Here is a 56,113-nt window from a genome sequence, read left to right on the forward strand (position 1 = left end):
ATAGGCGATCAGCGGCACGATCTGATGGATCATGTCGGCGGTGGTGCCCTGCTGGCGCACCTCGCCGTTAATCTTCAGGCTTAACGGCGTATTCTGCGGGTCGCCGTGGAACTCGGCGGCCGGAATAAAGCCGGAGATCGGACAGGCGTTATCGAAGCCTTTGGCCTTTTCCCACGGCTGTCCGGCCTTTTTCATCTTCGCCTGCAGGTCGCGCAGGGTGAGATCCAATGCGACGCCATAGCCGGCAATCCCTTTCTGCACATGCTCTTCCGTCGCCTGACGCAGCGTACCGCCGATCAGCACCGCCAGCTCGACTTCGTGATGCACCGAGCCCAGCCCCTCAGGAAGCACCAACGGCTGACGGAGATCGCACAGCGCGCTCTCAGGTTTAATAAACAGCACCGGCTCTTCCGGCGTCGCACTGCCCATTTCCTTGATGTGCTTTGCATAATTACTGCCGACGCAAACCACTTTGCTCACCGGATAATCCAGGAGCGCTCCCTGCCAGTTATGATGTTGGTACATTATTTTCCCTCGTGGGTTAATCGGATTGTTTCCCCTGTTCCGCCAGGTGTTTCTTTAGTAGATTTTCAGACGGCGGAGGTAGTTGCAGGTAATAGCCCTGTTCGCTTAACGCCTGTTTCACTTTTTCCAGGTCGGCGTTAACCAGTTTTTTGCGCCCATCCAGCGGCAGCAGCATCGCCATTTGCGGCGTGCCGAAGCCGCGCATCAGCTCGTCAGGAACGCGTGAGAAATCGTCCTTTTTTTCGACGTATAAATAGGTTTGTTCACGTTTAGTACTTCGATAGATCACACAAAACATAGTTTTACTCGGAATTAGACCCGTGGTCACTTGCCTCAATATATGAGTGACTATAACATGCCTTTTAGTCTTCGGAATATCACCGCACTTCGGCGGTCGATAAACAGCAAATTGAGTAAGGCCAGGATGTCAAATACGCCAATCGAACTTAAAGGCAGTAGCTTCACGTTATCTGTCGTTCATTTGCACGATGCAAATCCCGAGGTTATTCGTCAGGCGTTAGAAGACAAAATCGCCCAGGCTCCCGCCTTTTTACGCCATGCTCCGGTGGTGGTGAATATCGCCAGCGTCGAGGAGAGCGTCGAATGGCGCGCCGTCAACGAGGCTATCGCCGCGACCGGTTTACGTATTATGGGCGTCAGCGGATGCAAAATCCCGCGCCTGAAAACCGAAATCGACCGCGCCGGTATCCCGTTATTAACCGAAGGGAAAGAAAAAGCCCCTCGTCCGGCACCGTCCGAACCCGCCCCGCCGCCGCCAGTTGCTAACCAGATCACAAAAACGCGTTTGATTGACCAGCCGGTACGTTCCGGTCAGCGCATTTATGCGCCACACTGTGATCTTATTGTTACAAATCATGTGAGTGCCGGCGCGGAACTTATCGCTGACGGCAATATCCATGTATATGGCATGATGCGAGGACGCGCATTGGCAGGCGCCGGTGGCGACAGAGACGCCCAGATATTTTGTACCCACCTTGCGGCGGAGCTGGTCTCCATCGCCGGGGAATATTGGCTGAGCGATAACATCCCGGCCGAATTTTATGGCAAAGCGGCACGCCTGCGTTTAGGCGAAAGCGCTTTGACAATTCAACCGTTAAATTAATCCCTTTTTAACAAGGAATTTCTATGGCACGCATTATTGTTGTGACTTCGGGTAAAGGGGGCGTTGGCAAGACCACCTCCAGCGCGGCCATCGCTACAGGTTTGGCCCAGAAGGGAAAGAAAACCGTCGTTATCGACTTCGACATCGGCCTGCGTAACCTCGACCTGATTATGGGCTGCGAACGTCGCGTCGTTTATGATTTCGTCAACGTCATCCAGGGCGATGCCACATTGAACCAGGCGCTGATCAAAGATAAGCGCACGGAAAACCTCTACATTCTCCCGGCTTCCCAGACCCGGGATAAAGACGCCCTGACCCGCGAAGGCGTCGACAAAGTTCTCGAAGAACTGAAGAAGATGGAGTTCGATTTCATCGTCTGTGATTCCCCGGCAGGCATTGAAACCGGTGCGCTGATGGCGCTCTATTTCGCTGATGAAGCCATTATCACCACCAACCCGGAAGTCTCCTCCGTTCGCGACTCCGACCGTATCCTTGGCATTCTCGCCTCCAAATCCCGCCGCGCGGAAAATGGCGAAGAGCCGATCAAAGAACACCTGCTGCTGACCCGCTACAATCCAGGCCGCGTCAATAAAGGCGATATGCTGAGCATGGAAGACGTACTGGAGATTCTGCGCATCAACCTGGTGGGCGTGATCCCGGAAGACCAGTCAGTCCTGCGCGCATCCAACCAGGGTGAGCCCGTGATCCTCGATGCCGCGTCGGACGCAGGCAAAGCCTATGCCGATACCGTTGAACGTCTGCTCGGAGAAGAACGCCCTTTCCGCTTCATTGAAGAAGAGAAGAAAGGATTCCTCAAACGCCTGTTCGGAGGATAAATTATGGCTTTACTCGACTTTTTTCTCTCGCGAAAAAAGAACACGGCTAATATTGCGAAAGAACGCCTGCAAATCATCGTCGCCGAGCGCCGCCGCGGGGACGCGGAGCCGCATTACCTGCCGCAGTTGCGCAAAGATATCCTGGAAGTGATCTGTAAATACGTGCAGATCGACCCGGAGATGGTCAGCGTGCAGCTGGAGCAACGGGACGGTGATATTTCTATTCTTGAGCTGAACGTGACCCTACCCGAAACGGAAGAGTCGAAACCCTGACCTGCTGTTCCATCCCGAAAAAAAACCGGCTACGCCACGCGCCGCCGGTTTTTTTATACCCTGAACCAGACCGCCCGCTAGCGCGGATAGTCGTTTAACAGCCTCTTCAGCCGTTCGCCCATCAGCTCACCACGCCAACCGGAAATCAGCTCAGGCTCAGCGGCCTGCGTTTTCAGCTGCCAGTGCCAGTTCAGCAGCTGGTTGATCTGTCGACGCGACGCCAGTAGCTCCGCGCTTACGCCCTTCTCCGCGCTCACTTCCTGCACCAGCGCTTTAATCTCTTTAAAGGCTTTGCGGTAGCCCGGCATGTCGATCAGATTCTGCAGCGGCGCCGGCAGCGACGACTCCGGCAGCGCCTGGGCTTTCTCGACCAGGCCGATCAGCGTTTTGCCATGGAAGCGAATTTCGCTACCGGACAACCCGAGGCTGTCGAGCTCGCCGAGGCTGGTGGGCATATAGCGCGCCACGCTCCACAGATGCTCTTCCCGCACCACAAAGTTCACCGCCAGGTCGCGTTCACGCGCTTTGCGCAGACGCCACTCCGCCAGCAGCTGCAGGCAGCCCAGCTGGCGGGTACGCAGCTGCCAGGCGTTGCCGATATCGCGCCAGGCCTCGGCCGGGTCGACCACCTCCTGACGGCGCTGCTGCATCAGGCGGCATTCGTCCAGTGCCGCCGATAGCCAGCCCGCGCGATCGGTCTCCGCCATTAATTGGCTGGCGATCGGCAGCAGGTACCAGACGTCGGCCGCAGCGTATTCACACTGACGCTCGGTCAGCGGTCGCGCCAGCCAGTCGGTGCGGGATTCGCTTTTGTCCAGCGCGACCCCGGAATACTCTTCCACCATCGAGGCAAAGCCCCAGGACATCGGCCGACCGCAGAAGGCCGCCAGGATCTGGGTGTCGATCAGCGGCTGCGGCATCAGGTTGAACGCGTTGAGGAAGACTTCTAAATCTTCGCTGCCGGCATGCAGATATTTGGTCACATCCGGATTGAGCAGCAGGTCGCGCATCGGCGCCCAGTCGTTAATCGTCAAGGGATCGATCAGAGAGACCTGGTGGCCGTCGAACAGCTGCAGCAGGCCCAGCTGCGGGTAATAGGTGCGGGTACGGACAAATTCCGTATCCAGAGCGACGGCGGAGGCCGCGCTTGCCGCTTCGCAGACAGCGCGCAGGCCATCGTCGGTGGTGATCATCTGATAGTTCAAAGCATACTCTCTTAACTTGCGCCCATAAAAAACGCCGGCGTAGCCGGCGTCTGGCGACTCATTCGTTACTCAGCCTTTATTGTCCACTTTAGCGCGCGCTTCGTCACGCAGTTCTCGCCGCAAAATTTTCCCGACGTTGGATTTCGGCAGTTCGTCACGGAATTCCACCAGTTTCGGCACTTTATAGCCGGTCAAATGGCGTCGGCAGAACGTAATCAGCGCTTCTTCGGTTAACGCGGCATCTTTCTTCACCACGAAGATCTTCACCGCTTCGCCGCTGCTGCCGGACGGCACGCCGATGGCCGCCACCTCCAGCACGCCGCTGTGCTGCATGACCACATCTTCGATTTCATTCGGATAGACGTTAAAACCCGACACCAGGATCATATCTTTTTTCCGATCGACGATGCGCAGGAACCCCTCTTCATCCATCACCGCGATATCCCCGGTGTGCAGCCAGCCGTTCTTGATGATCTCATCCGTCGCGTCAGGTCGCTGCCAGTAGCCCAGCATCACCTGCGGCCCCTTGATACAGAGTTCGCCAGGCTGGCCCGGCGCCACTTCGTTATCGTCATCATCCACCAGTTTGGCTTCGGTGGAAGGCACCGGCAGACCAATGCTGCCGCTGTGGTAGTCGATATCGTGGGGGTTGACGCTGACCAGCGGCGAACACTCGGTCAGTCCGTAGCCCTCAAGCAGATATTGCCCGGTCAGTTTCACCCAGCGCTCAGCCACCGCCTGCTGCACCGGCATGCCGCCGCCGGCGGAGAGGTGCAGCGAGGAGAAATCAAGCTGCTGGAACTCTTTGTTGTTCAGCAAGGCGTTGAACAGGGTATTGACCCCGGTCATGGCGGTAAAGGGATATTTCGCCAGCTCCTTCACCAGTCCGGGTATGTCGCGCGGGTTGGTGATCAGCAGATTCTGCCCGCCCAGCTCGATAAACAGCAGGCAGTTCATGGTGAGGGCGAAAATGTGATACAGCGGCAGCGCGGTCACCACGAACTCTTTGCCGCGATGCAGCAGCGGGCCGTAGGTGGCATTGACCTGCTCGAGGTTGGCCAGCATGTTGCGATGGGTCAGCATCGCCCCTTTAGCCACCCCGGTAGTGCCCCCGGTGTACTGCAGAAACGCCAGATCTTCCGCAACGATCTCCGGCTTCACGTACTGCATGCGATAGCCGTGCTGCAGCGCGCTGCGAAACGAGATGGCATCCGGCAGATGGTACTTCGGCACCAGGCGCTTGATGTACTTGACCACAAAGTTCACCAGCGTGCCTTTGGCGGTGGAGAGCTGATCGCCCATGCGCGTCAGGATCACGTGTTTCACCTGGGTCTTCGCCACCACTTTTTCCAGGGTATGGGCAAAGTTGGAGACGATGACGATCGCCGCCGCGCCGCTGTCGTTGAGCTGATGCTCCAGTTCACGCGGGGTATATAAGGGGTTGACGTTGACCACGATCATCCCGGCGCGCAGGATGCCAAACAGGGCCACCGGATACTGCAGCAGGTTAGGCATCATCAGGGCCACCCGATCGCCCTTCTGTAACCCTAAGCCCTCCTGAAGGTAAGCGGCGAAGGCGCGACTGCGCTCTTCCAGCTTACGGTAGGTCATCACTTCACCCATATTGATAAACGCCGGTTGGTCGGCGTAGCGGGTGGTGGCATGTTCAAACAGTTCAACCAGGGATTGATAGCGGTCAGGATTTATCTCCGCCGGAACATCTGCGGGATAACGGTTTAGCCAAACCTTTTTCACTGCATCACCTCTGAAATAGTTATTCGTCGTCATCACAGCCCCTGGGAAATACATTTTGTTAACATTATATTAACTCAGCGTACCAGTTTATTAATTAGGCAATGAGCAGGTTGCGAAGCGCGTCACTATTTTTTTTCTTATTCGACTGAAAACAAAGAAACAGCGGACTGGCCGCTGTTTCTTTGAACTAACAAAAACAACAAAATCATTCAGTTACAACGTTTCTTACCTCAGCAGGGCCGGGGTTGTACCATCCCCATCCGCCATAGCCGTACCCCCAGGGGCGGGGACCCAGCATCCACGGGTCGATGGGCTGCGGGGGCATCACCACCTGCTGCACCACGTTCCAGCGTTTGTAGCCGGTGGCGTTCATCAGCATAAATTTGTAGGGCGTGCTACCCACTTTGCCATCGACCACCCCGGCAATCGGCCCGACCACGGTCACCAGCTGACCCCGGAAGTCCACCGGATCGAGGAAGCCGTTAACATCGGCAAAGATTCGCCCGCGCGAGGGTTCGCCCAGTTCCGGCCGCGCACCGCTGTCCAGCGGCACGGTAGCGATTTCTAAGCGGGTTTTACCCTGCTGGTTCTGCACGTTGACCACCTTGCCGCCAAAGCGCGCTTCCTGACCAACGTACAGCTGCGGGGCGTTCATCACCCGCACCAAATCCTGCTGCGGCGTGGGGCTGGTGCCTTTGATGGCATCCGGCACCGATACGCAGCCGCTCAGCGCAACGGCAACCGCTGCGGCCAGCAGCCAGCGAACGCCCTGTTTTTGACCCGCCATGATGCGACTCCTTTTCTCAGTCTTCTTGTTACTGAGATTCACTCGCGGCCCGGAAGTTTCTTCCACGCCACCTCGTTACGCAAATAAACCGGCTCCGCTTTCTCCACGGCCACGGTTTTCCCTGCCGCCAGCAGATAACAGGCTAACGGCAGCATATCCTCTGCCGCCGGCAGTTCAATTTCGCCACTGCTTAAGGTCAGTCCGCTCTCTTTCGCCAGATCCGGCCACGCCTGCCAGCCGGTGCCGACGGTGGCCCATTCGCCGGAAAGCTGCGCCAGCCGTTCGGCCACCGCGTCCGGTTTGAGCACCGCTTCCGTCTCTTCGCCGTGCCAGACGTCCTGCTCGTCGCGCTGGTACTCAGCCCAGTAGACTTCACCCATCCTGGCGTCAATCGCCGCCAGCACGCGGGTGGCGCCGGTTTTGCGCCAGGCGCCCTGCGCCATGGTGGCCAGCGTGGAAACGCCGATCATCGGCAGCTCCGCGCCGAGCGCCAGCCCCTGGGCGATACCGATGCCGATACGCACGCCGGTAAAGCTGCCCGGGCCGCGGCCAAAGGCCAGCGCGTCCAGCTCGGTCAGGGTGGTGCCGCTGTCGGTGAGCACCTCCTGCACCAGCGGCAGGATACGTTGGGTGTGTTCGCGGGGACAAATTTCGAAATGAGCACTAAGGGTGCCATCATTCCACAGCGCCGCGGAGCAGGCCTCTGTGGCGGTATCGATAGCCAAAATTCGCATGGGTGGTCACGCTCTCGTTACATAGTTCAGGCCTTCAGGCAGCCTGTTTACCGGCAGACGGTCAATCCGTCGCCACACCGCCCGAAGTCTAGTGGGAACCGCTAATTAACAAAATGGCGCGCAGCTTAACACATTTTAGGGCGGATTACCTTGCCGGCGGCACGGCGAGGAAGCGCACCGCCCGGCGGATATCGCGGGTCCGCGGCGCGGGCGGCAGGCTGGCCAGGAACACCGCGCCGTAAGGGCGCATCACCAGCCGATTGTCACAGATAACCAGCACCCCACGGTCGTCGATATCGCGGATCAGCCGGCCCACCCCCTGCTTGAGGGTGATCACCGCGTCCGGGAGCTGCACTTCATCGAACGGATCGCCGCCGCGTAGCCGGCAATCTTCCATCCGCGCTTTCAGCAGCGGGTCGTCCGGCGAGGTAAACGGCAGCTTATCGATGATCACCAGCGACAGCGCGTCTCCGCGCACATCGACCCCTTCCCAGAAGCTGCTGGTGGCCACCAGCAGGGCGTTGCCGGCGTTGACGAACTGCTGCAGCAGCTGGCCTTTACTGGTCTCCCCCTGCAGCAGCACCGGCAGGGTCATGGTGGCGCGGAACTGCTCCGCCAGATCGCGCATCATGGCGTGCGAAGTACACAGCATAAAGCAGCGACCGTCGTTAGCCTCGATCAGCGGTTTAAGCATGGCCGCCAGATGGCGCGCCGCGCCGGGCTGGTTCGGCAGCGGTAGATTACGCGGTACGCAGAGCAGCGCCTGATGCTGATAGTCAAAGGGGCTAGGCAGCAGCAGAGTCTGCGCCTCGTCGATCCCCAGCCGGGCGGTGAAGTGGTGTAGATCGTCATTTACCGACAGCGTCGCCGAGGTAAAGATCCAGCTTCCCGACTTCTGCGCCATCACCTCTTTAAACTTCTCGGCCACGGTCAACGGCGTCAGCGCAAGGGTAAAGTGGCGCGAGGTGCACTCATACCAGTAGCTGTAGCCCGGCTGATTGATCTCTTTCAGCCGCTTCAGACGCCCGCGATAAAGCGTGGCGCGCTCAAAGGCGGCGTCGAGCAGCGCCGAGCGCCCCAGCGAAAGTTTGGCGACGTCGTAACACAGTTCAAGAGCATCATCGAGCAGCAGCAGCGCCCGCTGAATGTGGCTGTCCGCCAGCAGCTCGCGCAGGTTGCCGCGGTAGCCCGAGTCCCCCAGCTGCAGGCGAAAATCCTGGGCGCTTTGCGCCAGGCGGTCGGCGCATTTTTGCAGCTGCTGGGTGTCTTTCAGTTCGGTGCGGTAGGCAATGGTGATGTCTTTCGCCAGATCCAGCAGCTGGCGGCTGGAGAGCGACTGGCCAAAGTACTGGCTGGCGATATCCGGCAGCTGATGGGCTTCGTCGAAGATCATCACCTCCGCCTCGGGGATCAGTTCGGCAAAGCCGCTCTCTTTGACCACCATATCGGCAAGAAACAGATGATGGTTGACCACCACCACGTCGGCGTCCATCGCTTTTTTACGCGCCTTCACCACGAAGCAATCTTTATACAGCGGGCAGTCGCTGCCGAGGCAGTTATCGTTGGTGCTGGTGACCAGCGGCCAGGCCTGGGAATCTTCCGCCACGCTGGCGCAGGTGCTGATATCGCCATCCTGGGTTTGGTTCGACCAGGAGCGCAGGAGGATCACGTCGCTGAGGGTTTGCACCGGCAGATCGCCGCCCGCCAGCGCCTGCTGTTCCAGGCGTTCGAGGCACAGGTAGTTGGAGCGCCCTTTTAGCAGCGCCAGTTTGCCGGTGAATTTGAGCGCTTTGGCGACGGTGGGCAGATCGCGGCTGTAGAGCTGATCCTGCAGCGCTTTCGACCCGGTGGAGATAATCACCTTTTTTTTCGCCCGCAGCGCCGGCGCCAGGTAAGCGTAGGTTTTACCGGTTCCGGTCCCCGCTTCCACCACCAGCGGCCGGGAGGCCTCAATCGCTTCGCTGACCGCCACCGCCATCTGGCGCTGCGGCTCGCGCGGTTTAAATCCCGGTATGGCTTTGGCTAGCTGGCCGTCTGCTGCAAAATCGTCGATCACATTGCCCCCTGGTTATTTGGACAGTGATTATGTCAGGGAGGACGGCGTTTCGCCAGTCCGGGTAGTGACGCGAGCGGAACATTATGGCAGTCTTGCCGCTGCCGAATGGAATGCTCAAAGAGGAATGAGAAATGACAATTACGCGTATTGATGCCGAAGCCCGCTGGTCAGATGTGGTGATCCACAATCAGACCCTTTACTACACCGGCGTACCAGCGAATCTTGATGCCGATGCCTTCGAGCAGACTGCCAACACCCTGGCGCAGATTGACGCGGTGCTGGAAAAACAGGGCAGCGACAAGTCGCGTATTCTTGACGCCACTATTTTCCTTGCCGACAAAAGCGACTTTGCGGCGATGAATAAAGCCTGGGACGCCTGGGTGGTAGCCGGTCACGCCCCGGTGCGCTGCACGGTGGAAGCGACGCTGATGAACCCGCAATATAAAGTTGAGATCAAAATCATCGCCGCGGTGTAATTACTCGTCTTCGTCTTCATCTTCAAAGCGCGCGACGATCCGTTCGCCGGTATGCGTCGCGCGTAGCTCTTCCGCCACCAGGGCAATCGCCTGGCCGCTGCTCATCCCCTGGGCCATCAGTTCCTGGATACGTTCGACCGCTTTTTGCTGTTGCTCGTGGCTCAGCGAAGGTAAACCTGCAAACATCTTGTACTCCTGCTACATTGTGGGGCGTAATTATTTCACGCCGTCCCCGCCTACGCCAGAGGGACGGTAACGTTCAGGATCGAGAAAGATGTTGTCCCCCGCGATTATTACCCTGCCCTGGCGCCCGGATGCCGCCGAATACTATTTTACGCCGTTAAGCGCCACGCCCTGGGCGATGCTGCTGCATTCCGGCTTTGCCGACCATCCGCATAACCGTTTTGATATCCTGGTGGCGGCCCCGCGCGCCACGTTGCTGACGCGCGGTGAACAGACCTGGATCGATGACGGCGAGACCGTTTGTGTCTCGGCTGACGATCCGCTGCAACTGCTTCAGCAGCAGCTGGATCGTCAGCCGTTCACGCCGCAGCCCCATGAGGATCTGCCGTTTCTTGGCGGCGCTCTGGGGCTTTTCGGTTACGATCTGGGCCGCCGTTTTGAGCGACTTCCCGCTGCCGCGCAGGCCGATATCGCGCTGCCGGATATGGCGGTGGGGATTTATGACTGGGCGCTGATCGTCGACCATCAGCGCCAGCAGGTGTCGCTGCTCAGCTATGACGACCCGCAGCAGCGTCTGCAGTGGCTGGAGGCGCAAACGCCGGCGCCGGGTGAAACCTTCGCCCTGACCTCGGCCTGGCAGTCAAATATGAGCCGCCAGCAGTACGGCGAGAAATTTCGTCAGGTGCAGGCCTATCTGCGCAGCGGTGACTGCTATCAGGTCAACCTCGCCCAGCGTTTTCAGGCCCGCTACGTCGGGGATGAATGGCTGGCCTTCCGCCGGCTGAACGCCGCCAACCGCGCCCCCTTTAGCGCCTTCATCCGCCTTGCGGAAGGGGCAATTTTAAGCCTGTCGCCGGAGCGATTTATTCAGCTCCGCCAGGGTGAGATCCAGACGCGCCCGATTAAGGGCACCCTGCCGCGGCTCGATTCGCCGCTGGCGGATGCGCAGCAGGCGGAGAAGCTGGCTAACTCGCCGAAAGACCGCGCTGAGAATTTAATGATTGTCGACCTGATGCGCAACGATATCGGCCGCGTCGCCGTCCCGGGCAGCGTGCGGGTCCCCGAGCTGTTCGTGGTGGAGCCGTTCCCGGCGGTCCATCATCTGGTCAGCACCATCACCGCCCGCCTGCCGGCGACGCTTCATGCCAGCGATCTGCTGCGCGCCGCCTTCCCCGGAGGGTCGATCACCGGCGCGCCGAAGGTACGGGCGATGGAGATTATTGATGAACTGGAACCCCAGCGACGCAACGCCTGGTGCGGGAGCGTCGGCTATCTGAGCTATTGCGGCAATATGGATACCAGCATCACCATTCGCACCCTGACGGCCTGGCAGGGGCAACTGTATTGCTCCGCCGGGGGCGGTATCGTCGCGGACAGCGAGGAAGATGCGGAATATCAGGAAACTTTTGATAAAGTTAATCGTATTCTGCACCAACTGGAGAACTAGACCATGGCGGACCACGCCCTCAATCTGGATGATTTTCTGTCCCGCTTCCAGCTGCTGCGCCCTCAGCCTTCGCGCCATGCGCTCAATCAGCGGCAGGCGGCGGTACTGGTGCCGATCGTGCGCCGGCCGCAGCCTGGCCTGCTGCTGACCCAGCGCTCGCCGCTGCTGCGCAAGCACGCCGGCCAGGTCGCCTTTCCCGGCGGGGCGGTAGATAATACCGATGCGACCCTTATCGCCGCCGCTCTGCGCGAAGCCCAGGAAGAGGTGGCGATCCCGCCGGAGACGGTTGAGGTGATTGGCGTTCTGCCGCCGGTGGACAGCGTCACCGGCTTCCAGGTGACGCCGGTGGTGGGTATTATTCCGCCGGATCTGCACTATCACGCCAGCCAGGACGAAGTCTCCGCGGTATTTGAAATGCCGCTCGCCGAGGCCCTGCGTCTCGGGCGCTATCATCCGCTCGATATCCACCGCCGGGGCAACGACCACCGCGTCTGGCTCTCCTGGTACCAGCATTATTTTGTCTGGGGGATGACCGCCGGGATCATTCGCGAGCTGGCGCTGCAAATAGGCGCGCGCCCTTAGCTATACTGATTATGAGAGGGCGCTCTCACTATTAGTAAAATCGCGGTTATCCATTAGTTTAATTCATGTGAATAGTTGAACTGACAGGGCGCTTCCCTCTTACACTATGCGCAGTTATTACATCGTTACCGCACCCGCGGTAACCCTGTCAGGAGTATTATCGTGATTAGTCTATTCGACATGTTCAAGGTGGGGATTGGTCCCTCATCTTCCCACACTGTTGGCCCGATGAAGGCCGGTAAACAGTTCGTCGATGACCTGGTCGAAAAAGGATTGCTTAATGCAGTGACCCGCGTGGCGGTTGACGTCTACGGTTCGCTGTCATTAACCGGCAAAGGCCACCATACGGACATCGCCATTATCATGGGACTGGCGGGCAATCAGCCCGATACGGTCGATATAGACGCGATACCGGCATTTATCCGTGACGTCGAGACACGCGGCCGTCTGCTGCTGGCCAACGGTCAGCACGAAGTCGACTTCCCGGCGGATGACGGCATGCGTTTTCGCAGCGACAATCTGCCGCTGCACGAAAACGGCATGACCATTCATGCCTGGGCCGGCGAGAAAGAGATCTACTGCAAGACCTATTACTCGATTGGCGGCGGCTTTATCGTCGACGAAGAGCACTTCGGCAAAGAAAACGCCAACGAACTACAGGTGCCCTACCCGTTTAAATCGGCGCAGGAAATGCTGGCCTACTGCAAAGAGACCGGCCTGTCGCTCTCCGGGATGGTGATGCAGAACGAGCTGGCGCTGCACAGCAAAAAAGAGATCGAGGACTATTTCGCTAATGTCTGGCAGACCATGCGCGCCTGTATCGACCGCGGCATGAACACCGAAGGCGTGCTGCCTGGCCCGCTGCGCGTGCCGCGTCGCGCCTCGGCGCTGCGTCGTCTGCTGGTGGCCAGCGATAAGCTCTCCAGCGATCCGATGAACGTCGTTGACTGGGTCAACATGTTCGCGCTGGCGGTCAATGAAGAGAACGCCGCCGGCGGTCGCGTGGTGACCGCGCCGACCAACGGCGCCTGCGGCATCGTTCCGGCGGTACTCGCCTATTACGATCACTTTATCGAATCCGTCAGCCCGGAGATCTATATCCGCTACTTTATGGCCTGCGGTGCGATCGGCGCGCTGTACAAGATGAATGCCTCCATTTCCGGCGCCGAAGTCGGCTGTCAGGGCGAAGTGGGCGTCGCCTGCTCGATGGCGGCGGCGGGTCTGGCTGAACTGCTCGGCGCCAGCCCGGAGCAGGTCTGCGTGGCGGCGGAGATCGGTATGGAACACAACCTCGGCCTGACCTGCGACCCGGTCGCCGGCCAGGTACAGGTGCCGTGCATAGAACGTAACGCCATCGCCTCCGTGAAAGCGATCAACGCCGCGCGGATGGCGATGCGCCGCACCAGCGAACCGCGCGTCTCGCTCGATAAAGTGATCGAGACCATGTACGAAACCGGCAAAGACATGAACGCCAAGTACCGCGAAACCTCGCGAGGCGGCCTGGCGATTAAAGTTCAGTGTGACTAACATGTTGGCTTTCGCCTGCCGCCTCCCGGGGCGCAGGCGCGGAGCGAGGGTAACTAAAAGCCCCTGCCTTCCTGATGCGCCCTCCGTGGCGCATTTTCTTTTTTCTATACCTGGCGATATTCTGCCACTACAATTGCTCTATTAAATAAGCCACGCTTAACCTCTCGTCCTGTCGACAGGGTGTCGCACATGCAGACTGCACAAAAAGTCATTACGGCCTATCGCCGCAAACGCATTATAGTCTGCCTGCTGGTCGCCCTGGTGACCCTGGGCGCCACCTTAGCCATTCGATTTATTTCGCAGCGTAGCGAAAATGAAGACTATATCCGCACGGCCGCCAGCCAGCGGGTGGCGGCGCTGAATAACATCCTGCGCCCGCTGAGCGCGGAGCGCACCACCCTGCTTCCTCTGGTGGGCAAACGCTGCCCGGATATCCATCTGACCCTGCGCAAAATGGCAGCCTCGTTGCAGACCGTTCGTTCCGTCGTCCTCGTGACGGACGGTATCGTTTACTGTTCGAGTATTTTCGGGCCACGGCAGGCGGATTTACACCAGCTGCAGCCCTCGCTGCCAGCCCCCCATCCCTTATTACTCTTTTCAACCGAAAAATCGCTGCTTAAAGGGACGCCGGTATTGATCCAGTGGTACCCCACCCCGGAAAGCGGCCAGGACGGCGTGATGTTGATTGTCAATATCGAGCTGCTGGGGACCTTAATTCTCAACGAAAAATCATCCCTGATAAGCGACGTCAGCCTGCAGGTTGGCGATCGTTATTTTAGCAGCCGCGATGGGCTTCTCGATAAAACGCATACCCCGCAGGGAACGGTGATTTATCGCCTACGCTCTGGCGAGTTTCCGTTTACCATCAACATCAACGGCCCTGGCGCCTCGACAATCGCCCTCGAAGAACTGCCCGGCGAGCTGCCGCTGGCGCTGATCTTCAGCCTGCTAATGACCGGCATCGCCTGGCTGGCCACCGCCGGAAGAATGAGCTTCTCGCGGGAGATAAGCCTCGGTATTTCCGCCCGGGAGTTTGCCCTCTGGTGCCAGCCGCTGCAGGATGCGCGCAGCGGCCGCTGCTGCGGGGTGGAGATCCTGCTGCGCTGGAACAACCCTCGCCGCGGAGCGATTTCGCCGGAGGTGTTTATTCCCATCGCCGAAGGGGACAATCTGATCATCCCCCTCACCCGCTACGTCATTGCCGAAACCGCCCGCCGTCTGGATGTTTTTCCCAGCGACCGCCAATTTCATATCGCCATTAACGTCGCTGCCCGCCACTTCGCCAACGGCTTACTGCTGCATGACCTGCATAATTACTGGTTCAGCATGAACCCGGTACAGCAGTTGGTGGTCGAGCTGACCGAACGCGATGTCCTGCAGGATGGCGACCAGCATATGGCCGAAGATCTGCACCTGAAAGGCGTACAGCTGGCGATCGATGACTTTGGCACCGGCAACAGTTCGCTCTCATGGCTGGAAAAACTGCGCCCGGACGTGCTGAAGATTGACCGCTCGTTTACCAGCTCGGTGGGGATAGACAGCGTCAATGCCACGGTGACCGATATCATTATCTCCCTAGCCAACCGGCTGAATATTATTACCGTTGCCGAAGGGGTGGAGACGCTGGAGCAGGAAAGCTACCTCAGAAACCACGGCGTCGATGTGCTGCAGGGGTTTTATTATGCGCGGCCGATGCCGGTGGAGGCGTTCCCGGCGTGGCTGGCCAGTCAAGAGGCAACAGAATAACTCGCCGGCCCCCACGGGGACCGGCGCGCAGGACGATTACTCTTCTTCGTCGCTCGGCGGACGGGTGACCACCGCGCGTACCAGATCGACCCGGTAGTCATTCGCTTCCACCACGGTGAAATGCAGCGGCGGCAGCGACACCACGTCGCCAATGCGCGGGATATGGCCATTGGCGGAGATCACCAGACCGGCAACGGTGGCAATATCCTCATCGTCATTGATCAGCGGATCCAGCCCCAGCGCCTGCTGCAGCGCATGCAGGTCGGTCGACCCCTTAATAAGCCAGCCGTCGCCATCGATAACGATCTCCGGCGTCTCATCGGCGTCCGGGAATTCACCGGCGATCGCTTCCAGGACATCCAGCGGCGTCACCAGCCCCTGTACCACGCCAAATTCATTGGTCACGATGACGAAACTGCCGCGCGCGCGACGCAGGACGCCGAGCAGATTGATCGGGTCCAGCGTTTCAGGCACCACAATCGCCGGAGAGGCGGAGGCCAGCGCCGCGACGTTTTCGCCCGACTCCAGGGCCACCAGCATCTCTTTCGCCCGCACGATGCCAATGATTTCGTCCAGTTCTCCGCGGCAGACCGGGAACAGACTGTGCGGCGACGAAAGCAGCTGACGGCGAATTTCATCTTCACTCTGCTCAGCGTCCACCCAGCTGATTTCCCCGCGCGGGGTCATGATGCTGCGCAGAGAGCGCTGAGCCAGCGTCAGCACGCCGTTAATCATGTAGCGCTCTTCTTCCGCAAAGGCGCCCTCCGGTACCGGCACCGACGCCGGGCTGTCGGCGTCATGGTTGACGGAGGCCTGTTTACGGCCGCCCATCAGGCGCAGGATCGCATCCGCGGTACGGGCGCGCAGCGGCAGCGTCGACTGGTGACGAACAAAGTTGCGGCGCGCCACCTGGTTAAAGAACTCAATGATGATCGAGAAACCGATCGCCGCGTACAGGTACCCTTTCGGAATATGGAAGCCAAACCCTTCCGCCACCAGGCTCAGGCCGATCATCAACAGGAAGCTCAGACAGAGCACCACCACCGTCGGGTGCTGGTTGACAAAGCGCGTCAACGGCTTCGACGCCAGCAGCATCATAATCATCGCGATCACGACCGCCGCCATCATCACCGGCAGATGGTTCACCATCCCGACCGCGGTGATCACCGCATCCAGAGAGAAGACAGCATCCAGCACCACGATCTGCAGTACCACCACCCAGAAACTGGCATAGCCTTTCCCGTGACCGGCGTCATGCTGGCGGTTTTCCAGCCGTTCATGCAGCTCGGTTGTCGCCTTGAACAGCAAGAAGATCCCGCCGAGCAGCATGATGAGGTCACGCCCGGAAAAGGAGAAATCGGCGATAGTAATCAGCGGCTTAGTCAGCGTCACCATCCAGGAGATCACCGACAGCAGCCCCAGGCGCATCACCAGCGCCAGCGACAGGCCGATCAGTCGCGCTTTATCACGCTGCTTCGGCGGCAGCTTGTCCGCCAGGATGGCAATAAACACCAGGTTATCGATACCGAGCACAATTTCCAGAACGATAAGCGTCAACAGGCCGGCCCAGATTGAGGGATCCATTAACAATTCCATGTGCGACTCCGGTTAGCGGCAACGTCAGTCATCGCCATGTCATGCACGGACGCGACAATAGATGCTGAGAGATAAGCGTGATGCGTGGAGGTGGCAACCAGGTGCCAGAAAGTGAAAAGACGTCGATGACGGTCCATACTGCGGGCTATGCCCTATACTCCTGAGTAATTAAACGGAAGTTAAACATAGCAAAATATAGATCGAAATTGGAAAAGATTTACCTGAATTTGCAATAACTAAGGCTATTTTTTGCGCTGCAAAATTATTACCAGGCGATGCCTGATTAACGGATCTTCATCACATTAATTATTTTTTCACTGTCTAAAATAATTCGCGGTAGTAACTATTTTCTATCTTACACCCTAACTGAATCGATTTTGTCCTCAAGAGTGATTCAGGATGTATCAAAGCAGATGATGCATTCACGATAATAAAGGAGGTAGCAAGTGACGATTGCTATTGTAATAGGCACACATGGTTGGGCTGCAGAACAGCTGCTGAAAACAGCAGAGATGCTGTTGGGCGAGCAGGAAAACGTTGGCTGGATCGATTTCGTTCCGGGTGAAAACGCCGAAACGCTGATCGAGAAATACAATGCCCAGTTGGCAAAACTGGATACCAGTAAAGGCGTGCTGTTTCTCGTCGATACATGGGGAGGCAGCCCGTTCAACGCTGCGAGCCGCATTGTCGTCGATAAAGAGCACTACGAAGTTATCGCCGGCGTCAACATCCCGATGCTGGTGGAAACCTTCATGGCCCGCGATGACGATCCTTCCTTTGATGAGCTGGTCGCCTTAGCGGTAGAGACCGGCAGCGAAGGCGTGAAAGCGCTGAAGGCCAAACCGGTGGAAAAAGCGGCCCCTGCGCCCGCTCCTGCCGCGGCGCCAAAAGCCGCCGCCCCGGCCAAACCGATGGGCCCGAATGACTACATGGTCATTGGCCTTGCGCGTATCGACGACCGCCTGATCCATGGTCAGGTCGCCACCCGCTGGACCAAAGAGACCAACGTCACCCGCATCATCGTCGTCAGCGACGAAGTCGCCGCGGATACCGTGCGCAAAACCCTGTTGACCCAGGTTGCGCCGCCGGGCGTCACCGCTCACGTGGTGGACGTCGCCAAAATGATCCGCGTCTACAACAACCCGATGTACGCCGGACAGCGCGTGATGCTGCTGTTTACTAACCCGACCGACGTTGAGCGCGTCGTCGAGGGCGGCGTGAAAATCACCAGCGTCAACATCGGCGGTATGGCGTTCCGCCAGGGCAAAACCCAGGTTAACAACGCGATTTCGGTCGATGCCAAAGATATTGAGGCGTTTAACAAGCTGAACGCACGCGGTATCGAGCTGGAGGCACGTAAAGTGTCCACCGACCCGAAACTGAAAATGATGGATCTGATCGCCAAGGTTGATAAATAACCCGGACGATCGCGCCCCAGTTTTCACTTTAAGACTTAATCAACAGGAGAAGTACAATGGAGATTACCCTTCTTCAGATTGTGCTGGTGTTCATCGTCGCGTGTATTGCGGGTATGGAGTCGGTGCTTGATGAATTTCAGTTCCACCGTCCTCTGGTCGCCTGTACGCTGATCGGCGCCGTTCTCGGCGATATGAAAACCGGTATTATCATCGGCGGTACGCTGGAAATGATCGCCCTGGGCTGGATGAACATCGGTGCGGCGGTTGCCCCTGATGCCGCGCTGGCGTCCATTATTTCCACCGTTCTGGTTATTGCCGGCCATCAGAGCATCGGCGCCGGCATCGCGCTGGCTATCCCGCTGGCGGCTGCAGGCCAGGTGCTGACCATCATCGTGCGTACCATCACCGTAGCCTTCCAGCACGCAGCGGATAAAGCGGCGGAGAATGGCAACCTGACCGCCCTGTCGTGGCTGCACGTCTCATCCCTGTTCCTGCAGGCGATGCGTATCGCTATCCCGGCCGTCATCGTGGCCATTTCCGTCGGTACCAGCGAAGTCCAGGGCCTGCTGAATGCGATTCCTGAAGTGGTTACCAGCGGCCTGAACATCGCCGGCGGCATGATCGTGGTTGTGGGTTACGCGATGGTCATCAATATGATGCGCGCTGGCTACCTGATGCCGTTCTTCTACCTCGGCTTCGTCACCGCCGCCTTCACCAACTTCAACCTGGTGGCCCTGGGCGTGATTGGCGCGGTCATGGCAATCCTCTACATCCAGCTGAGCCCGAAATATAACCGCGTCGCCGGTGCCCCGGCTCAGGCGGCTGGTAACAACGATCTCGATAACGAACTGGACTAACAGGTGAGCGAAATGGTTGATATGACTAAAAATACCACCGAGAAAAAACTCACTCAGAGTGATATTCGTGGCGTGTTCATTCGTTCTAACCTGTTCCAGGGTTCATGGAACTTCGAACGTATGCAGGCGCTGGGCTTCTGCTTCTCTATGGTTCCGGCGATTCGTCGTCTCTACCCGGAGAACAACGATGCGCGTAAGCAGGCGATTAAGCGTCACCTTGAGTTCTTCAATACCCATCCTTACGTTGCCGCGCCGGTACTGGGCGTAACGCTGGCGATGGAAGAGCAGCGCGCCAATGGCGCAGAGATTGACGATGGCGCCATCAACGGCATCAAAGTCGGTCTGATGGGGCCGCTGGCCGGCGTCGGCGACCCGATCTTCTGGGGTACGGTGCGTCCGGTGTTCGCGGCCTTAGGCGCCGGGATCGCGATGAGCGGAAGCCTGCTCGGACCACTGCTGTTCTTTATCCTGTTCAACGCGGTGCGACTACTGACCCGCTACTATGGCGTCGCCTACGGTTACCGCAAAGGCGTAGACATCGTGAAAGATATGGGCGGCGGCTTCCTGCAGAAACTGACTGAGGGGGCGTCAATCCTCGGCCTGTTTGTCATGGGGGCGCTGGTTAACAAGTGGACGCACGTGAACATTCCGATGGTGGTGTCAAAAATCACCGGCTCTGACGGACAGGTTCACGTCACCACGGTGCAGACGATCCTCGACCAGCTGATGCCGGGCCTGGTACCGCTGCTGTTGACCTTCGCCTGTATGTGGCTGCTGCGTAAGAAAGTTAACCCGCTGTGGATCATCGTTGGCTTCTTTGTCATCGGTATCGCGGGCTACGCTGTCGGTCTGCTGGGTCTGTAATTTCCAGGTTGTACGCCGGGGGCTTGCCCCCGGCTTTTTTTTATCAGGAGGAACGCAAAGCAATGACATTCACGGACCTGGTGATCATCCTGTTTATCCTTGCGCTACTGGCCTACGCGGTGTATGACCAGTTTATTATGCCGAGGCGCAACGGCCCGGTGCTGCTGGCCATCCCCCTGCTTCGCCGCAGCCGCGTTGACGGCATGATCTTTGTCGGCCTCATCGCCATTCTGATCTATAACAACATCACCCAGCACGGCACCGCGATCACCACCTGGCTATTATCTGCGCTGGCGCTGATGGGACTCTATTTATTCTGGATCCGTACGCCGAAAATCATTTTTAAACCACGCGGCTTTTTCTTCGCCAACGTGTGGATAGAATATCAGCGAATTAAAGAGATAAATTTATCCGAAGACGGCGTACTGGTGATGCAATTAGAGCAACGGCGGCTGCTGATTCGCGTACGAAATATCGACGATCTGGAGAAAATATACAAACTTCTCGTTTCAACTCAATGAGTTAAAAATATAGCCAACGCTATGTTTTTTCAGATTTCGTCTGGGGAATTATATAGCCATGGCTATATTTCCCCCTCTGCCCTTCTGTTTTTCATTAACTATTTATTTACTTATAAATTCAAATGAAAATCGTTATCATTTGGTTATTAAAATAGCCCTCTTCAGTTATTGTTTTATATTCTAAAAATATGTTAAGGTTGCGCCCGTCGTTGGGGAGTAGCCGATTTCCTGCCCGTCAGGAAATGTACGTGTCAACATACTCGTTGCAAAACGTGGCACGTACGGGTTGAAGTGATTCAATCAGGCGAGACCATAGATACATCACTGCTGTACGTATTGCTCAGCCATTGAGCGGCTCCGCGTATATTTACTGGGGGCAGCGATGTGTCATATGGATTATCCCCGGTCAGGACAGGCACATGAATTTATCCGCAACCCTTCTTCTCGCTTTCGGCATGTCTATGGACGCCTTCGCGGCCTCTATCGGCAAAGGCGCCACCCTGCATAAACCCAAATTCTCAGAAGCTGTACGCACCGGGCTGATTTTTGGCGCCATTGAAACCCTGACGCCGCTGGTCGGCTGGGGACTGGGCATGCTGGCCAGCCAGTTTGTGCTCGAGTGGAATCACTGGATTGCTTTTATTCTGCTGGTGTTTCTCGGCGGGCGGATGATTGTCGAAGGGCTTCGCGGCGATAGCGACGAGGCGTGCGAGGCGCCTCGCCGGCATGGCTTCTGGCTGCTGGTCACCACCGCCTTCGCCACCAGCCTTGACGCGATGGCCGTCGGCGTCGGTCTGGCCTTCCTGCAGGTCAGCATTGTGACCACCGCGCTGGCGATCGGCTGCGCCACCTTTATCATGTCGACGCTGGGGATCATGGTGGGTCGCTTTATCGGCCCGCTGCTGGGCAAGCGGGCCGAAATTCTCGGCGGTATCGTACTGATTGGCATCGGCAGCGAAATTCTCTGGAGCCATTTCGCCGGTTAAGCTTTACTCCTCACGCTGCCAGCAATGGATCATAAAATCGGTCTGGCAGCCAAAGGTCGCCTGCTGACGCAGCGCGTCATGCACTTCGGCTTTGGCCCGCCACGCGAACGGCGTCATCTGCAGCAGGGCCTGCGCTTCACTTCCCGTCAGGGTCATCGGATAAGCCAGCTGCTGCTGAGCATCCAGGCGGAACCCCGGCATCGCTTCCGTCTTCAGCTCATGCAGGCGGATCTCATCGTAAATCAGCCCTTTCAGCTCCAGCAGATGGCGAGGGCCCGGCGTGGCAGTGATCACCCATCCGCCGGGCCGCACCACCCGCGCCAGCTCACCGGCGTTGCAGGGGGCGTAAATGCGCACCACCGCATCGAAGCTGTTATCGGAGAATGGCAGCCGCTGGCTGGAGGCGACGCAAAAATTCACCTGCGGATAGCGTTTCGCCGCCGCGCGGATTGCCGACTTCGACACGTCCAGCCCCCAGCTGCGGCTGGCGATGGCGGCAAATGCGTGGGTGTAATAGCCTTCGCCGCAGCCGATATCCAGTAATGCCTGAGGGGCAGCGTGCCGCAGTCGCTCAGCGATAGCGTCCCGCAGCGGCTGATAATGCCCGGCGTCGAGGAACGCCCGGCGGGCCTGCATCATCTCAGCGCTGTCGCCGGGATCGCGCGACCGTTTGAACTGCACCGGTAGCAGATTGACGTACCCCTCTTTCGCCAGATCGAACTGGTGCCGCTGCGGGCAGGAATAGTGATTGTCGCTACGGCTGAGCGGCGCGTGGCAAAGGGGGCAACTGTATGACATGACGGCTCCGGTGTCGCTGAAAGGGCGAAAGTGTAGCGCTATTCGCCCCTGCAGACCACTGTTACAGCGCCGGCGCCAGCGGGTGGCTGTCGTGCATAACGATCAGATTCTCTGCGCCTTGTGGCATGCCGTCCGGCATGACGTTCTCCAGCCGCAGGACATCGCCCATAATCTGGCTGAATACAGGGGCGGAAACGGCCCCGCCGTAATAGGAGCCATTGCTCGGGTCGTTCATCACTACAACCAGCGCGAACTGCGGACGGCTGGCGGGCGCCACGCCGGCGGTATAGGCCACATATTTGTCGATATATTTGCCGTCCGGACCGATTTTCTTAGCCGTCCCCGTTTTTACCGCCACCCGGTAGTCGCGCACCGCTGCTTTGGTACCGCCCCCGCCCGGGAGCGCCACGCTCTCCATCATATGCTCCACGCTGTGAACAATATTCTCCGGCATTACGCGCGTGCCAATCACCGGCGGATCAATGCGGGTGATCGACAACGGTCGTTGTATGCCGAAGCCGCCGATGGTGGCGTAAACGTGCGCCAGCTGGAGCGGGGTAACCATCAAACCATAGCCGAAAGCGAAGGTGGCGCGATCCAGTTGCCCCCAGTAACGACGATGCGGCATCAGCCCGGCGCTTTCGCCGGTCAACCCCAACCCCGTCGGCTCGCCGAAGCCGAAAGCCGTATAGGTGTCAATCAGATGCTGCACCGGCATGGCGAGCGAGAGATGCGATACGCCGGTATCGCTGGATTTCTGCAGGATGCCGGTCAGGCTCAGCTCCGGATAATAGCCGACATCGCGGATACGGTGGCCGTCGAGGACAAACGGATGAGTGTCCACGACGCTGTCCGGCTGGACAATCCCCTGCTGCAGCGCGGTCATGATCACCAGCGGTTTGACGGTCGACCCCGGCTCGAAGGTATCGCTGATGGCCCGGTTGCGAAAATCATCCAGCGTTGCGGCATCGCGATTGTTGGGATTGAAGTCCGGATAGCTGGCCATCGCCAGGATCTCGCCGGTATCGATTTTAATCAGCACCGCCGCCCCGGACTCGGCTTTATTCCAGCGAACAGCGTTGTCGAGGGCATCTTCCGTCACCGTCTGCAGGCGCTCATCGATACTCAGCTGCAGATTATGCGCCGGCACAGGCGGTACTTCGGTAATGTTCTCAATCACATTGCCATGTTTATCTTTCCGCACCAGACGTCGCCCGGGTTTACCGGTCAGCTGGGCGTTGAAGCTTTTCTCCACCCCTTCGATGCCCTGATTATCGACATTGGTAAAGCCCAGCAGATTGGCAGCCACATGGCCTGCCGGATAGAAACGCCGCGATTCATCGCGTAGGTAGACGCCTGGCAGATGCAGTTTATCAATCCACGCCGCCTGCTCGGGATTGATCTGCCGCGCCAGATAGAGAAAGCGGGCGTGAGGATGGCTCTGTACCCGCTGGGCCAGTTCCCCGAGGTTGAGATGCAGCGCTTCGGCCATCGCCTGCCAGCGGGGTCCGTAGCCGACGCCGCCCTTCTCCATGGTGGTCTGCGGGTCGATCCAGATTGCGCTGACCGGAACGCTCACCGCCAGCGGTCGTCCTTCCCGGTCGGTGATCATTCCCCGCTCAACCGCAACGGGCTCTTCGCGCAGAGAACGCATATCCTCTTGTTTTACCAGATTATCGGGGGAAATAATCTGCAGCCAGCCCACGCGGGCCAATAGCAGTCCCAGACAACCGAGTATGGCCACGCAGAGTAACCCGAAGCGAATCGGGGTAAAGCTGGCGGCGGACTTCATTTTTTTATTTAGCACCATAGCTCCGGCATTGTTTTGCAACCAACTGATTTAACAGAAAATTAGCAAAACAGACTGCTACACAATGCTAATAAAGTTGAGTATTTGCAACAAGACGCGACGAGAAGGGGAAAAATGACATGCTTTGCAATAAAAACGCAAAAGCCCCGCGCAGGCGAGGCTTTTATACAAGAAGAGTGGTCTTGTATCAGATAGCAGTTACGTTAACTGCAGCCGGACCTTTCTGGCCGTCCTGAATTTCGAACTCAACGTTCTGGCCTTCAGCCAGAGTTTTGAAGCCGTTACCCTGGATAGCGGAGAAGTGTACGAACACGTCTTTGCTGCCATCAGCCGGAGTAATGAAACCAAAACCTTTAGACTCGTTGAACCACTTAACTTGACCTTTAATCTTTGCCATTTGCAAAATTCCTTAGACTGTTTTCTTCGCCTGCTGGCGTTTACATAGATAAAACTGACACATAACTGCATGAGGCACTAATTTAAGGTTCGGCAGAGAAGCGGTATTCAACGACAACGTGTTTACTCAGGACTTCTTTACTGAAAATGCCACACATAAACAGAACTGTACCTCGTTTAACCCGAAAGGTGTTATCACACACTACGTAAATAATGGCAAGCCATTTTTAAACGTGTCTCGATCGTTCGCACAAATTATAAGGTAATCCTTTGATCGCCTGCACATTTATGCGTGTTTGTCGCCCCTGGCAAGGCGCTATGGCGGTTATCAATAACGCAAGAGCGCAGCCCGGTAACGGCAACTTTTTTACCATAGCTCAACAACTTCGCTTCGTCCAGGTATGTCCGTATACGAACTGCCAGTATACAGGCGACTGGCGGGCCGTGATGAATATTGATGCGCAAAATTCGTTATAACCCCAAACGAAAAATCGCTAAAGCGACGCCAGTGTAGTGATAATAAAACCTGTTAGTCGTCACGCTAAAAATAGTGCTAATTCTGCACCTTAATAATGAAAAAAAGATGACAGCGTCACGTTATCCAACAATAAACGCGGCGGGGATCACTTTATTTACAGCGTGTAAAAAAGGCGATAGTACATTGAGAAAGGAATAATGGAATAAGAATAAGATATTACCGCCCGCTATCATGCAGGTGCGCATCTTATGATGCACACCTGTCGAGGTACTTAGCGCTCTGCCACCAGGCGGATAAACTCGTCCTCCCCTTTCGCCTTACCGGCGACGGTCGGCTCAGCCACGTCCTCTTTTTCCGGCGCACTGGCTTCGCACAGGCGACGTAGCAGCGCATTCTGCCGCTTTTGCTGATCCAACAGCGCCTGCAGCAGTTCTATCTGCTCATTCGCCCGCGAGCTGGCGCGGTTGACGAAGAACCATAACAACAGACCGACAAGCAGCAGCGCCACAGACACGGCCAGCGATGCCAGATTTAAGATCCCAGGATTTAGTAACTCACTCATTTCACCACCTCAAAGAGAAGGCGTTCATTCTACCACCCGCGGCGCAGAAGGAAATCGGTCGTCAGAAAAATGTCTTACCACGGGATAAATTTGTTGATAGTGCAAATGCCGCTGAAAAACTGAACATCCTGGTCGCACATTACGTTAAGCATCTGAGTCCACAGCAACAGGCAGCCTGCTATGATGACTATCAGTAAAACCCACCGTAATTTTTTCACTCCACTCTCCGCATCAGTACTTTATGTCGCCAGGATAACACGGCCTTCTTAAACCGCGGCTAACTGTAATACGAAAGGCAAGTTTAGGAATCATCGACTTGTTTCAAAACGTGTTCGTGTCAAAATCACGGCAAGGATCTTACAAATAATGAGGCATCAATGCGATTAATCATTCGTACTATTGTCGTAGTGGCTATCTTATGGATTGGCGTATTATTAAGCGGCTACGGGGTATTATTCCACAGTGAAGAAAACGTCGGCGGTCTCGGCCTGAAGTGTCAATACCTCACCGCCCGTGGGGTCAGTACCGCACTTTATGTGCATTCCAATAGCGGCGTGATCGGCGTCAGCAGCTGCCCGCTGCTGCGTAAAAGCGCAACCGTCGTCGATAACGGCTAAGATCGAACCGGCGACCGCGACGATAGCGCCGCGGTCGCCGAATGCTTCAGCGCCGTGTCAGAAGGGGTAGTCGTTATATCCCATCTGCTCAGAAATCTTGCGCGCCGCCTGGTGCAGCATCGCCACATATTCATGCAAACGTTCTTCAGAGAAACGTAAGGTCGGGAAAGAGATACTCAGCCCGGCGATGACCACGCCGAAACGGTCGAATACCGGTACCCCGATGCAGCGTAGCCCCTCTTCCTGCTCTTCGTTATCTTCGCCATACCCCTGCTCGCGAACGCCATCCAGCACCTTCAGCAACTCAGCGGTACTGGTGATGGTCCGCTCGGTGCTACGTTTATACTCCACGCCGTCAAGGATCTGCTCCACTTCGCTGCGATCGCGCCACGCCAGCAGAACCTTGCCAATCGCGGTGCTGTACAGCGGGTTGCGACGGCCGATACGCGAGTACATCCGCAGGTTATACATTGAATCAATCTTGTGAATGTAAACAATACTGTCTTCATCCAGCGCGCCGAGATGGATAGTCTCTTTCGTCAGGCGGGAGAGTTCCCGCATCTGAATATCGGCGCTGCGCACCAGATCGACGTTCTGCAGCGCGCGCGCGCCGAGCTCGAACAGTTTGAGCGTGAGGGAGTATTTCTCAGACTCTCCCTCCTGCGCCACATAGCCCAGTGATTTCATGGTCTGTAAAAAGCGATAAACGGTGCTTTTCGACATCATGACGCGCTGGGACAGTTCGGTAATGCCAATTTCACGCTCTTCACCCAGCGCCTGCAGGATGCCGAAAACCTTCAATACCGAAGAGACAGAATCTGGCTGTTTATCCAAATCTGCACCTGCCATTTATCACCTCGTCGTAACTGTTTTATAAAATTTAGAACCGGTTTTTATTATAAATTCGCCGCCTCTGCGCCGCAATCATTCTTCTGCCACTTCGTTACAAATCTGCGACATACTGCGGAATAATCAATGCTAAACTCATCATTCAAAAAACCGTTTCATTCAAGACTTATATTCACCATGGATAAAAATTCATCCGATGGCGTGCCGCTGCCGCAACGTTATGGCGCCATTCTGACCATTGTGCTTGGGCTGACCATGGCCGTGCTCGACGGGGCTATCGCCAACGTCGCGCTGCCAACCATCGCCAGCGATCTTAACGCCTCGCCGGCGGCTTCAATCTGGATCGTTAACGCCTACCAAATCGCCATTGTTATCGCCCTGCTGCCGCTCTCTTTCCTCGGCGACATGGTCGGCTATCGCCGTATCTATAAGATAGGCCTGGTGGTGTTTATCTTTACCTCGCTGGCCTGCGCCCTGTCGCGCAGCCTCGAAATGCTGACCTTCGCCCGCGTCGCCCAGGGACTGGGCGGCGCCGCGCTGATGAGCGTAAACACGGCGTTGATCCGCCTGATTTATCCGCAGCGCTTTCTCGGTCGCGGCATGGGTATCAACTCCTTTGTCGTCGCCGTCTCTTCGGCAGCAGGCCCGACGATCGCCGCCGCCATCCTCTCCCTCGCCTCATGGCAATGGCTGTTTTTAATTAACGTGCCTCTCGGCATCGTCGCCTTTGTCCTGGCCATGCGCTTTCTGCCGCCCAACAGCGCGCGCAGCAAAATCGTCCGCTTCGATTTGCCGAGCGCCATCATGAACGCGCTGACCTTCGGGCTGTTGATCACCGCCCTGAGCGGTTTCGCCCAGGGCCAGTCCACGCAGCTGGTGCTGGCGGAGGTCGCCGCTATGCTGGTGGTAGGCTTTTTCTTCGTTCGCCGTCAGCTCACGATGCCCGTCCCGCTGCTGCCGGTCGATCTGCTGCGCATCCCGCTCTTCTCCCTCTCAATCTGCACCTCCATCTGCTCCTTCTGCGCACAGATGCTGGCGATGGTCTCTCTGCCTTTCTTCCTGCAGACGATGATGGGGCGCAGCGAAGTGGAAACCGGCCTGCTGCTGACGCCGTGGCCGCTGGCGACGATGGTGATGGCGCCGCTGGCCGGCTATTTAATCGAGAAATGCCATGCGGGGCTGCTGGGGGCCATTGGGCTGCTGGTTATGGCCTGCGGCCTGTTCGGTCTGGCGCTGCTTCCGGCGTCACCCACCGATCTGGATATTATCTGGCGTATGGCGCTGTGCGGCGCCGGCTTCGGGCTGTTCCAGTCGCCCAACAACCACACCATTGTCGCCTCGGCGCCGAGCCATCGCAGCGGCGGCGCCAGCGGCATGCTGGGCACCGCTCGCCTGCTCGGCCAGAGCACCGGCGCCGCGCTGGTGGCCCTGCTGTTCAACCTGCTCGGCAACAGCGGCACCCACACCGCCCTGCTGCTGGCCGGCATCCTGGCGACCGTCGCGGCGCTGATTAGCGGTCTGCGCGTCACCCAGCCGCGCGCAGCCTGACGATGAAGGACAAAAAAAATCCGCAGCCTTCGGGCTGCGGATTTTTATTTTCAGCGTCAGATGACGGACTATTTCAGATATTCACCGCTACGCAGGGCTTCAATACGCTTGTCCAGCGGCGGGTGGGTCATAAACAGCTCGCTCATGGATTTCGCTTTACCATTAATGCAGAACGCCATCATGCTGCTGGCTTCCTGCGGCTCATAGCTGGTTTTCAGACGCTGCAGGGCGGCAATCATCTTCTCGCGGCCCACCAGGCGCGCCGAGCCGGCATCAGCATGGAACTCGCGATGACGAGAGAACCACATGGTGATAATGCTGGCCAGAATACCGAACACCAGCTCCAGCACCGTGGCGACGGCGAAGTAGATCAGCGGGTTGCCATTGCTGCTCTCGCCTTCATCTTCCCGGTTGCCGCCGAGGAAACCGGCCGCAATCTGCGCGATAACGCGGGAGATAAAGATAACGAAGGTGTTTACCACCCCCTGGATCAGCGTCATGGTGACCATATCGCCATTGGCGATGTGGCTGATTTCATGGGCGATGACCGCTTCCGCTTCATCACGGCTCATGTTTTGCAACAGCCCGGTACTGACGGCGACCAGCGAGGCGTCGCGACGCGCGCCGGTAGCGAAGGCGTTGATGTCAGGGGCGTGATAGATAGCCACCTGCGGCATGGCAATGCCCGCCTGCTGCGCCTGCTGCGCAACGGTGTTCATCAGCCAGCGTTCCGTTTCGTTGCGCGGCTGCTCGATCACTTCCCCACCCACAGACTTCAGCGCCATCCATTTCGACATCATCAGCGAAACGATAGAACCACCGAAGCCGAACAGCAGGGCCATAATCAACAGACCGGTCATGCTGCTGGATTGGATCCCCGTGAGGCTTAACACCAGCCCGAACACGACCATCACTGCCAGGTTCGTCAGCAGGAAAAGCGCGATTCGCATCATAATTTTCTTTTTACCTCAATTTAACAAAACGCACTATGCGATTACACACATCGTATGGGTCAGGCTGCAATTTTCAACCATCAGCCCCCGCTAAGTCACGATAAAAACACAACTTTACATTTTGTAGCATCTTGCTGACAGCGGCAGAGCAGGTTGACATTTTGTTAGATGAGCTGAATGGCGATGACCAGGCGCATAAAAAAACGGGCACCTCTCAGGGTGCCCGTTGGCGACTTATTGGCTGGCCGGCGGTTCCACCGCCGGGCGCGCTTTTTCGAGATGCGCCAGGTCTACCGCGATATGGACCGTTTCATCAAGATACGGATCCGGCTCCTGGTAATCCTTCGGCAGATCGTCCAGTTTTTTCAGCGGCGGTTTGCCTTCGCGTTTCAGGCGATCGTTAATCCGCGCCAGACGAATCGCATCATCCTCTTCGTTCTCTTTTTCACGCTGCGCGTAGTTCAGAGAGACGATGTTACGCTTGTCCTTCATCGCGTTATAACGGGCAATATCCTTTATGATGTACTGGAACTCAGGATCCTGGGCAATACGCTCGTCGTGGCGCTTGAGCAGTTCCGGTCCAAACGGGGCGAGGTCCCCGGACTTCACGTAGGTGGCCGCGTTGATGCTATCCCACGGCAGCGCGTTGTCTTCATACTGCTCGCCGGTTTCGCGATCTTCATTTCCGGTTGGCATCATGATATCCGGCGTTACGCCTTTGCGCTGAGTACTGCCGCCGTTAATGCGGTAGAACTTCTGGATGGTGTACTGAACGGAACCTAACGCCGGCCAGTCCGGACGCAGCATCTGATCGTAGATACGATTCAACGAGCGATACTGCTGTACGGTACCTTTACCGAAGGTCGGCTCGCCAACGATCAGCGCGCGGCCATAATCCTGCATTGCGGCGGCAAAGATCTCAGACGCTGAGGCGCTAAAGCGGTCAACCAGCACCACCAGCGGCCCTTTGTAATAGACTACGCCATCGTTATCGCTGTCTTCGCGCACCTTGCCATTGTTATCCCGCACCTGCACCACCGGGCCGGACGGAATAAACAGCCCCGAGAGCGATACCGCTTCGGTCAGCGCCCCGCCGCCGTTGCTGCGCAGATCGATAACCACGCTGCTGACGTTCTGTTTTTCCAGCTTCTGCAGCTGCACTTTCACGTCATCGGTCAGGCCGACGTAAAAGCCCGGGATATCCAGCACGCCGACTTTTTCTTTACCGACGGTTTTCACCGACATCTTCACCGCGCGGTCTTCCAGACGGATGCGTTCTCGGGTCAGGGTGACGATACGCGTCTTGGCCCCTTTGCCGGCCGGCAGGATCTCAAGGCGAACCTTGCTGCCCTTCGGCCCTTTAATCAGCGCCACGACGTCATCCAGACGCCAGCCAATGACATCGACCATCGACTTCCCGGTCTGGCCGACGCCGACAATGCGGTCGCCGACGCTGATCGCTTTGCTCTTCGCAGCCGGACCACCCGCCACCAGCGAATTAATGACCGTGTAGTCATCATCCATCTGCAGCACAGCGCCGATCCCTTCGAGTGAGAGACTCATCTCGGTGTTGAACTGCTCGGTATTGCGCGGCGACAGATAGTTGGTGTGCGGGTCGATTTCGCGGGCGAAGGCGGTCATCGCCAGCGAGAAGACATCTTCGCTGTTGGTTTGCGCCAGACGACGGATAGCGAACTTATAGCGACGGGTTAAGGTGTCGCGGATCTCTTTATCGTCTTTCCCCGCCAGCTTCAGGCTTAACTGGTCAAATTTCACCTTGGCGTCCCACAGCTTGTTCAGCTCGGCCTCGTCTTTCGGCCACGGCGCTTTGGAACGGTCAAGGTTGAAATTATCGTTGCCGGTAAAGTCCATCGGACGTTCCAGCACCTTCAGCGCATACTGATAGCGCTCGAAGCGGCGCTGCTGCGCCAGGTTGTAGAGGTCATAGAAGACGTCCAGTTTCCCGGTGCGCAGTTCGTCGCCGATTTGGTCTTTTTTCGCCGCGAACTTCGCCACATCGCTGGCCAGCAGCACATTATGGCTGTAATCCAGCAGGTTCAGATAACGGTCAAAAATCTTTGCCGAGAAGGCGTTGTCGAGATCGAACTGACGGTAGTGAGAGCGGGTAAAGCGCGATGTCACGCGCTCGCTCACCGTCGCGTGCTGCGGCTCTTCTTTCAGCACGGGGATTTGATCTGCCCGGGTTATTTCATCAACAGCGAACGCATGGCCTGCTATTGCCAGCAGGCCCGCAAGCGCGGTGATTTTAAAAAATGTGTTCATGCCTGGCCCGGCCTCCGTTTCAGAACACCAGGTGTTCTGCGCGTACAATCATTGACATACCAGAAGTCAGCTGTACACGAACGCCATCTTTGGTGATTTCCACAACGGTGGCGTCCATTGCGTTATTGCCTGCTTTTACCTTCAGCGCCTGGCCGACGGTCAGAACGGAAACATCCGATACCGGAGTAAGACGCTCTTCACGCGGAGCTTTGGCTGCAACAGGACGCGGTTTACGCTGTTCAGCACCCTCTTTACGACGCGGCTGCTGAGGACGCGGTTTACGCTCGCGGCGAACGCCTTCATCCGGCTGGCCTGCAGCGGCAGCGGCTTCGCGTTTTTTCGCCTGCTGGGCAGCGCGCTGCGCCTGAACGCGAGCTTTCGCTTCTTCCAGCTGCTGACGCGCATGGGCAATGTGCTGCTCTTCCAGTTCGCCGCACGGGTTGCCGTCCAGGTCAACGCGGATAGCGCCGGCTTTTACGCCGTAGAGATAGCGCCAGCTCGAGGTATAGAGACGTAATGCAGCGCGAAGCTGGGTTTTGCTGAGATTCATCTCACCACCCACTCGCTCAACGAGATCCTGAAAAATTCCGATTTTCAGGGGGCGCGCTTCGCCTTCAGCGCTGAAGCACTGAGGGAAACGTTCGGCCAGAAAGGCGATAACTTCTTTACTGCTATTCAACTTAGGTTGATTTTCCATGAAATTTCCTGATTACAACGGACGTAGCCAACAAGCCGCAGGCATGAACAGGCGACATTATAATGACGTCCTCGCTAAATGCTACGTTATCCGTTGATTATCCCACGACACGGGTAAAGATTTTTTGATAATCAGTGGCCGCGATGAGTTTTTCCAGATGCTCGACCAGCGTGCGCAACCCCTGCTCATCTTCAGCAGTGAAGCGGCCGTAAGCCGGACTGTCGATATCCAGCACGCCAATAATCTGGTCGTTCACGCGCAGGGGGAAGACAATTTCCGAATTACTGGCGGCATCGCAGGCGATGTGGCCGTCAAACGCGTGGACGTCCTCGACGCGCTGCACCTGGGCTTGCGCCACCGCCGCGCCGCATACGCCGCGCCCGACCGGGATCCGCACGCAGGCCAGTTTGCCCTGGAACGGCCCCAGCACCAGGGTATCGCCTTCCAGAAGATAGAAACCGGCCCAGTTGACCTCGCCCAGTCGTTCAAACAGCAGCGCGCTGGTATTGGCGATCATCGCCAGGAAACTGGTTTCACCTGCCATTAATGCCTGGAAATCGCGGTTCAAATCCGCGTAAAATTCTGTTTTGCTCATTATATCTTCACTTGGTTGTCTTACTGCCTGATACGTACAGCCTACTAAAATAAGCATTAAATGCGCTTGGGCTCAAGATGAATTCATTCATAGGTTAAGATAGTGGGATACATTCATTCCTGTACGTATTAAATGCCGATAAAAACATCCACCCTTAAGCCTGCGAATAAGATGGTCGTGCATGCCGTGAGCACACCGCTTCCCTATGCGCATTATCAGCGCTGTACGCAGTGTGACATGCTCTTTCGCTTACCAGTGCTTAAACGCAACCAAAGCGCCTGGTGTCCGCGCTGTAACGCGAAGGTGCGCGATGGCCGGGACTGGTCGTTGACCCGTCTGGGCAGCATGGCCCTGGCGATGCTGCTGTTAATGCCCTTTGCCTGGTCCGAACCCCTGCTGCGCCTTCACCTGCTGGGGGTTCGCATTGACGCCAACGTCCTGCATGGAATTTGGCAGATGACCGCGCAGGGCGATCCGCTTACCGCCGCGATGGTGCTGTTTTGCGCGGTGGTCGCCCCGGTGCTGCTGGTGGTTTCGATTAGCTATCTGTGGCTGGGCAACGTGCTGGGGATGAACCTGCGTCCGGTGCTGCTAATGCTCGGTAAGCTCAAGGAGTGGGTCATGCTGGATATCTATCTGGTGGGCATCGGCGTCGCCTCCATCAAGGTGCAGGATTACGCCTTTCTGCAGCCCGGCATCGGCCTCGTGGCATTTATCTCCCTGACGCTGCTGAGCATCCTGACGCTTATCCATATGAACGTCGAAGAGCTGTGGGAGCGATTCTATCCCGAACGGCCGGCGACCCGCGCCGATAACAATCTGCAGGTTTGCACCGGCTGCCACTACACCGGCTACCGCGACGCCCGCGGCCGCTGCCGGCGCTGCCACACGCCGCTGCACCATCGCCGACCGCAGAGCCTGCAGCGCAGCTGGGCGGCGCTGATTGCCTCGCTGATTTTGCTCTTACCGGCCAACCTGCTGCCGATCTCCATCATTTACGTTAACGGCGCGCGCCAGGAAGACACCATCCTCTCCGGGATCATCTCCCTCGCCAGCAGCAATATCGCCATCGCCGGCGTGGTGTTTATCGCCAGTATTTTGGTGCCATTCACCAAAGTTATAGTGTTATTTACCCTGCTGCTCAGCATACAATTCAAATGCGAGCAGGGGCTGCGCACCCGCATCCTGCTGCTGCGGCTGATAACCTGGATTGGCCGCTGGTCGATGCTGGATCTGTTTGTTATCTCACTCACCATGTCGCTAATCAATCGCGATCAGCTCCTCGCCTTTACGATGGGGCCGGCCGCGGTTTACTTCGGTGGCGCGGTAATTTTAACTATTCTTGCAGTTGAATGGCTGGACAGCCGCTTACTTTGGGACGCACATGAGTCAGGAAACGCCCGCTTCGCAGACTGAAGCCAGAATAAAAACCAAACGTCGTATCTCGCCATTCTGGCTGCTGCCGGTCATCGCGCTGCTGATTGCCGCCTGGCTCATCTGGACCAGCTTTGACGACCGTGGATCGACGATCACTATCGATTTCCAGTCTGCTAACGGCATCGTGCCGGGGCGGACGCCTATCCGCTATCAGGGGGTGGAAGTCGGTACCGTCCAGGACATTAGTCTCAGTAAAGACCTGAGTAAAATTGAAGTTTCCGCCAGTATCAAACGCGATATGAAAGAGGCGCTGCGCAAAGATACGCAGTTCTGGCTGGTCACGCCGAAAGCCTCTCTGGCCGGCGTGTCAGGACTGGATGCCCTGGTGGGCGGGAACTACATCGGCATGATGCCGGGCAAGGGCGAACCCGAAGATCACTTCGTCGCCCTCGACACCCAGCCAAAATACCGCATCAACAACGGCGAGCTGATGATCCACCTGCAGGCGCCCGACCTTGGCTCTCTGAGCAGCGGCTCGCTGGTCTACTTCCGTAAGATCCCGGTCGGGCGGGTGTATGACTTCACGCTGAATGACAATAACCAGGGGGTCACCATTGATGTGCTGATCGAGCGCCGGTTTACCAACCTGGTGAAAAAAGGCAGCCGTTTCTGGAACGTCTCCGGGATCAAAGCCGACGTCGGCCTGAGCGGGGCCAAAGTGCAGCTGGAGAACCTTTCCGCGCTGGTGAACGGCGCCATCGCCTTTGACTCCCCTGCCGATTCGCAGGCCGCCTCGCAAAACGATGACTATCATCTGTACGAAGACCTGGCGCACAGCCAGCGCGGGGTGGTGGTGACCCTCGACCTGCCGGACGGCGACGGCCTGAAAGCGGGCTCGACGCCGCTGATGTATCAGGGGCTGGAAGTGGGCCAGTTAAGCAAACTGAATCTTAACCCTGGCGGCAAAGTCACGGGCGAGATGACCGTCGACCCGAGCGTGGTGACCCTGCTGCGGGAGAAAACGCTGATTCAGATGAAGAAGCCGAAGATCTCCCTTGATAACCCCAGCGTCAGCGCCCTGCTCACCGGCAATACCTTTGAGCTGGTGCCCGGCGAAGGCGAACCGCGTAATCACTTCTCCGTCATGCCAGCGGATAAAGCGCTGCTGGAGGAGCCCAATGTCGCCACCGTCACCCTTTCGGCGCCGGAGAGCTACGGGATCGACGGCGGCCAGCCGCTGGTGCTGCACGGGGTGAAAGTCGGCCAGGTGCTGGAGCGCAAGCTGACGGCCAAAGGGGTGACCTTCCAGGTGGCGATTGCCCCGGAATACCGCGATCTGATCCGCGGCGACAGCAAGTTTGTGGTGAACAGTCGTCTGGACGTCAAAGTGGGGCTCGATGGCGTGCAGGTGCTGGGCGCCAGCGCCAGCGAATGGGTGAACGGCGGGATCCGGGTGATCCCGGGTGAAAAAGGCGAAATGCAGAGCAGCTATCCGCTGTATGCCAACCTCGAAAAGGCGCAGGAAAACAGCCTGAGCGAAGTGCCGACCACCACCCTGAGCATCTCCGCTGAGACGCTGCCTGACGTTCAGGCTGGCTCGGTGGTGCTGTATCGTAAATTCGCCGTCGGCGAGATCATCGCCGTCAAACCGCGCAAAGACGCTTTCGATATCGATCTGCATATCAAGCCGGAGTACCGCTACCTGCTGACCAACAACAGCGTCTTCTGGGCGGAAGGGGGTGCGAAGGTCAAACTTGACGGCAACGGACTCACCGTTCAGGCCTCGCCGCTGGCCCGCGCCATTAAAGGAGCGATCAGTTTCGATAACCTCAACGGCAGCAGCGCCAACGCGCGGCTGAATAATAAACGCATCCTTTACGCTTCTGAAACGGCGGCGCGCGCCGTGGGCGGCCAGATCACCCTGCACGCGTTCGACGCCGGGAAGATGGCGGCCGGGATGCCGATTCGCTATCTCGGCATCGATATCGGTCAGATCCAGTCCCTGGAGCTGATCACCGCCAAAAACGAGGTGCAGGCGAAAGCCGTGCTTTACCCGGAATACGTCGGCACGTTTGCCCGCGCCGGGACTCGCTTCTCGGTGATCACCCCGCAGATCTCCGCGGCAGGCGTGGAGCATCTCGACACCCTGTTCCAGTCCTATATTAACGTTGAGCCCGGACGCGGCCCGGCGCGTCGCGACTTTGAGATTCAGGATACGACGATCAGCGACTCGCGCTATATCGACGGTCTGAATATCGTGGTGGAAGCGCCGGAGGCCGGATCGCTTGGCATCGGTACGCCGGTGCTGTTCCGCGGTCTGGAAGTCGGGACGGTGACCGGTCTGTCGCTGGGATCGATGTCTGACCGGGTCATGGTTAAGATGCGCATCAGCAAGCGCTACCAGTACCTGGTGCGCAATAACTCGGTGTTCTGGCTGGCCTCAGGTTACAGCCTCGACTTCGGCCTGGTTGGCGGCGTGGTGAAAACCGGGACCTTCAATCAGTTTATCCGCGGCGGGATCGCCTTTGCCACGCCGCCGGGTACGCCGCTGGCGCCGAAGGCCCAGGACGGCAAGCACTTCCTGCTGCTGGAGAGCGAGCCGAAAGAGTGGCGGGAGTGGGGCACCGCCCTGCCGCAGTAATCCTCACCTCCCCTTCTCCCGCCCCGGCAAACGCCGGAGGCGGGCAGACGACAAACCGCACGCCCCGGTGTCCTGCACCGGGGCGTTTGTGCTAAACTGCGCACCCTTTTTTTCTGTGGTGCGCTGCCCGTGGCCGAAAATACTGTCTATTTCCCTGAAGCGTTTCTCGCTCAAATGCGCGCGGCGATGCCGGCGCACCTCTCTTTCGACGACTTTATCGCCGCCTGTCAGCGCCCGCTACGCCGTAGTATTCGCGTCAATACGCTGAAAATTAGCGTCGATGATTTCCTCTCTCTGGTCGCGCCCTATGGCTGGCAGCTGACGCCGGTCCCCTGGTGTGAGGAGGGATTCTGGATCGAACGGGACGACGATGCGCTGCCGCTGGGCAGCACTGCCGAACACCTCAGCGGGCTGTTCTATATTCAGGAAGCAAGCTCAATGCTGCCGGTCGCCGCCCTGTTCGCCGACAACCCGCAGCCTGAACGGGTCATGGACGTTGCCGCCGCCCCGGGGTCGAAAACCACCCAGATCGCCGCCCGGATGGGCAATGCGGGCGGCATCCTGGCGAATGAGTTCTCCGCCAGCCGGGTGAAAGTGCTGCATGCCAACATCAGCCGCTGCGGCATCAGCAACGTCGGCCTGACCCATTTCGACGGCCGGGTGTTCGGCGCGGCATTGCCCGAAGCCTTCGACGCCATTCTGCTTGATGCCCCCTGCTCCGGCGAAGGGGTGGTACGCAAAGATGCCGACGCGCTGAAAAACTGGTCGCCGGAGAGCAACCTCGACATCGCCGCCACCCAGCGCGAGCTTATCGACAGCGCTTTCCATGCCCTGCGCCCTGGCGGGACGCTGGTCTATTCGACCTGCACCCTGAACCGCGAAGAAAATCAGTCAGTCATTCACTGGCTGCTGTCCCGTTACCCGCAGGCGGTAGAGATCCAGCCGCTGGGAGCGCTGTTTCCCGGCGCGGCCGATGCCTTAACCGCGGAGGGATTTCTGCATGTCTTCCCGCAGATCTACGATTGTGAAGGCTTCTTTGTCGCTCGCCTGCGCAAGACTGCGGCGATCGATCCGCTCCCGGCGCCGGGCTATAAGGTCGGCAAATTCCCGTTTGTGCCGCTGAAGGGCCGGGAAGCCGCCGCGGCAACCGCCGCCGCCCGCGCTGTCGGCCTGGAATGGGACGCGAGCCACACGCTGTGGCAACGAGATAAAGAGCTGTGGCTGTTTCCGCAGTCTATGGAGCCTCTGTTTGGTCGGGTGCGATTTTCGCGCATTGGCGTGCGCCTGGCGGAGATGCACAATAAGGGTTATCGCTGGCAGCATGAGGCGGTTATCGCCTTTGCCGCGCCGCAGCGCGCCTTCGAGCTGACGCTGGAGGAGGCGGAAGCGTGGTATCGCGGACGCGACGTCTATCCGCAAACCCCGCCAGCGCAGGACGAAGCCATTGTGACCTTCCAGGGCGTGCCGCTGGGCCTGGCCAAGCGCGTCGGCTCCCGTCTGAAGAACAGTTATCCGCGCGAGCTGGTACGCGATGGGAAACTTTTTGCCGGCAAGGTGTGACACCGCGCAAAAAATACGCACTTTTTGACTGGCGGTTTTCCCCCCATTGACTACGCTGAAAAATGACGGCCGCAACTGGTCGTACCACAACTCAGCTGAAAAATGGGGTGAAGCGATGAGTAAAACCAATGTCCGCATCGGCGCGTTTGAGATAGACGATGCCGAACTGCATGGTGAACATCAGGGTGAGCGAACGTTAAGCATTCCCTGCAAATCCGATCCAGATTTATGTATGCAGCTTGACGCCTGGGATGCCGATACCAGCGTTCCCGCGATTCTCAATGGTGAACATTCCGTCCTCTACCGTAAACATTACGACCGCCAGTCCGATGCCTGGGTCATGCGCCTTGCCTGACACCAATGAACCCGTCGCCTGAGACGGGTTATTTATTTCCCCGTCCCGCCGTCATCCCCTACACTAAATAGTATGTGCCCCCGGACATGAGGCCAGGATGTTTGCCTTAGTGTTGTTTATTTGCTATCTGGATGGCGGCTGCGAGGACATTGTGGTTGACGTCTACCGCGAGGAAACGCAGTGCCTGGTGGCGATGGAAGATCAGCGGATCCGCCACGGCGGCTGCTACCCGATAGAAGATTTTATTGACGGCTTCTGGCAACCCGCCAGCGAATACAGTGACTTTTAGCCTGCCGACTGCAGCGCCACCAGGGTCAGCGTGCCGCCGAACACGGCGCCGGTGTCAATATAGTGTTGATTGTCGTAGTCACAACGCGCGCGAAGCGGCGTATGGCCAAACCAGAAATGGTCAGCCCCGGCGATAGCGCCATGACGCCCTGCCAGATGTTCACTCAGACGATGGCGGCTCCACAGGACCCGCTGGGGATCCACCGGCTGCTGCCAGCGATAGACCGGCGCCGGATAATCGGCATGGGCGATCACATGCCGCGCCTTTGCGCACTCCACTTCAATAATCAACGGCAGCCGCTGACAGCGCGCCAGCAGCCGATCGACGTCAGCCCGCTGCCGCACGTTGCTCCGGGCGTACCAGTCGCCGCCGTTCATCTGCCAGAGCGTCATATCTCCGCTCTCCAGCGCCTCCAGCGCCATCTGCTCATGATTCCCGCGCACGGCCCTGAACCAGCGGCTGCGCAACAGGCCGAGACAGTCAGCGCTTTGCGGCCCGCGATCGATCAGATCGCCAACCGAGATCAGCAGATCGGCCCAGGGATCAAAGCGCAGCCGGCGCAGGCGCTCCATCAGCAGCGCAAAGCAGCCATGCAGATCGCCCATCAGCCAGATATTACGCCAGTCGCTGCCATTAATACGCTGATACATATAATTACCTCTCTGCCGTAATTATAGGTAATTCCAGCTTACAGCCGCTGTTTTTTATTTACACCTCAATCGATTTTAAACAAACGGCAAATATAGTCGGCCAGAGCATTAAGCTTATCAGTGCCTCGCTTTAAAATAGCAGGAAATAACAACGAGGTGTTTATCGTGACAGACAATAGCCTGCATTCATCCAGCGTGCTTACGCCGCGCTCGCATCTCATTGCCGATCTGGTGATGGGCAGATTAACACCCGCACCTATCTGGCGGCAGAAAAATTACCGCTTTAAGTTTCTGCTGCGCACGGCGTTATTTTATAGCCCTACCAAAGCGATGCTGGAGGCGCTGAGCGCTCGTGACGATTTTAACCAGCTGCTGACGGCGCAGGCGACGCTGCCGGGGAAAGTGCACCGTCAATATCTGACGCGCGATCTCAACGCCTGGCAGCGGGCGATGGCGGTCATAAGCCATTATCGCTATGTCGATACCCTGCGCGGGTCGCGGCTGGCGCATGCCATGACCGCGGTGTGCGAGGTCCCGTTGCTGACGCTCAATGGAAAGGATGAACGCCAGTTTACCCTCTCGGCCTCTTCGGCCGGGAAGGCCGAGCGTGAGGGTGAAACCACCCTATGGCTGCGCGACAGCGACCATACCCTGCTGGCCAGCGCGACCTTCAGCGTGACCCGGGAGGGCGACGCCTGGCAGCTGGTCATCGGCGGTTTACAGGGACCGCGACGCCACGTTTCTCATGAGGTGATCAAGCAGGCGACCCGCGCCTGCTACGGTCTGTTCCCGAAGCGCCTGCTGCTGGAGTTTATCTGGCTGCTGGCCGCTCGCAGCCATATCGCGGCGATTTACGGCGTCAGCGATAACGGCCATGTGTTCCGCGCCCTGCGCTATCGCCTGAGCAAGGGGCGCCATTTCCACGCCAGCTATGACGAGTTCTGGCAATCCATCGACGGCAAGCCGGAAAGCCTCTGGCGCTGGCAGCTACCGCTGCGTCTGGAAAGAAAACCGCTGGAGAGCATCGCCAGTAAAAAACGGGCCGAATACCGGCGTCGATTCCAGCTGCTGGATCAGCTGGCGGAGCAGGTGGCAATATTGACGCAGCCGCTGCCGGGCATGTAAATTTCGCGACCAGCGACGCCCCGTTACGCGGCGTTTGCTTATTATGTTCTTATTTCGCTACTATCATGGTCCCGCAGGCCATTGGATAGTCGTTAGCATGATGAGTAAAACCGAAATTTTTCTGCTGATTATTCTGGCGGTCGTGCTGCTGGGCAGCATATGGTTTATTTTCAGCGATGAAATTTGGCTTTTACTCTGCTATCTGGAGAGTCAGATATTTCCCACCTTTAGCGTTCCGGAATAATACTGTTTGCCCGAAACTACACCTCTGAATATTATTTCCCGCCACGTAGTGGGGCGCGGACGACTAATCGCATGAATTGCCAAATCAATAAGGTTTTGTTTATTCTATTTATCATACAAATAGGTATACTAGCAGACTTCCGATGTTGGCCCGCCAGTTAACCTGCACGCCGGGCCTGTTTAGGTGCAGGTTTTTTCTTTTCCTCTCCCCTCGCTTACGGTTCCGCCTTCCTCATATCGTTCTTCCGCAGGATGCAATTTGTGTGTAAATGAATTGTGTATGCTAAAAACGGTGTGCTATAACGGGACATCCAGAGACCAGCCTGGTGATTGACTGACAGGATGTCGCTGGTCATCGCGAAAGCAGACAGATTAAGATAAAAAGAGACCGAATACGATTCCTGTATTCGGTCCAGGGAAATGGCTCTTGGGAGAGAGCCGTGCGCTAAAAGTTGGCATTAATGCAGGCTAAGTCGCCTTGCACTATAAGAATAGTTTAACGCGTCAGCTTTTCCAGTCTGCGGCCAATGTGGCCGAATAATTCCTGGAAAAGAGGGCGCTGTTAGCGAAAAAACCGCCACTGCCGTTGTCCGGCAAGGGCGGTTTTTTTTATGTCATTACAGCGAGATAGCGCGAAAATCTAGCAGAGCTTCTGCGCGCGCTCGATAAACGGCGCGAGGCTCATTTTTTGCCCAGGGTGCTGCGGATCGTCGATCTGGATCACCGAGATCGGCTGGGCAGTGGTTTTGCCGGCTTTAACCTGCTGCTCAGCCACCTCATTGAGCGGATACTGGACCAGGGTGCTCGGGTTGATAGCGTAGAGGGCATTGCCCGGACGACAGGTCAACATCACCTCTTCACGGTTGAACGCCCAGCTCTCCTTTCCTACCTCAAAGCGGCTCACGGTGATAATTTGCGGCGCCGCCAGAGCAGCGCCGGAGCTTGCCAGTAACAACATGGTCAGAACAATTTTTTTCATGATTTTGCCAGTTAATTCAATAAGGTTCCCAGGTGGCAAACAGGCTGACGGCCAGCAGCGCCAGCGCGCCCAGCCCTATCTCGGCCTGCGTGGTTCGCAGGATCAGGCTTTCCGCCCGCGAACCGCTTGCCGACATGCGCGGTACCAGAACATACCTGTTCACTAACGCAATTACCACCATCCCGGCCACCAGCGCACATTTGATCAACAGCAGGCGTCCCCAGGGCGATGCGCCAATCAATCCTCCCTGGATCAACAGCGCATTGATCGCCCCGCTGGCAAGGGTGCCGGCGACGGCCAGATGCCCGTAGCGTGAAAAGCGCGCCATGGTATAGACCGCGGCCTGCCGCCAGCGCCCCTGCGCCAGGCGCAGGCAATAGATAAAGGGCAACAGGCCGCCGAACCAGCTGGCAACGCAGAAGAGGTGGACAGCATGATTAGTCCGCTGCAGGGCGCCGAGTAAACCATCATGCATGGCGGCATGCCCTACCCCAGCGGAAAGCAGCAGCTGGGCCGCCAGCAGGGCCACCAGCTGGCGAGCGCCGTGGCGGGGACGGATCCACACCACGGCGAGGGCGATCCACGCCAGCAGGATCTGCCAGATCCACACCCCGCCGAAGCGGGTACCCGCCACCGCCTGCCAGACGGCGGGTTGCCAGACATCCGCCCAGCCCTCGCCCATCATCCCCCCCTGCAGCAGATACAGCGCCAGGGTAGAGAGCGCGCCGATCAGCAGCAGCGGGCGCAACAGCGGATAGAAGCGCAGCATCAGTACGCGTCGCAGCGGCACCGGCGCCCACCAGGCGCCATACAGCACGCAGCCAAAAGCCAGCATCAGGGCGATAAAATGCCCAAAACGCAGGGTAATATAGAGCCCGGTCAGCATCGCTTACTTCACGCTAAAGGTGTATTGCCCTTTGGTTTTATGGCCATCCACTGAAACTACATGCCATGCCACAGTGTATTCTCCCGGCCGCAGGGTTTCCGCCACAGGCACGGTGACCTGGGTGGGGTTGTCGGCGCTGCGGGTCAGTTTGCCGGTGGCCACCGCATGCTGCTGCGGACCGGTGACGGACACCCCGCTGAACGCGGGTTCAATGCCTTCGGAGAAACTGAGCGTCAGCGTCTGCGGAGAAGCCGCCAGCTGCGCACCGGCGGCGGGGATCTGCTGCTGCAGGTGAGCGTGGGCGAGCGCGCCCGTCGCGGTTAATAGTCCGGCAAACGCAACGGAGAGGCGCATCGCGCGTCCAGCAAGAAGTCGCATATTCGTCATTCCCTTTTGTTATGTCTGTAGCACAGAGAATAACCCTGTATAATGGCAGAGTCGAGCCGGGCGTCAGGCCCTGACCGGGTTTACAAGCAGAGTGGAGTGTATGATGGAAAGAAATCTGGCCAAAATTTCGCAAGATGAGATGGATAAAGTCAACGTCGATCTCGCCGCCGCCGGCGTCGCCTTTAAAGAGCGGTATAATATGCCGGTGGTCGCTGATTTGGTCGAGCGTGAACAGCCCGCCCATCTGCGCGACTGGTTCCGCGAACGACTGATCGCCCATCGGCTGGCCTCCGTCTCGCTGTCCCGCCTGCCCTGGGAGCCGAAACAGAAATAATGCCTACTTCCCCCCTCGCCGTCGGTTGGCAAGCCTGGCCAATTGCTTTACGCTTATTGTTTTGCTCTGGAGCGAGCCATGCTGCGCGTCATTGATACCGAAACCTGCGGACTGCAGGGGGGCATCGTTGAAGTCGCCTCGGTCGACATTGTCGACGGGCAGATCACCAATCCCATGAGTCATCTGGTGCGTCCTGACCGCCCCATCAGCCCGCAGGCGATGGCTATCCACCGAATTACCGAAGAGATGGTCGCCGATAAGCCGTGGATTGAGGAGATTATTCCGCACTATCATGGCAGCCCGTGGTATGTCGCGCATAACGCCAGCTTCGATCGTCGGGTGTTACCGGAGATGCATGGCGAGTGGATCTGTACCATGAAGCTGGCCCGCCGGCTGTGGCCGGGGATCAAATACAGCAATATGGGGCTCTATAAATCACGTAAGCTGAACGTGGCCACGCCGCCGGGGCTGCATCACCACCGGGCGCTGTATGACTGCTATATCACCGCTGCGCTGCTGCTGGATATCATCAACGTTTCCGGCTGGACGCCTGACGAAATGGCCGATATCACCGGTCGGCCGGCGCTGCTCACCACCTTCACCTTCGGCAAATACCGCGGTAAAGCCGTCGCCGAGATTGCTGAAAACGATCCAGGCTATCTGCGCTGGTTATTCAACAATCTCGACCGCATGAGCCCCGAGCTGCGCCTCACGCTTAAGCATTACCTCGGGGAATAGCCCCTACACTGCCGCTTTCCCCGGCAGTGTCCCCTGCGCCAGGGCGATGAAAAAGGCGTACTCCAGCGCCACTCCCTCATAGCTTTTAAAGCGCCCGGATTTTCCGCCATGGCCGGAGTCCATATCGGTGCAGAGCAGCAGCAGGTTATCGTCGGTTTTCAGTTCACGCAGTTTCGCCACCCACTTCGCCGGCTCCCAGTATTGCACCTGGGAATCGTGCAGCCCGGTGGTCACCAGCATATGCGGATACGCCTGCGCCTTCACGCCGTCGTAGGGGCTGTAGCTTTTCATGTAGTGGTAATAGGTTTCATCCTGCGGGTTCCCCCACTCTTCAAATTCGCCGGTCGTCAGCGGAATGGTCTCATCCAGCATGGTGGTCACCACGTCGACGAACGGCACCTGAGCTATTACGCCGTGGAACAGCTCTGGACGCTCGTTAACGGCCACTCCCATCAGCATTCCGCCGGCGCTGCCGCCCATGCCATAGCAGAGCCGCGGGTCGCCGTACCCCTGGGCCAGCAGCGCATCGCAGACGTCCAGATAGTCGTTGAAGGTATTTTTCTTGCACAGGAATTTTCCATCCTCATACCACTGCTGGCCCAGCTCCCCGCCGCCGCGGACGTGGGCGATGGCGTAAACAAAGCCCCGGTTGAGCAGGCTCAGCCGGCTGGCGCTGAAATCGGCATCGATACTGTCGCCATACGAGCCATAGCCATAGACCAGCAGCGGATTGCTCCCTTTACGAAAATGGTCGCGATGGTAGACCAGAGAGACCGGGACTTCGACGCCATCGCGGGCGGTTACCCACAGGTGCTCGCTCTGATAGCAGCGGGTGTCCAGCCCCTTCACCTCCTGCTGCTTGATCACCCGTCGTTCGCCGGTATCCATATCCAGCTCAAACAGGGTGTCGGGCGTGGTCATCGAGGAGTAGCCGTAGCGCAGGCGCGACGTTTCAGGCTCCGGGTTATAGGCAAGCCAGGTGACATAGGCCGGATCGTCAAAGGCGATCCCTACTACCTCCCGGGTCCTGCGGTTAATCTGCCGCAAACTGGTCAGGCCGCGCTGACGCTCCTCGACGACCAGCCAGTCGGTAAACAGGGTAAATCCTTCGAGCATTACGTCGTGACGCGGCGGGATCAGCGTGGTCCACTGCTCTTCATCGCGCAGTACGGTACGGTAGAGGCCAAAATTCTTCCCCTCCCGGTTGGATCGCAGATAAAAAGCGTGCTGATAGTGATCGAGGCTGTATTCATGATCTTTACGCCGCGGCAGGAAGCAGACCGGCTCGGCGTCTGGCAATTCGGCGTTGAGCAGCAGCACTTCGCTGGTGGTGGCGCTGGAGAGATAGATCACCACGAACTGCTGGGATGTGGTTTTATGCACGCTGACGTAGAAGGTCTCATCTTTTTCCTCATAGACCAGCGCGTCGCTCTGCGCCGGCGTCCCGACGGTGTGGCGCCAGACCTGATAAGGAAGCAGCGTGGTGGGATGTTTACGCACATACCACACAAAGCGTGAATCGTTGCTCCAGGCAAAGCCGGAGGTGACATTTTCCAGGGTCTCCGGATACCACTCGCCGTTGCTGAGGTCGCAAAAGCGCAGGCCGTACTGGCGGCGGGAGAGATAATCTTCCGCCACCGCCATCAGCTGGTTGTTGGGCGCAATGCCCAGCCCGCCCAGGGTGTAAAACTCGCTTTTCGCCGCCCGCTGGTTGCCGTCGAGCAGGATCTCCCACTCGTCCCACTCCTCTTTCAGCACTGACTGGCGCTGGTAGATAGCGTATTCGCAGCCCGGCTCGTACACCTGACGATAGCGAAAGCCGTTTTTGCTGTAGGGGGCCGAGACTTCCCGCTGCGGAATGCGGTCGATAATCTCTTTCAGCAGACGCTCCTGCAGGCTGAGCTGCGAATCCATCACTTGCTTGCCGTAGGCGTTTTCCGCGTGCAGATATTCCAGCACATCAGGCCGCGCGCGTTCATCGTCGCGCAGCCAGTAATAGTTATCGATGCGTGTATCGCCATGCAAGGTCATGGCGTGAGGGATCCGTTTGGCTTTAGGTGGCATGTTATTCTTCTGCTGCTTTTTCGTGACACAAGAGCATTCAGGCCGCAGGGTGGCGCCTGAATGATGACGTGTCTATAAGGGTGGCAAAAGACGCGGGCGATGCAAGCGAAACGTGATAATTTAAACGCTTAGCGCCTGTTTTTGTGACTGGATATCCTGTTCGATGTCGGCCCGGACATCTTTTGGCAACGCCAGGGCCTCACCCAGGGCGTTGAGATAACTGCGCTCCATAAAGTGGTCGATATCGATCACCGCGCAGCTGACGTAGTAGATCTCCAGCGCCTCCTGCGGGTCAACGATGCCCTCGGCGAGACGCTGCGGATCCAGCGGCTGAGCCAGCGCCTGGTCAATCAGCACCCGGGCCTGAACGTCAATATTGGCCTCCCGAAGCTGGGTTTCAATCCTCGCCCGCTCGTGATCGTCGATATGCCCATCGCTTTTGGCGGCAAACACCAGGGCGGTGATCAGCCGCACGCTGCGCGGATCGACATCCGCCGGCGCCGCAGCCGTCTCTGGTGTCGGGGCGGGCGTGTTCTGAGCGCGCATTTTCTGCTGATACTTGTTCCACAACACGGTACCCGCCACTGCCCCACCGCCAGCCAGCAGCGCGCTGGTGCCATATTTCGCCAGCAGCTTGCGTGACGATTTGCTGGCCACCAACAGCCCTGCCAGTCCGCCGATGGCGCCGGGCAGCAGGGCGCTTCCTTTTGACGATTCGCCGGACGGCGACGCGCCCTGCTGTCCGAGCAGCGACTGCAGTTGATTTAGCCAGTTAGCCATGGTTTTCCTCTCAGGTGACAAACACTGTTATCAGCCTAAACGACGCGATGTCAGGAAATGTTAGATATGGCTAAAGATGCGCAAAGGTGCGCGCGGCGGCGGTACCGGGTTCAGCCGACCAGCCGACCAGCCGACCAGCCGACCAACCGACCAACCGACCAACCGACCAACCGACCAGCCAGCCAGCCAGCCAGCCAGCCAGCCAGCCAGCCAGCCAGCCAGCCAGCCAGCCATCAGGCCGCTTTGGCTTTCCGCGTTTTGGCAGCCGGCGCGGCGGTATCTTCCGCCGGGGAAGCCTCTGCGTCCGTTGACGGCGCGGGCGCATCGTGCGCAGTCGCATCCTGCTCCGGCAGTTTGCCGGCGCGCAGGATATGCTGCAGCGCCTCTTTACGCTCCGCCAGCCACATCGCCATGGTATCGCGCTGGGCATCGTCCATTTCCAGCGGCGATGCTACCAGCCAGTCATTCAGCACCTCTGCCAGATCGAGCATTTTGTCGTAAGCGTCGGCCTCTTTTTTGCTGGCAAAAGACATTTTTTCCTCACCTTCGCGGATCACCACATATTTAATTTCAACCGCCATGCTGCAGCCTCTCAATACTGTATTTTTATACAGTATAGCAAATTTCCCTTCCGGACTCAACTCACGCGCGTAAAGACAGACGCAAACGTTTTCGTTTATAATCGACCGCATCTTTTTTTACTGCGGAAGAGAGTTATGACTGTATTAGGCACCGCGCTGCGCCCGGCAGCCACCAAAGTTATGCTGTTAGGCTCCGGCGAGCTGGGTAAAGAAGTCGCCATTGAATGTCAGCGCCTGGGCATTGAAACTATCGCCGTCGACCGCTACCCCGATGCCCCGGCGATGCAGGTCGCCCACCGCGCCCACGTCATCAATATGCTGCACGGCGAGAGCCTGCGCGCGCTGATCGAACAGGAAAAACCTGATTACATCGTGCCGGAGATCGAAGCTATCGCCACCGATACCCTGGTCGAACTGGAGCAGGCCGGGCAGAAAGTGGTCCCCACGGCGCGGGCAGCGAAGCTCACCATGAACCGCGAAGGCATTCGCCGTCTGGCGGCAGAAGAGCTGCAGCTCCCCACCTCCAGCTACCGTTTCGCCGACAGTGAAGACGCCTTCCGCGCGGCGGTCGCGGAGATCGGCTTGCCGTGCATCGTTAAACCGGTGATGAGCTCCTCCGGCAAAGGCCAGAGCTTCATCCGCTCGGCTGACCAGCTCAGCGAAGCCTGGCGCTACGCCCAGCAGGGCGGCCGCGCCGGCGCCGGGCGGGTGATCGTCGAAGGGGTGGTGAATTTCGACTTTGAAATCACCCTGCTCACCGTCAGCGCCGTCGATGGCGTGCATTTCTGCGCCCCGGTCGGCCATCGTCAGGAAGATGGCGATTATCGTGAATCCTGGCAGCCGCAGCAGATGAGCGACCTGGCCCTTGAGCGCGCACAGGATATTGCCCGTAAGGTGGTGCTGGCGCTGGGGGGGCATGGCCTGTTCGGCGTGGAGCTGTTCGTTTGCGGCGACGAGGTGATCTTCAGCGAAGTCTCCCCGCGCCCGCACGACACCGGAATGGTGACGCTTATTTCGCAGGATCTCTCGGAGTTCGCCCTGCACGTTCGCGCCTTTCTTGGGCTGCCCGTCGGCGCCATCCGCCAGTATGGCCCAGCCGCTTCCGCGGTGATCCTTCCGCAGCTGACCAGCCAGAACGTCAGCTTCGGCCAGCTGCAGTCGGCCGTCGGAGCGGGCCTGCAGCTGCGTCTGTTCGGCAAGCCGGAGATTGACGGCACTCGTCGTCTGGGGGTGACCCTCGCCGTCGCCGATTCAGTGGAAGAGGCCGTAGCGCGGGCTAAAACCGCCGCCGCGGCGGTTATCGTCGAAGGGTAAAAACAAAAAACCCGGTCGCGTTGCCGCTGACCGGGTTGTTGACCTTGAGGCGCGGTTTACTTCGCGCCTTCCACCGCTTCACGCGCCAGGGTGGTGATGCGATCGTAGTCGCCAGCTTCCAGGGCGTCGGCCGGCACCAGCCAGGATCCACCGATGCACAGCACGCTGTTCAGCGCCAGGTAATCACGGTAGTTGGCTGGGGAGATACCGCCGGTCGGGCAGAAACGAATGTGACCGAACGGACCAGCAATCGCCTGCAGCGCTTTCACGCCGCCGTTGGCTTCCGCCGGGAAGAATTTAAACTCTTTCAGACCGTACTGCATGCCCAGCATCAGCTCGGAGACGGTGCTGATCCCCGGGATCAGCGGAATAGTGCCGTCTTCGGTCGCCGCTTTCAGCAGAGATTCGGTCAGTCCCGGGCTGATAGCGAACTGCGCGCCGGCTTCTGTTACCGCTTTCAGCTGCTCGACGTTGGTAACTGTGCCCGCGCCGACAATCGCGTCCGGCACTTCTTTAGCAATCGCGCGGATCGCCTCCAGGGCGCACTCGGTGCGCAGAGTCACTTCCAGGACGCGCACGCCGCCCGCGACCAGCGCTTTCGCCATCGGTACCGCGTGTTCCAGCTTTTTCACTACGATAACCGGGACAACCGGACCGGAGGTGAGGATTGCTTCTGCTGTTGTTTTCCAGTTTTTCATCAGGATTTTCTCTCGCCAGATCTAGAAATTAAATCGTCTTAAAAAGTGATGCAGGTTGCGCCCTGCTCCGCGCCAGAGAGCTTCTCACGCAGCGCCCCAAACATCTCCCGACCGGTTCCTACGCGCGACGCGCTGAGGTCAGGGATATGCGGCTGACGCGCCGCCAGTTCGGCATCGTCCACCAGCAGCGTCAGTTCCCCCGTCTGCCCGTTCACGCGAATAAGATCGCCATCGCGCACTTTCGCCAGCAACCCACCATCATAGGCTTCAGGCGTGACATGGATGGCTGACGGGACTTTACCGGAGGCGCCAGAGAGTCGGCCATCGGTCACCAGCGCTATTTTGAAACGGCGGTCCAATAATACACCAAGTGGCGGCATAAGTTTATGTAATTCTGGCATCCCGTTCGCTTTTGGCCCCTGATGGCGGACCACCACCACGCAGTCTTTGTCCAGCAGACCCGCTTCAAATGCCGGCAACACGTCGTGCTGGCTCTCGAACACCACCGCCGGCGCTTCGATCACCTGGTTCTCTACCGGGACTGCCGAGGTTTTCATGACCGCACGGCCGAGGTTACCGCTCAGCACCTTGGTGCCGCCGTGACGGGAGAACGGTTTCTCGAAAGTCGCGATGACCTGATCGTCAAGCGGCGCCGTCGCGCCTTCCCGCCAGTCCAGCTCGCCGTTGTTGAGCCACGGCTCGAGGGTGTAGCGCGACAGGCCGAAGCCGGCGACGGTGTGAACGTCCTCATGCAGCAGGCCGCCTTTCAGCAGCTCGCGCACCAGAACCGGAACGCCGCCCGCCGCCTGGAAATGGTTGATATCCGCCGGGCCGTTGGGGTAGAGGCGCGCCAGCAGCGGCACCACGTCTGACAGGTCGGAGAAATCATCCCAGTTAATGATGATGCCCGCCGCGCGGGCCATCGCCACCAGGTGCATGGTGTGGTTGGTGGAACCGCCGGTCGCCAGCAGCGCCACAATGCCGTTAACCACCACTTTTTCGTCAAACATTTTGCCCAACGGCATCCACTCGTTGCCATTGCCGGTCATGCGGGTGACCTGGCGCGCGGCGGCGGCGGTCAGCGCTTCCCGCAGCGGGGCATCCGGATGGACGAAGGACGATCCCGGCAGCTGCATGCCCATAAACTCCACCACCATCTGGTTGGTGTTCGCCGTACCGTAGAACGTACAGGTCCCCGGAGCGTGGTAAGAAGCGGCTTCGGACTCCAGCAGCGCCATGCGGTCAACTTTGCCCTCTGCGTACAGCTGGCGAATGCGAACCTTCTCTTTATTAGGCAGGCCGCTGGCCATCGGACCGGAGGGAATAAAGACCGACGGCAGGTGGCCGAATGAGAGCGCCGCCATGGTCAGTCCGGGCACAATTTTATCGCACACGCCGAGATACAGCGCGCCATCGAACATGTTATGCGACAGGCCGATGGCCGCGGACATGGCGATCACTTCGCGACTCAGGAGAGAGAGCTCCATGCCGTCCTGTCCCTGGGTCACGCCGTCGCACATCGCCGGCACGCCGCCGGCCACCTGGCCGACCGCATTGGCGCTGTGCAGCGCTTTGCGAATGATATCCGGGTAGTGTTCGTAGGGCTGATGCGCGGACAACATATCGTTATAGGAGGTGATGATGGCGATGTTGTTGCGCAACATGCTTTTCAGGGAGGCTTTGTCGTCGGCCTGACAGGCCGCGAAACCGTGAGCCAGATTGCCGCAGGCCAGTTGCGCACGATGCACGGTGTCGGTTTTGGCCTGGTTAATCCTTGCGAGGTAAGCCGCGCGGGTATCACGCGACCGTTCGATAATGCGATTTGTTACCCGTAACATTGTCGAATTCATAAAGGCTCCTCAAAATTTTATCTGTCCGGCCGCTGCGAGATGACGTGTTTTGGTGCCCGAAGCCACCAACACCAGCGCTCAGGGGCAAAATGTCTGCAGGCAGTGTAATAAAAAAAGCCCCGTGGGTGAATCCTCACGGGGCTTAAAAGATTAAAAAGCGTGCGACTTTCTGCGTCAGATCATGTTACCGGTAAAATACCCCTGACGGATAAGACCGCGAACTTACTCGAACTCGTTCCACGAGCGACCATCGCGGGTGATCATGGCCACCGAGGCCACGGGTCCCCAGGTCCCGGCCTGATACGGTTTCGGCGCATCGCGGTCGGCTGCCCAGGCTTCGGTGATGGAGTCCACCCACTTCCACGCCTCTTCCACTTCATCACGGCGGACGAACAGCGCCTGGATACCGCGCATGGTCTCCAGCAGCAGACGTTCATAGGCATCGGCCAGATGCGTCTGGTTGAAGGTTTCGGAGTAGCTCAGATCCAGCTTGGTGATCTGCAGGTTATGCTTGTGGTCGAGGCCCGGCACTTTGTTCAGGACCTGGATATCCACCCCTTCGTCCGGCTGCAGACGAATGGTCAGCTTGTTCTGCGGCAGCTCCTGCCAGGTCTCTTTAAACAGGTTCAGCTCCGGCGTTTTGAAATAAACCACCACTTCGGAACATTTGGTCGGCAGACGTTTGCCAGTGCGCAGATAGAACGGTACGCCAGCCCAGCGCCAGTTATCGATATCAACGCGGATCGCCACGAAGGTTTCGGTGTTGCTGGTTTTGTTCGCCCCCTCTTCTTCGAGGTAGCCTGGCACTTTTTTGCCCTGGGCAAAGCCGGCGGTGTACTGGCCGCGAACGGTTTTCTCGCGCACATTGGAGCGGTCAATACGGCGCAGGGATTTCAGCACCTTGACCTTTTCATCACGGATGCTGTCGGCGCTGAGATCGGACGGCGGCGACATGGCAATCATGCACAGGATCTGCAGCAGGTGGTTCTGGATCATGTCGCGCATCTGTCCGGCCTGGTCGAAGTACCCCCAGCGCCCTTCAATGCCTACCTCTTCCGCGACGGTGATTTCCACATGATCGATGGTACGGCAGTCCCAGTTATTGACGAACAGGGAGTTGGCAAAGCGCAGCGCCAGCAGGTTGAGGACCGTCTCTTTTCCGAGGTAGTGGTCGATACGGTAGACCTGGCACTCTTCAAAAAACTCGCCGACCTGATCGTTGATTTCCCGCGAGGTTTCCAGCGAGGTGCCCAGCGGTTTTTCCATGACCACGCGCGCAGGCTTGGCATTGAGCTTCGCTTCGCCCAGACCTTTACAGATGGCGCCAAAGGTGCTCGGCGGCATGGCGAAATAGTTGATGGTGACGCGATTCTTTTGGTCCAGCATGTCGCCCAGGCGGCTGAATCCGCTGGTGTCATTGACGTCAAGATTACAGAACTCCAGGCGTCCGCTCAGGGAATCCCACAAACCTTCATCAATTTTTTCCTTCATGAAGGTTTCCAGCGCTTCGCGCACCACTTTGGTGTAAGCCGCTTTATCCCAGTCGGCACGGCCGACGCCAATGATCCGGGTGTCGGCGTGGATCTGGCCCGCCTTTTCAAGCTGATACAGGGAAGGCAACAATTTACGCCGCGCCAGGTCGCCCTTCGCGCCGAAAATGACCAGGTCGCATGCCTGGGCCGTTTGCGTTACCGCCATGTCATTCTCCTCAGTTGATAGTCTGGTGCTTTTGCCAGGCTATATTTGTAATTTTCTTACACTGCACTGTACTGTGTTTACGTATTTCCCGAAAGCCTTCCCCTCCGTTTGCGGCGGGAAAACCGCACAGGGTGAAAACATTCGGCGATGATTTGGGCATCTGGCTGATATTGTTCGTTGTTTGTACCTGTTTCAGGTCAGTAAAATACGACTCTGATCATGTAATGAAAAAAAACAACATTTTTTCCCGTCATTCCTCACCGCTTGCGCTTGCGGAGGGGTATATTCTTGCTAAAACGCCCGATGATTTCACCCATTAATGAAATCGTTTCCATTGATGAGCGCCCTGTTACTAATGAACATGCTGGAAAAAATCCAGTCCCGACTGGAACACCTTAGCAAATCTGAACGCAAAGTGGCGGAAGTGATCCTTGCCACCCCTGCGCAGGCCATTCATTCGAGCATCGCCGCCCTCGCCCTTGAGGCCGGGGTGAGCGAACCGACCGTCAATCGCTTTTGCCGCAGTCTCGAAACCCGCGGCTTTCCTGATTTCAAACTGCATCTCGCCCAGAGCCTTGCGCACGGCACACTCTATGTTAACCGCAATGTTGATGAAGACGACAGCGTTGAGTCATACACGGGAAAAATATTTGAATCGGCCATGGCGAGTTTAGATCAGGTCCATCATTCTCTCGACATGTCGGCAGTGAATCGCGCGGTGGATCTCCTGACTCAGGCCAAAAAAATCGCCTTTTTCGGCCTGGGCTCTTCGGCGGCGGTCGCTCATGACGCGATGAACAAATTTTTCCGCTTTAACGTGCCGGTCATCTATTCCGACGACATTGTCCTGCAACGCATGAGCTGTATGAATTGCGATGACGATGATGTGGTGGTGATTATCTCGCATACCGGCAGGACCAAGAGCCTGGTGGAGCTGGCGCAGCTGGCCCGTGAAAACGATGCCATGGTGATCGCCCTTACCTCCCCCGGCTCGCCGCTGGCCCGGGAAGCCACGCTGGCCATTACCCTGGATGTGCCGGAAGATACCGACATCTATATGCCAATGGTCTCGCGTCTGGCCCAGTTGACCGTCATTGACGTGCTGGCGACTGGCTTTACCCTGCGCCGGGGAGCAAAATTCAGAGATAACTTGAAGAGGGTCAAGGAAGCGCTGAAGGAATCGCGTTTTGATAAAGAACCGTTCGTACCCAGTGATAATCAATAAAAGTTGATAACAAGCAGTACCCCATTACACCTTCGATAACGATCCGGCTGTGCGACGTTGCAGGCTGGCGCTACCGAATCCATGTTCACGCAACACCAAAGTTGTATCAGTCAACGGAGTATTACATGTCCAGAAGGCTTCGCAGAACCAAAATCGTTACTACCTTAGGCCCGGCAACTGACCGCGATAACAACCTGGAAAAAGTTATCGCCGCGGGCGCAAACGTAGTGCGTATGAATTTCTCTCACGGCACCCCGGAAGATCATCAGCTCCGTGCCGATAAAGTGCGTGAGATTGCGGCAAAACTGGGCCGTCACGTAGCCATCCTCGGCGACCTCCAGGGACCAAAAATTCGCGTATCGACCTTTAAAGAAGGCAAAATTTTCCTCAACGTCGGCGACAAATTCCTGCTCGACGCCAACCTCGGCAAAGGCGAAGGCGACAAAGAGAAAGTCGGAATCGACTATAAAGGCCTGCCGGCGGACGTCGTGCCTGGCGATATCCTGCTGCTCGACGATGGTCGCGTGCAGCTGAAAGTCCTCGAAGTTCAGGGGATGAAAGTGTTCACCGAAGTGACCGTCGGCGGCCCGTTGTCCAACAACAAAGGGATTAACAAGCTGGGGGGCGGCCTGTCTGCCGAAGCGCTGACTGACAAAGACAAGGCCGATATCGTCACCGCCGCTAAAATCGGCGTCGACTATCTCGCCGTCTCCTTCCCGCGCTGCGGCGAAGACCTGAACTACGCCCGTCGCCTGGCGCGCGATGCCGGTTGCGATGCGAAAATCGTCGCCAAAGTCGAGCGTGCGGAAGCCGTCTGCGACCAGGACGCCATGGACGACGTGATCCTCGCCTCCGATGTGGTGATGGTTGCCCGCGGTGACCTCGGCGTCGAAATCGGCGATCCGGAGCTGGTGGGCATCCAGAAAGCGCTGATTCGTCGTGCGCGTCAGCTGAACCGTTCCGTCATCACCGCCACCCAGATGATGGAGTCGATGATCACCAACCCGATGCCGACCCGTGCGGAAGTCATGGACGTGGCCAACGCCGTGCTGGATGGTACCGATGCGGTGATGCTCTCCGCGGAAACCGCTGCCGGTCAGTACCCGTCGGAAACCGTGGCCGCGATGGCGCGCGTCTGTCTGGGCGCCGAAAAAATCCCGAGCCTCAACGTCTCCAAACACCGTCTGGACGTCCAGTTCGACAACGTGGAAGAAGCGATTGCCATGTCGGCGATGTATGCCGCCAACCACCTGAAA

56 protein-coding genes and 2 pseudogenes (2 of these 58 only partly in view) are annotated in these 56,113 nt (G+C 58.0%); 27 read left to right on the forward strand and 31 right to left on the reverse strand.

Annotated features, from left to right (window positions below; genetic code table 11):
- Both AC6CWS_RS14660 and AC6CWS_RS14665 read right to left on the reverse strand, forming a co-directional pair.
- Positions 1-525, reverse strand: the 5' portion of a protein-coding gene (locus tag AC6CWS_RS14660; protein WP_044523955.1) for a fumarylacetoacetate hydrolase family protein. The gene continues 135 nt to the left of window position 1, outside the view; only the first 525 of its 660 coding nucleotides appear in the window; the start codon lies at positions 523-525; the stop codon falls past the left edge of the window.
- A 16-nt stretch (positions 526-541) separates the two neighbouring features.
- On the reverse strand, positions 542-823 hold the full coding sequence (locus AC6CWS_RS14665) for a YcgL domain-containing protein (RefSeq protein WP_004203320.1): 282 nt from the start codon (positions 821-823) through the stop codon (positions 542-544).
- A 126-nt stretch (positions 824-949) separates the two neighbouring features.
- On the opposite strand from AC6CWS_RS14665, the gene minC reads away from it, so the two are divergent.
- From minC to minE, 3 genes are read left to right on the forward strand one after another with little or no spacing between them, the layout of a single operon-like run.
- Positions 950-1,648, forward strand: a complete 699-nt coding sequence (gene minC / locus AC6CWS_RS14670) for a septum site-determining protein MinC (RefSeq protein WP_023290209.1) — start codon at positions 950-952, stop codon at positions 1,646-1,648.
- Positions 1,649-1,671: 23 nt separating this feature from the next.
- The gene (gene minD / locus AC6CWS_RS14675; protein ID WP_002910900.1) at positions 1,672-2,484 is read left to right on the forward strand and encodes a septum site-determining protein MinD; all 813 of its coding nucleotides are present in this window, start codon (positions 1,672-1,674) and stop codon (positions 2,482-2,484) included.
- A gap of 3 nt (positions 2,485-2,487) precedes the next feature.
- Positions 2,488-2,757, forward strand: a complete 270-nt coding sequence (gene minE, locus AC6CWS_RS14680) for a cell division topological specificity factor MinE (RefSeq protein ID WP_004103270.1) — start codon at positions 2,488-2,490, stop codon at positions 2,755-2,757.
- 77 nt (positions 2,758-2,834) lie between these two features.
- Here minE and rnd read toward each other — a convergent pair whose 3' ends face one another.
- The 5 genes from rnd to yoaA all read right to left on the reverse strand — a co-directional run bounded on the left by rnd (position 2,835) and on the right by yoaA (position 9,294).
- Positions 2,835-3,950, reverse strand: coding sequence for a ribonuclease D (rnd, locus tag AC6CWS_RS14685; RefSeq protein ID WP_023290210.1), 1,116 nt, complete (start codon positions 3,948-3,950; stop codon positions 2,835-2,837).
- Positions 3,951-4,031: 81 nt separating this feature from the next.
- The gene (gene fadD / locus AC6CWS_RS14690) at positions 4,032-5,717 is read right to left on the reverse strand and encodes a long-chain-fatty-acid--CoA ligase FadD (protein ID WP_085551111.1); all 1,686 of its coding nucleotides are present in this window, start codon (positions 5,715-5,717) and stop codon (positions 4,032-4,034) included.
- Between the two features lie 205 nt (positions 5,718-5,922).
- Entirely contained in the window at positions 5,923-6,504 is a 582-nt protein-coding gene (locus AC6CWS_RS14695) for a Slp family lipoprotein (RefSeq protein WP_032453356.1), read from the reverse strand.
- Between the two features lie 38 nt (positions 6,505-6,542).
- On the reverse strand, positions 6,543-7,238 hold the full coding sequence (gene tsaB / locus AC6CWS_RS14700; protein WP_140599510.1) for a tRNA (adenosine(37)-N6)-threonylcarbamoyltransferase complex dimerization subunit type 1 TsaB: 696 nt from the start codon (positions 7,236-7,238) through the stop codon (positions 6,543-6,545).
- 145 nt (positions 7,239-7,383) lie between these two features.
- Entirely contained in the window at positions 7,384-9,294 is a 1,911-nt protein-coding gene (yoaA, locus tag AC6CWS_RS14705; protein ID WP_065881188.1) for a DNA repair helicase YoaA, read from the reverse strand.
- Positions 9,295-9,425: 131 nt separating this feature from the next.
- Here yoaA and AC6CWS_RS14710 point away from each other — a divergent pair, with 131 nt between their 5' ends.
- A complete protein-coding gene (locus AC6CWS_RS14710) occupies positions 9,426-9,770 on the forward strand; it encodes a RidA family protein (protein WP_002910910.1) in 345 nt (114 codons plus the stop codon).
- Here the strand turns inward: AC6CWS_RS14710 and AC6CWS_RS14715 are convergent, their stop codons facing one another.
- On the reverse strand, positions 9,771-9,956 hold the full coding sequence (locus tag AC6CWS_RS14715; protein WP_004203339.1) for a YoaH family protein: 186 nt from the start codon (positions 9,954-9,956) through the stop codon (positions 9,771-9,773).
- Positions 9,957-10,044: 88 nt separating this feature from the next.
- Here AC6CWS_RS14715 and pabB point away from each other — a divergent pair, with 88 nt between their 5' ends.
- The 4 genes from pabB (at position 10,045) to pdeD (ending at position 15,255) form a co-directional block, all read left to right on the forward strand.
- On the forward strand, positions 10,045-11,400 hold the full coding sequence (pabB, locus tag AC6CWS_RS14720; protein ID WP_065812662.1) for an aminodeoxychorismate synthase component 1: 1,356 nt from the start codon (positions 10,045-10,047) through the stop codon (positions 11,398-11,400).
- Between the two features lie 3 nt (positions 11,401-11,403).
- Positions 11,404-11,982 (forward strand): CoA pyrophosphatase, encoded by a 579-nt coding sequence (locus AC6CWS_RS14725; protein WP_023290215.1) that lies wholly within the window; start codon positions 11,404-11,406, stop codon positions 11,980-11,982.
- A gap of 162 nt (positions 11,983-12,144) precedes the next feature.
- A complete protein-coding gene (gene sdaA / locus AC6CWS_RS14730) occupies positions 12,145-13,509 on the forward strand; it encodes an L-serine ammonia-lyase (protein WP_004203344.1) in 1,365 nt (454 codons plus the stop codon).
- Positions 13,510-13,698: 189 nt separating this feature from the next.
- Positions 13,699-15,255, forward strand: coding sequence for a cyclic di-3',5'-guanosine monophosphate phosphodiesterase PdeD (pdeD, locus tag AC6CWS_RS14735; RefSeq protein WP_065881185.1), 1,557 nt, complete (start codon positions 13,699-13,701; stop codon positions 15,253-15,255).
- 36 nt (positions 15,256-15,291) lie between these two features.
- Here the strand turns inward: pdeD and yoaE are convergent, their stop codons facing one another.
- On the reverse strand, positions 15,292-16,851 hold the full coding sequence (gene yoaE, locus AC6CWS_RS14740) for a CNNM family cation transport protein YoaE (protein ID WP_023290217.1): 1,560 nt from the start codon (positions 16,849-16,851) through the stop codon (positions 15,292-15,294).
- Between the two features lie 446 nt (positions 16,852-17,297).
- On the opposite strand from yoaE, the gene manX reads away from it, so the two are divergent.
- From manX to mntP, 5 genes are all read left to right on the forward strand, one after another.
- Positions 17,298-18,269: a PTS mannose transporter subunit IIAB gene (gene manX, locus AC6CWS_RS14745; RefSeq protein ID WP_004203357.1), complete on the forward strand. Its 972-nt coding sequence runs from the start codon at positions 17,298-17,300 to the stop codon at positions 18,267-18,269.
- A gap of 56 nt (positions 18,270-18,325) precedes the next feature.
- Complete coding sequence (locus AC6CWS_RS14750; RefSeq protein WP_004203359.1) at positions 18,326-19,126, forward strand: PTS mannose/fructose/sorbose transporter subunit IIC; 801 nt, start codon at positions 18,326-18,328, stop codon at positions 19,124-19,126.
- A gap of 12 nt (positions 19,127-19,138) precedes the next feature.
- Entirely contained in the window at positions 19,139-19,990 is an 852-nt protein-coding gene (locus tag AC6CWS_RS14755; protein WP_004145526.1) for a PTS mannose transporter subunit IID, read from the forward strand.
- A gap of 62 nt (positions 19,991-20,052) precedes the next feature.
- Positions 20,053-20,511 carry a DUF986 family protein gene (locus AC6CWS_RS14760; RefSeq protein ID WP_065881182.1) on the forward strand — a complete coding sequence of 153 codons (459 nt, stop codon included), beginning with the start codon at positions 20,053-20,055 and terminating at the stop codon, positions 20,509-20,511.
- Between the two features lie 419 nt (positions 20,512-20,930).
- Positions 20,931-21,497 carry a manganese efflux pump MntP gene (gene mntP / locus AC6CWS_RS14765; protein WP_023290219.1) on the forward strand — a complete coding sequence of 189 codons (567 nt, stop codon included), beginning with the start codon at positions 20,931-20,933 and terminating at the stop codon, positions 21,495-21,497.
- A 3-nt stretch (positions 21,498-21,500) separates the two neighbouring features.
- Here the strand turns inward: mntP and rlmA are convergent, their stop codons facing one another.
- From rlmA to mgrB, 6 genes and pseudogenes are all read right to left on the reverse strand, one after another.
- Complete coding sequence (gene rlmA / locus AC6CWS_RS14770; protein ID WP_065881180.1) at positions 21,501-22,295, reverse strand: 23S rRNA (guanine(745)-N(1))-methyltransferase; 795 nt, start codon at positions 22,293-22,295, stop codon at positions 21,501-21,503.
- A 61-nt stretch (positions 22,296-22,356) separates the two neighbouring features.
- Positions 22,357-24,105, reverse strand: a complete 1,749-nt coding sequence (gene ftsI, locus AC6CWS_RS14775; RefSeq protein ID WP_032428912.1) for a peptidoglycan glycosyltransferase FtsI — start codon at positions 24,103-24,105, stop codon at positions 22,357-22,359.
- 187 nt (positions 24,106-24,292) lie between these two features.
- Positions 24,293-24,502: a transcription antiterminator/RNA stability regulator CspE gene (gene cspE / locus AC6CWS_RS14780; RefSeq protein WP_001062678.1), complete on the reverse strand. Its 210-nt coding sequence runs from the start codon at positions 24,500-24,502 to the stop codon at positions 24,293-24,295.
- A gap of 85 nt (positions 24,503-24,587) precedes the next feature.
- A pseudogene (locus AC6CWS_RS14785) lies at positions 24,588-24,659 on the reverse strand (DUF2627 domain-containing protein); the annotation flags it as partial.
- 591 nt (positions 24,660-25,250) lie between these two features.
- A complete protein-coding gene (locus AC6CWS_RS14790) occupies positions 25,251-25,541 on the reverse strand; it encodes a YebO family protein (protein WP_023290222.1) in 291 nt (96 codons plus the stop codon).
- 74 nt (positions 25,542-25,615) lie between these two features.
- Positions 25,616-25,759 (reverse strand): PhoP/PhoQ regulatory lipoprotein MgrB, encoded by a 144-nt coding sequence (gene mgrB, locus AC6CWS_RS14795; RefSeq protein ID WP_002911375.1) that lies wholly within the window; start codon positions 25,757-25,759, stop codon positions 25,616-25,618.
- Between the two features lie 159 nt (positions 25,760-25,918).
- Here mgrB and AC6CWS_RS14800 point away from each other — a divergent pair, with 159 nt between their 5' ends.
- On the forward strand, positions 25,919-26,158 hold the full coding sequence (locus AC6CWS_RS14800) for a YobH family protein (protein WP_023290223.1): 240 nt from the start codon (positions 25,919-25,921) through the stop codon (positions 26,156-26,158).
- A 57-nt stretch (positions 26,159-26,215) separates the two neighbouring features.
- Here the strand turns inward: AC6CWS_RS14800 and kdgR are convergent, their stop codons facing one another.
- Positions 26,216-27,007, reverse strand: coding sequence for a DNA-binding transcriptional regulator KdgR (kdgR, locus tag AC6CWS_RS14805; protein ID WP_004203369.1), 792 nt, complete (start codon positions 27,005-27,007; stop codon positions 26,216-26,218).
- Positions 27,008-27,184: 177 nt separating this feature from the next.
- On the opposite strand from kdgR, the gene AC6CWS_RS14810 reads away from it, so the two are divergent.
- Positions 27,185-28,555, forward strand: a complete 1,371-nt coding sequence (locus AC6CWS_RS14810) for an MFS transporter (RefSeq protein ID WP_044523967.1) — start codon at positions 27,185-27,187, stop codon at positions 28,553-28,555.
- A 68-nt stretch (positions 28,556-28,623) separates the two neighbouring features.
- Here AC6CWS_RS14810 and htpX read toward each other — a convergent pair whose 3' ends face one another.
- The 4 genes and pseudogenes from htpX to AC6CWS_RS14830 form a co-directional block, all read right to left on the reverse strand.
- Complete coding sequence (htpX, locus tag AC6CWS_RS14815) at positions 28,624-29,508, reverse strand: protease HtpX (RefSeq protein ID WP_023290225.1); 885 nt, start codon at positions 29,506-29,508, stop codon at positions 28,624-28,626.
- Positions 29,509-29,742: 234 nt separating this feature from the next.
- Entirely contained in the window at positions 29,743-31,791 is a 2,049-nt protein-coding gene (prc, locus tag AC6CWS_RS14820) for a carboxy terminal-processing peptidase (protein WP_065881176.1), read from the reverse strand.
- Between the two features lie 19 nt (positions 31,792-31,810).
- The gene (gene proQ / locus AC6CWS_RS14825) at positions 31,811-32,488 is read right to left on the reverse strand and encodes an RNA chaperone ProQ (protein ID WP_023290227.1); all 678 of its coding nucleotides are present in this window, start codon (positions 32,486-32,488) and stop codon (positions 31,811-31,813) included.
- An 81-nt stretch (positions 32,489-32,569) separates the two neighbouring features.
- Positions 32,570-33,083, reverse strand: a pseudogene (locus AC6CWS_RS14830) (GAF domain-containing protein).
- A gap of 132 nt (positions 33,084-33,215) precedes the next feature.
- Between AC6CWS_RS14830 and yebS the strand changes: the two are divergent.
- The 5 genes from yebS (at position 33,216) to AC6CWS_RS14855 (ending at position 39,305) form a co-directional block, all read left to right on the forward strand.
- Positions 33,216-34,499, forward strand: a complete 1,284-nt coding sequence (yebS, locus tag AC6CWS_RS14835) for a membrane integrity lipid transport subunit YebS (RefSeq protein ID WP_032428915.1) — start codon at positions 33,216-33,218, stop codon at positions 34,497-34,499.
- Entirely contained in the window at positions 34,468-37,101 is a 2,634-nt protein-coding gene (locus AC6CWS_RS14840) for a PqiB family protein (RefSeq protein WP_498256411.1), read from the forward strand. Before yebS ends, AC6CWS_RS14840 begins: the two co-directional genes overlap by 32 nt.
- Positions 37,102-37,230: 129 nt before the next feature.
- Positions 37,231-38,661: a 16S rRNA (cytosine(1407)-C(5))-methyltransferase RsmF gene (rsmF, locus tag AC6CWS_RS14845; protein WP_065881171.1), complete on the forward strand. Its 1,431-nt coding sequence runs from the start codon at positions 37,231-37,233 to the stop codon at positions 38,659-38,661.
- 115 nt (positions 38,662-38,776) lie between these two features.
- On the forward strand, positions 38,777-39,016 hold the full coding sequence (locus AC6CWS_RS14850; protein ID WP_002911393.1) for a YebV family protein: 240 nt from the start codon (positions 38,777-38,779) through the stop codon (positions 39,014-39,016).
- Positions 39,017-39,113: 97 nt separating this feature from the next.
- Positions 39,114-39,305, forward strand: coding sequence for a YdfD/YebW family protein (locus AC6CWS_RS14855; RefSeq protein ID WP_002911395.1), 192 nt, complete (start codon positions 39,114-39,116; stop codon positions 39,303-39,305).
- Here the strand turns inward: AC6CWS_RS14855 and pphA are convergent.
- The gene (gene pphA / locus AC6CWS_RS14860) at positions 39,302-39,955 is read right to left on the reverse strand and encodes a protein-serine/threonine phosphatase (protein WP_023290232.1); all 654 of its coding nucleotides are present in this window, start codon (positions 39,953-39,955) and stop codon (positions 39,302-39,304) included. The genes AC6CWS_RS14855 and pphA overlap by 4 nt on opposite strands.
- Positions 39,956-40,111: 156 nt before the next feature.
- On the opposite strand from pphA, the gene AC6CWS_RS14865 reads away from it, so the two are divergent.
- Entirely contained in the window at positions 40,112-41,080 is a 969-nt protein-coding gene (locus AC6CWS_RS14865) for a VirK/YbjX family protein (RefSeq protein ID WP_072413392.1), read from the forward strand.
- 100 nt (positions 41,081-41,180) lie between these two features.
- The gene (locus AC6CWS_RS14870; RefSeq protein ID WP_032425946.1) at positions 41,181-41,324 is read left to right on the forward strand and encodes an Ecr family regulatory small membrane protein; all 144 of its coding nucleotides are present in this window, start codon (positions 41,181-41,183) and stop codon (positions 41,322-41,324) included.
- 639 nt (positions 41,325-41,963) lie between these two features.
- Here AC6CWS_RS14870 and AC6CWS_RS14875 read toward each other — a convergent pair.
- Genes AC6CWS_RS14875 through yobA form a run of 3 tightly spaced genes read right to left on the reverse strand, consistent with a single transcriptional unit; the run spans position 41,964 to position 43,566 of the window.
- Positions 41,964-42,302: a YebY family protein gene (locus tag AC6CWS_RS14875; RefSeq protein WP_002911404.1), complete on the reverse strand. Its 339-nt coding sequence runs from the start codon at positions 42,300-42,302 to the stop codon at positions 41,964-41,966.
- Positions 42,303-42,318: 16 nt separating this feature from the next.
- Complete coding sequence (gene copD / locus AC6CWS_RS14880) at positions 42,319-43,188, reverse strand: copper homeostasis membrane protein CopD (protein WP_048297809.1); 870 nt, start codon at positions 43,186-43,188, stop codon at positions 42,319-42,321.
- Positions 43,189-43,191: 3 nt separating this feature from the next.
- Positions 43,192-43,566, reverse strand: a complete 375-nt coding sequence (yobA, locus tag AC6CWS_RS14885; protein WP_032453372.1) for a CopC domain-containing protein YobA — start codon at positions 43,564-43,566, stop codon at positions 43,192-43,194.
- A 112-nt stretch (positions 43,567-43,678) separates the two neighbouring features.
- Here yobA and AC6CWS_RS14890 point away from each other — a divergent pair, with 112 nt between their 5' ends.
- Both AC6CWS_RS14890 and exoX read left to right on the forward strand, forming a co-directional pair.
- Positions 43,679-43,909 carry a DNA polymerase III subunit theta gene (locus tag AC6CWS_RS14890; RefSeq protein ID WP_002911406.1) on the forward strand — a complete coding sequence of 77 codons (231 nt, stop codon included), beginning with the start codon at positions 43,679-43,681 and terminating at the stop codon, positions 43,907-43,909.
- 78 nt (positions 43,910-43,987) lie between these two features.
- Entirely contained in the window at positions 43,988-44,647 is a 660-nt protein-coding gene (gene exoX, locus AC6CWS_RS14895; protein WP_023290237.1) for an exodeoxyribonuclease X, read from the forward strand.
- Between the two features lie 3 nt (positions 44,648-44,650).
- Here exoX and ptrB read toward each other — a convergent pair whose 3' ends face one another.
- From ptrB to AC6CWS_RS14910, 3 genes are all read right to left on the reverse strand, one after another.
- The gene (gene ptrB / locus AC6CWS_RS14900; RefSeq protein WP_065881164.1) at positions 44,651-46,711 is read right to left on the reverse strand and encodes an oligopeptidase B; all 2,061 of its coding nucleotides are present in this window, start codon (positions 46,709-46,711) and stop codon (positions 44,651-44,653) included.
- Positions 46,712-46,831: 120 nt separating this feature from the next.
- Positions 46,832-47,491 carry a tellurite resistance TerB family protein gene (locus tag AC6CWS_RS14905; protein WP_065881161.1) on the reverse strand — a complete coding sequence of 220 codons (660 nt, stop codon included), beginning with the start codon at positions 47,489-47,491 and terminating at the stop codon, positions 46,832-46,834.
- Between the two features lie 233 nt (positions 47,492-47,724).
- On the reverse strand, positions 47,725-48,072 hold the full coding sequence (locus tag AC6CWS_RS14910) for a YebG family protein (RefSeq protein WP_065881159.1): 348 nt from the start codon (positions 48,070-48,072) through the stop codon (positions 47,725-47,727).
- A 135-nt stretch (positions 48,073-48,207) separates the two neighbouring features.
- Here AC6CWS_RS14910 and purT point away from each other — a divergent pair, with 135 nt between their 5' ends.
- Complete coding sequence (gene purT, locus AC6CWS_RS14915; protein ID WP_032453377.1) at positions 48,208-49,386, forward strand: formate-dependent phosphoribosylglycinamide formyltransferase; 1,179 nt, start codon at positions 48,208-48,210, stop codon at positions 49,384-49,386.
- A gap of 56 nt (positions 49,387-49,442) precedes the next feature.
- Here the strand turns inward: purT and AC6CWS_RS14920 are convergent, their stop codons facing one another.
- The 4 genes from AC6CWS_RS14920 to AC6CWS_RS14935 form a co-directional block, all read right to left on the reverse strand.
- On the reverse strand, positions 49,443-50,084 hold the full coding sequence (locus tag AC6CWS_RS14920) for a bifunctional 4-hydroxy-2-oxoglutarate aldolase/2-dehydro-3-deoxy-phosphogluconate aldolase (RefSeq protein WP_002911423.1): 642 nt from the start codon (positions 50,082-50,084) through the stop codon (positions 49,443-49,445).
- Between the two features lie 38 nt (positions 50,085-50,122).
- Positions 50,123-51,934, reverse strand: coding sequence for a phosphogluconate dehydratase (gene edd / locus AC6CWS_RS14925; RefSeq protein ID WP_023290242.1), 1,812 nt, complete (start codon positions 51,932-51,934; stop codon positions 50,123-50,125).
- A gap of 222 nt (positions 51,935-52,156) precedes the next feature.
- Positions 52,157-53,632, reverse strand: a complete 1,476-nt coding sequence (gene zwf, locus AC6CWS_RS14930; RefSeq protein ID WP_044523979.1) for a glucose-6-phosphate dehydrogenase — start codon at positions 53,630-53,632, stop codon at positions 52,157-52,159.
- Positions 53,633-53,642: 10 nt separating this feature from the next.
- Positions 53,643-53,792: a hypothetical protein gene (locus AC6CWS_RS14935; protein ID WP_032453387.1), complete on the reverse strand. Its 150-nt coding sequence runs from the start codon at positions 53,790-53,792 to the stop codon at positions 53,643-53,645.
- Positions 53,793-53,951: 159 nt separating this feature from the next.
- Between AC6CWS_RS14935 and AC6CWS_RS14940 the strand changes: the two genes are divergently transcribed.
- On the forward strand, positions 53,952-54,857 hold the full coding sequence (locus AC6CWS_RS14940; RefSeq protein WP_072096624.1) for a MurR/RpiR family transcriptional regulator: 906 nt from the start codon (positions 53,952-53,954) through the stop codon (positions 54,855-54,857).
- Positions 54,858-54,982: 125 nt separating this feature from the next.
- A protein-coding gene (pyk, locus tag AC6CWS_RS14945) for a pyruvate kinase (RefSeq protein ID WP_002911440.1) crosses the window boundary here: on the forward strand, positions 54,983-56,113 show its 5' portion. 312 nt of this gene lie beyond the right edge of the window; only the first 1,131 of its 1,443 coding nucleotides appear in the window; the start codon lies at positions 54,983-54,985; its stop codon lies off the right edge, out of view.

The organism is Klebsiella sp. M041, from assembly GCF_059759695.1.

What these genes read in the sequence shown, in the direction of transcription:
- AC6CWS_RS14665 (WP_004203320.1), bottom strand. Translation starts at nt 823, where the DNA reads ATGTTTTGTGTGATCTATCGAAGTACTAAACGTGAACAAACCTATTTA.
- minC (WP_023290209.1), top strand. Translation starts at nt 950, where the DNA reads ATGTCAAATACGCCAATCGAACTTAAAGGCAGTAGCTTCACGTTATCT.
- minD (WP_002910900.1), top strand. Translation starts at nt 1,672, where the DNA reads ATGGCACGCATTATTGTTGTGACTTCGGGTAAAGGGGGCGTTGGCAAG.
- minE (WP_004103270.1), top strand. Translation starts at nt 2,488, where the DNA reads ATGGCTTTACTCGACTTTTTTCTCTCGCGAAAAAAGAACACGGCTAAT.
- rnd (WP_023290210.1), bottom strand. Translation starts at nt 3,950, where the DNA reads ATGATCACCACCGACGATGGCCTGCGCGCTGTCTGCGAAGCGGCAAGC.
- AC6CWS_RS14695 (WP_032453356.1), bottom strand. Translation starts at nt 6,504, where the DNA reads ATGGCGGGTCAAAAACAGGGCGTTCGCTGGCTGCTGGCCGCAGCGGTT.
- tsaB (WP_140599510.1), bottom strand. Translation starts at nt 7,238, where the DNA reads ATGCGAATTTTGGCTATCGATACCGCCACAGAGGCCTGCTCCGCGGCG.
- AC6CWS_RS14710 (WP_002910910.1), top strand. Translation starts at nt 9,426, where the DNA reads ATGACAATTACGCGTATTGATGCCGAAGCCCGCTGGTCAGATGTGGTG.
- AC6CWS_RS14715 (WP_004203339.1), bottom strand. Translation starts at nt 9,956, where the DNA reads ATGTTTGCAGGTTTACCTTCGCTGAGCCACGAGCAACAGCAAAAAGCG.
- pabB (WP_065812662.1), top strand. Translation starts at nt 10,045, where the DNA reads ATGTTGTCCCCCGCGATTATTACCCTGCCCTGGCGCCCGGATGCCGCC.
- AC6CWS_RS14725 (WP_023290215.1), top strand. Translation starts at nt 11,404, where the DNA reads ATGGCGGACCACGCCCTCAATCTGGATGATTTTCTGTCCCGCTTCCAG.
- pdeD (WP_065881185.1), top strand. Translation starts at nt 13,699, where the DNA reads ATGCAGACTGCACAAAAAGTCATTACGGCCTATCGCCGCAAACGCATT.
- yoaE (WP_023290217.1), bottom strand. Translation starts at nt 16,851, where the DNA reads ATGGAATTGTTAATGGATCCCTCAATCTGGGCCGGCCTGTTGACGCTT.
- AC6CWS_RS14750 (WP_004203359.1), top strand. Translation starts at nt 18,326, where the DNA reads ATGGAGATTACCCTTCTTCAGATTGTGCTGGTGTTCATCGTCGCGTGT.
- AC6CWS_RS14755 (WP_004145526.1), top strand. Translation starts at nt 19,139, where the DNA reads ATGGTTGATATGACTAAAAATACCACCGAGAAAAAACTCACTCAGAGT.
- AC6CWS_RS14760 (WP_065881182.1), top strand. Translation starts at nt 20,053, where the DNA reads ATGACATTCACGGACCTGGTGATCATCCTGTTTATCCTTGCGCTACTG.
- mntP (WP_023290219.1), top strand. Translation starts at nt 20,931, where the DNA reads ATGAATTTATCCGCAACCCTTCTTCTCGCTTTCGGCATGTCTATGGAC.
- rlmA (WP_065881180.1), bottom strand. Translation starts at nt 22,295, where the DNA reads ATGTCATACAGTTGCCCCCTTTGCCACGCGCCGCTCAGCCGTAGCGAC.
- ftsI (WP_032428912.1), bottom strand. Translation starts at nt 24,105, where the DNA reads ATGGTGCTAAATAAAAAAATGAAGTCCGCCGCCAGCTTTACCCCGATT.
- cspE (WP_001062678.1), bottom strand. Translation starts at nt 24,502, where the DNA reads ATGGCAAAGATTAAAGGTCAAGTTAAGTGGTTCAACGAGTCTAAAGGT.
- AC6CWS_RS14790 (WP_023290222.1), bottom strand. Translation starts at nt 25,541, where the DNA reads ATGAGTGAGTTACTAAATCCTGGGATCTTAAATCTGGCATCGCTGGCC.
- AC6CWS_RS14800 (WP_023290223.1), top strand. Translation starts at nt 25,919, where the DNA reads ATGCGATTAATCATTCGTACTATTGTCGTAGTGGCTATCTTATGGATT.
- kdgR (WP_004203369.1), bottom strand. Translation starts at nt 27,007, where the DNA reads ATGGCAGGTGCAGATTTGGATAAACAGCCAGATTCTGTCTCTTCGGTA.
- AC6CWS_RS14810 (WP_044523967.1), top strand. Translation starts at nt 27,185, where the DNA reads ATGGATAAAAATTCATCCGATGGCGTGCCGCTGCCGCAACGTTATGGC.
- htpX (WP_023290225.1), bottom strand. Translation starts at nt 29,508, where the DNA reads ATGATGCGAATCGCGCTTTTCCTGCTGACGAACCTGGCAGTGATGGTC.
- prc (WP_065881176.1), bottom strand. Translation starts at nt 31,791, where the DNA reads ATGAACACATTTTTTAAAATCACCGCGCTTGCGGGCCTGCTGGCAATA.
- proQ (WP_023290227.1), bottom strand. Translation starts at nt 32,488, where the DNA reads ATGGAAAATCAACCTAAGTTGAATAGCAGTAAAGAAGTTATCGCCTTT.
- yebS (WP_032428915.1), top strand. Translation starts at nt 33,216, where the DNA reads ATGCCGATAAAAACATCCACCCTTAAGCCTGCGAATAAGATGGTCGTG.
- AC6CWS_RS14840 (WP_498256411.1), top strand. Translation starts at nt 34,468, where the DNA reads ATGAGTCAGGAAACGCCCGCTTCGCAGACTGAAGCCAGAATAAAAACC.
- AC6CWS_RS14850 (WP_002911393.1), top strand. Translation starts at nt 38,777, where the DNA reads ATGAGTAAAACCAATGTCCGCATCGGCGCGTTTGAGATAGACGATGCC.
- AC6CWS_RS14855 (WP_002911395.1), top strand. Translation starts at nt 39,114, where the DNA reads ATGTTTGCCTTAGTGTTGTTTATTTGCTATCTGGATGGCGGCTGCGAG.
- pphA (WP_023290232.1), bottom strand. Translation starts at nt 39,955, where the DNA reads ATGTATCAGCGTATTAATGGCAGCGACTGGCGTAATATCTGGCTGATG.
- AC6CWS_RS14870 (WP_032425946.1), top strand. Translation starts at nt 41,181, where the DNA reads ATGAGTAAAACCGAAATTTTTCTGCTGATTATTCTGGCGGTCGTGCTG.
- AC6CWS_RS14875 (WP_002911404.1), bottom strand. Translation starts at nt 42,302, where the DNA reads ATGAAAAAAATTGTTCTGACCATGTTGTTACTGGCAAGCTCCGGCGCT.
- copD (WP_048297809.1), bottom strand. Translation starts at nt 43,188, where the DNA reads ATGCTGACCGGGCTCTATATTACCCTGCGTTTTGGGCATTTTATCGCC.
- yobA (WP_032453372.1), bottom strand. Translation starts at nt 43,566, where the DNA reads ATGCGACTTCTTGCTGGACGCGCGATGCGCCTCTCCGTTGCGTTTGCC.
- AC6CWS_RS14890 (WP_002911406.1), top strand. Translation starts at nt 43,679, where the DNA reads ATGGAAAGAAATCTGGCCAAAATTTCGCAAGATGAGATGGATAAAGTC.
- exoX (WP_023290237.1), top strand. Translation starts at nt 43,988, where the DNA reads ATGCTGCGCGTCATTGATACCGAAACCTGCGGACTGCAGGGGGGCATC.
- ptrB (WP_065881164.1), bottom strand. Translation starts at nt 46,711, where the DNA reads ATGCCACCTAAAGCCAAACGGATCCCTCACGCCATGACCTTGCATGGC.
- AC6CWS_RS14905 (WP_065881161.1), bottom strand. Translation starts at nt 47,491, where the DNA reads ATGGCTAACTGGCTAAATCAACTGCAGTCGCTGCTCGGACAGCAGGGC.
- AC6CWS_RS14910 (WP_065881159.1), bottom strand. Translation starts at nt 48,072, where the DNA reads ATGGCGGTTGAAATTAAATATGTGGTGATCCGCGAAGGTGAGGAAAAA.
- purT (WP_032453377.1), top strand. Translation starts at nt 48,208, where the DNA reads ATGACTGTATTAGGCACCGCGCTGCGCCCGGCAGCCACCAAAGTTATG.
- AC6CWS_RS14920 (WP_002911423.1), bottom strand. Translation starts at nt 50,084, where the DNA reads ATGAAAAACTGGAAAACAACAGCAGAAGCAATCCTCACCTCCGGTCCG.
- edd (WP_023290242.1), bottom strand. Translation starts at nt 51,934, where the DNA reads ATGAATTCGACAATGTTACGGGTAACAAATCGCATTATCGAACGGTCG.
- zwf (WP_044523979.1), bottom strand. Translation starts at nt 53,632, where the DNA reads ATGGCGGTAACGCAAACGGCCCAGGCATGCGACCTGGTCATTTTCGGC.
- AC6CWS_RS14935 (WP_032453387.1), bottom strand. Translation starts at nt 53,792, where the DNA reads ATGCCCAAATCATCGCCGAATGTTTTCACCCTGTGCGGTTTTCCCGCC.
- AC6CWS_RS14940 (WP_072096624.1), top strand. Translation starts at nt 53,952, where the DNA reads ATGAAATCGTTTCCATTGATGAGCGCCCTGTTACTAATGAACATGCTG.